This window comes from Thermotoga sp. 2812B (assembly GCF_000789335.1).
Classification (GTDB): domain Bacteria; phylum Thermotogota; class Thermotogae; order Thermotogales; family Thermotogaceae; genus Thermotoga; species Thermotoga maritima.
The window spans coordinates 1,602,636-1,660,306 of record NZ_CP003408.1 but is presented as its reverse complement, the minus strand read 5'-3'; the positions used below and the strand labels follow the sequence as shown (position 1 = coordinate 1,660,306).

Annotated in this window: 54 protein-coding genes and 1 pseudogene (2 of these 55 cut by a window edge); 29 read left to right on the top strand and 26 right to left on the bottom strand. The window is 46.2% G+C overall.

The features are described from left to right. Together T2812B_RS08525 and T2812B_RS08520 are read right to left on the bottom strand one after the other, a co-directional pair. Nucleotides 1-567: the 5' portion of a phosphate acetyltransferase gene (locus T2812B_RS08525; protein ID WP_008195633.1), read on the bottom strand. 318 nt of this gene lie to the left of the window's left edge; 567 of the gene's 885 nt are visible here — the first part of the coding sequence; the start codon lies at nt 565-567; its stop codon lies off the left edge, out of view. Between the two features lie 11 nt (nt 568-578). Continuing rightward, nucleotides 579-1,814 carry a PLP-dependent aminotransferase family protein gene (locus T2812B_RS08520; RefSeq protein WP_008195631.1) on the bottom strand — a complete coding sequence of 412 codons (1,236 nt, stop codon included), beginning with the start codon at nt 1,812-1,814 and terminating at the stop codon, nt 579-581. 161 nt (nt 1,815-1,975) lie between these two features. On the opposite strand from T2812B_RS08520, the gene T2812B_RS08515 reads away from it, so the two are divergent. From T2812B_RS08515 to T2812B_RS08460, 12 genes are all read left to right on the top strand, one after another. Beyond that, nucleotides 1,976-2,893, top strand: a complete 918-nt coding sequence (locus tag T2812B_RS08515; protein ID WP_008195629.1) for a MoxR family ATPase — start codon at nt 1,976-1,978, stop codon at nt 2,891-2,893. Then, nucleotides 2,890-4,128 (top strand): DUF58 domain-containing protein, encoded by a 1,239-nt coding sequence (locus tag T2812B_RS08510; protein WP_008195627.1) that lies wholly within the window; start codon nt 2,890-2,892, stop codon nt 4,126-4,128. Before T2812B_RS08515 ends, T2812B_RS08510 begins: the two co-directional genes overlap by 4 nt. Next, nucleotides 4,118-5,353, top strand: coding sequence for a hypothetical protein (locus T2812B_RS08505; protein WP_008195625.1), 1,236 nt, complete (start codon nt 4,118-4,120; stop codon nt 5,351-5,353). The genes T2812B_RS08510 and T2812B_RS08505 overlap by 11 nt, the downstream gene beginning before the upstream one ends. Nucleotides 5,354-5,537: 184 nt before the next feature. Then, nucleotides 5,538-6,647 (top strand): ABC transporter substrate-binding protein, encoded by a 1,110-nt coding sequence (locus tag T2812B_RS08500; RefSeq protein WP_008195623.1) that lies wholly within the window; start codon nt 5,538-5,540, stop codon nt 6,645-6,647. A 225-nt stretch (nt 6,648-6,872) separates the two neighbouring features. Continuing rightward, the gene (locus T2812B_RS08495) at nt 6,873-7,985 is read left to right on the top strand and encodes an ABC transporter substrate-binding protein (RefSeq protein ID WP_008195621.1); all 1,113 of its coding nucleotides are present in this window, start codon (nt 6,873-6,875) and stop codon (nt 7,983-7,985) included. A 78-nt stretch (nt 7,986-8,063) separates the two neighbouring features. Beyond that, nucleotides 8,064-8,963, top strand: a complete 900-nt coding sequence (locus T2812B_RS08490) for a branched-chain amino acid ABC transporter permease (RefSeq protein WP_004080271.1) — start codon at nt 8,064-8,066, stop codon at nt 8,961-8,963. Continuing rightward, the gene (locus T2812B_RS08485; RefSeq protein ID WP_008195619.1) at nt 8,963-10,039 is read left to right on the top strand and encodes a branched-chain amino acid ABC transporter permease; all 1,077 of its coding nucleotides are present in this window, start codon (nt 8,963-8,965) and stop codon (nt 10,037-10,039) included. The genes T2812B_RS08490 and T2812B_RS08485 overlap by 1 nt, the downstream gene beginning before the upstream one ends. Continuing rightward, a complete protein-coding gene (locus T2812B_RS08480) occupies nt 10,036-10,890 on the top strand; it encodes an ABC transporter ATP-binding protein (RefSeq protein WP_008195616.1) in 855 nt (284 codons plus the stop codon). Before T2812B_RS08485 ends, T2812B_RS08480 begins: the two co-directional genes overlap by 4 nt. After that, nucleotides 10,883-11,602, top strand: coding sequence for an ABC transporter ATP-binding protein (locus T2812B_RS08475; protein WP_004080267.1), 720 nt, complete (start codon nt 10,883-10,885; stop codon nt 11,600-11,602). The genes T2812B_RS08480 and T2812B_RS08475 overlap by 8 nt, the downstream gene beginning before the upstream one ends. A 12-nt stretch (nt 11,603-11,614) precedes the next feature. Then, a complete protein-coding gene (locus T2812B_RS08470; protein ID WP_008195614.1) occupies nt 11,615-12,262 on the top strand; it encodes a CBS and ACT domain-containing protein in 648 nt (215 codons plus the stop codon). Nucleotides 12,263-12,345: 83 nt separating this feature from the next. Further along, a complete protein-coding gene (locus T2812B_RS08465; protein ID WP_008195612.1) occupies nt 12,346-12,996 on the top strand; it encodes a cytochrome c biogenesis CcdA family protein in 651 nt (216 codons plus the stop codon). 15 nt (nt 12,997-13,011) lie between these two features. Further along, nucleotides 13,012-13,671 (top strand): thioredoxin fold domain-containing protein, encoded by a 660-nt coding sequence (locus T2812B_RS08460; RefSeq protein ID WP_008195610.1) that lies wholly within the window; start codon nt 13,012-13,014, stop codon nt 13,669-13,671. A gap of 56 nt (nt 13,672-13,727) precedes the next feature. Here the strand turns inward: T2812B_RS08460 and T2812B_RS09905 are convergent, their stop codons facing one another. From T2812B_RS09905 to T2812B_RS08445, 3 genes and pseudogenes are all read right to left on the bottom strand, one after another. Beyond that, nucleotides 13,728-13,922, bottom strand: coding sequence for a hypothetical protein (locus tag T2812B_RS09905; protein WP_231556576.1), 195 nt, complete (start codon nt 13,920-13,922; stop codon nt 13,728-13,730). Between the two features lie 163 nt (nt 13,923-14,085). After that, nucleotides 14,086-15,282, bottom strand: a pseudogene (locus T2812B_RS08455) (methyl-accepting chemotaxis protein); the annotation flags it as partial. A gap of 1 nt (nt 15,283) precedes the next feature. Then, nucleotides 15,284-16,804: an HD-GYP domain-containing protein gene (locus tag T2812B_RS08445; protein ID WP_081981551.1), complete on the bottom strand. Its 1,521-nt coding sequence runs from the start codon at nt 16,802-16,804 to the stop codon at nt 15,284-15,286. Nucleotides 16,805-17,285: 481 nt separating this feature from the next. On the opposite strand from T2812B_RS08445, the gene T2812B_RS08440 reads away from it, so the two are divergent. Next, nucleotides 17,286-18,485 carry an NADP-dependent isocitrate dehydrogenase gene (locus T2812B_RS08440; protein ID WP_008195606.1) on the top strand — a complete coding sequence of 400 codons (1,200 nt, stop codon included), beginning with the start codon at nt 17,286-17,288 and terminating at the stop codon, nt 18,483-18,485. A 20-nt stretch (nt 18,486-18,505) separates the two neighbouring features. Here the strand turns inward: T2812B_RS08440 and T2812B_RS08435 are convergent, their stop codons facing one another. From T2812B_RS08435 to zwf, 7 genes are read right to left on the bottom strand one after another with little or no spacing between them, the layout of a single operon-like run. After that, nucleotides 18,506-19,513 (bottom strand): ABC transporter permease, encoded by a 1,008-nt coding sequence (locus tag T2812B_RS08435; protein ID WP_004080232.1) that lies wholly within the window; start codon nt 19,511-19,513, stop codon nt 18,506-18,508. A gap of 42 nt (nt 19,514-19,555) precedes the next feature. Next, entirely contained in the window at nt 19,556-21,061 is a 1,506-nt protein-coding gene (locus T2812B_RS08430; protein WP_004080231.1) for an ABC transporter substrate-binding protein, read from the bottom strand. Between the two features lie 15 nt (nt 21,062-21,076). Further along, nucleotides 21,077-22,054: an ABC transporter ATP-binding protein gene (locus T2812B_RS08425; RefSeq protein WP_008195603.1), complete on the bottom strand. Its 978-nt coding sequence runs from the start codon at nt 22,052-22,054 to the stop codon at nt 21,077-21,079. After that, nucleotides 22,041-23,012: an ABC transporter ATP-binding protein gene (locus T2812B_RS08420; protein WP_004080229.1), complete on the bottom strand. Its 972-nt coding sequence runs from the start codon at nt 23,010-23,012 to the stop codon at nt 22,041-22,043. The genes T2812B_RS08425 and T2812B_RS08420 overlap by 14 nt, the downstream gene beginning before the upstream one ends. After that, a complete protein-coding gene (locus tag T2812B_RS08415; protein ID WP_010865273.1) occupies nt 23,009-23,914 on the bottom strand; it encodes an ABC transporter permease in 906 nt (301 codons plus the stop codon). The genes T2812B_RS08420 and T2812B_RS08415 overlap by 4 nt, the downstream gene beginning before the upstream one ends. Nucleotides 23,915-23,939: 25 nt before the next feature. After that, entirely contained in the window at nt 23,940-24,602 is a 663-nt protein-coding gene (pgl, locus tag T2812B_RS08410; RefSeq protein ID WP_008195599.1) for a 6-phosphogluconolactonase, read from the bottom strand. Beyond that, the gene (zwf, locus tag T2812B_RS08405; RefSeq protein ID WP_008195598.1) at nt 24,587-26,077 is read right to left on the bottom strand and encodes a glucose-6-phosphate dehydrogenase; all 1,491 of its coding nucleotides are present in this window, start codon (nt 26,075-26,077) and stop codon (nt 24,587-24,589) included. Before zwf ends, pgl begins: the two co-directional genes overlap by 16 nt. An 89-nt stretch (nt 26,078-26,166) precedes the next feature. Here zwf and T2812B_RS08400 point away from each other — a divergent pair, with 89 nt between their 5' ends. From T2812B_RS08400 to T2812B_RS08385, 4 genes are read left to right on the top strand one after another with little or no spacing between them, the layout of a single operon-like run. Next, nucleotides 26,167-26,550, top strand: coding sequence for a PspC domain-containing protein (locus T2812B_RS08400; RefSeq protein WP_008195596.1), 384 nt, complete (start codon nt 26,167-26,169; stop codon nt 26,548-26,550). Continuing rightward, a complete protein-coding gene (locus tag T2812B_RS08395) occupies nt 26,547-27,344 on the top strand; it encodes a hypothetical protein (protein ID WP_008195593.1) in 798 nt (265 codons plus the stop codon). The genes T2812B_RS08400 and T2812B_RS08395 overlap by 4 nt, the downstream gene beginning before the upstream one ends. A gap of 12 nt (nt 27,345-27,356) precedes the next feature. Continuing rightward, nucleotides 27,357-28,040, top strand: coding sequence for a GMP synthase (locus T2812B_RS08390; RefSeq protein ID WP_008195591.1), 684 nt, complete (start codon nt 27,357-27,359; stop codon nt 28,038-28,040). A gap of 12 nt (nt 28,041-28,052) precedes the next feature. After that, nucleotides 28,053-28,775 (top strand): arginase family protein, encoded by a 723-nt coding sequence (locus tag T2812B_RS08385; protein WP_008195589.1) that lies wholly within the window; start codon nt 28,053-28,055, stop codon nt 28,773-28,775. On the opposite strand, the gene T2812B_RS08380 is transcribed toward T2812B_RS08385, so the two are convergent. Genes T2812B_RS08380 through mgtE form a run of 3 tightly spaced genes read right to left on the bottom strand, consistent with a single transcriptional unit; the run spans nt 28,689 to nt 31,917 of the window. Next, a complete protein-coding gene (locus tag T2812B_RS08380) occupies nt 28,689-29,639 on the bottom strand; it encodes an alpha/beta hydrolase (RefSeq protein WP_008195587.1) in 951 nt (316 codons plus the stop codon). The genes T2812B_RS08385 and T2812B_RS08380 overlap by 87 nt on opposite strands. Nucleotides 29,640-29,643: 4 nt before the next feature. Continuing rightward, nucleotides 29,644-30,564: an alpha/beta hydrolase gene (locus tag T2812B_RS08375; protein WP_008195585.1), complete on the bottom strand. Its 921-nt coding sequence runs from the start codon at nt 30,562-30,564 to the stop codon at nt 29,644-29,646. A gap of 12 nt (nt 30,565-30,576) precedes the next feature. Further along, nucleotides 30,577-31,917, bottom strand: a complete 1,341-nt coding sequence (gene mgtE / locus T2812B_RS08370; protein WP_008195583.1) for a magnesium transporter — start codon at nt 31,915-31,917, stop codon at nt 30,577-30,579. Nucleotides 31,918-32,124: 207 nt separating this feature from the next. Here mgtE and T2812B_RS08365 point away from each other — a divergent pair, with 207 nt between their 5' ends. The 7 genes from T2812B_RS08365 (at nt 32,125) to malP (ending at nt 41,128) form a co-directional block, all read left to right on the top strand. Further along, nucleotides 32,125-32,805: a metal-dependent hydrolase gene (locus tag T2812B_RS08365; RefSeq protein ID WP_008195581.1), complete on the top strand. Its 681-nt coding sequence runs from the start codon at nt 32,125-32,127 to the stop codon at nt 32,803-32,805. A 12-nt stretch (nt 32,806-32,817) separates the two neighbouring features. Further along, a complete protein-coding gene (locus T2812B_RS08360) occupies nt 32,818-34,287 on the top strand; it encodes a sensor domain-containing diguanylate cyclase (protein ID WP_008195579.1) in 1,470 nt (489 codons plus the stop codon). After that, the gene (locus tag T2812B_RS08355; protein WP_008195577.1) at nt 34,284-35,960 is read left to right on the top strand and encodes a 2-oxoacid:acceptor oxidoreductase subunit alpha; all 1,677 of its coding nucleotides are present in this window, start codon (nt 34,284-34,286) and stop codon (nt 35,958-35,960) included. Before T2812B_RS08360 ends, T2812B_RS08355 begins: the two co-directional genes overlap by 4 nt. Further along, nucleotides 35,961-36,809 carry a thiamine pyrophosphate-dependent enzyme gene (locus T2812B_RS08350; RefSeq protein WP_008195574.1) on the top strand — a complete coding sequence of 283 codons (849 nt, stop codon included), beginning with the start codon at nt 35,961-35,963 and terminating at the stop codon, nt 36,807-36,809. After that, nucleotides 36,806-37,930, top strand: coding sequence for a radical SAM family heme chaperone HemW (hemW, locus tag T2812B_RS08345; RefSeq protein WP_008195572.1), 1,125 nt, complete (start codon nt 36,806-36,808; stop codon nt 37,928-37,930). Before T2812B_RS08350 ends, hemW begins: the two co-directional genes overlap by 4 nt. Next, nucleotides 37,927-38,499, top strand: a complete 573-nt coding sequence (locus tag T2812B_RS08340; RefSeq protein WP_004080202.1) for a hypothetical protein — start codon at nt 37,927-37,929, stop codon at nt 38,497-38,499. The genes hemW and T2812B_RS08340 overlap by 4 nt, the downstream gene beginning before the upstream one ends. Before the next feature lie 160 nt (nt 38,500-38,659). Next, a complete protein-coding gene (malP, locus tag T2812B_RS08335; protein ID WP_008195569.1) occupies nt 38,660-41,128 on the top strand; it encodes a maltodextrin phosphorylase in 2,469 nt (822 codons plus the stop codon). Nucleotides 41,129-41,154: 26 nt separating this feature from the next. Here malP and T2812B_RS08330 read toward each other — a convergent pair whose 3' ends face one another. From T2812B_RS08330 to T2812B_RS08320, 3 genes are read right to left on the bottom strand one after another with little or no spacing between them, the layout of a single operon-like run. Next, nucleotides 41,155-41,868, bottom strand: coding sequence for an SDR family oxidoreductase (locus T2812B_RS08330; RefSeq protein ID WP_008195567.1), 714 nt, complete (start codon nt 41,866-41,868; stop codon nt 41,155-41,157). Then, on the bottom strand, nt 41,846-43,702 hold the full coding sequence (locus T2812B_RS08325) for an HD domain-containing phosphohydrolase (RefSeq protein WP_008195565.1): 1,857 nt from the start codon (nt 43,700-43,702) through the stop codon (nt 41,846-41,848). Before T2812B_RS08325 ends, T2812B_RS08330 begins: the two co-directional genes overlap by 23 nt. Before the next feature lie 11 nt (nt 43,703-43,713). After that, nucleotides 43,714-44,319 carry a Crp/Fnr family transcriptional regulator gene (locus T2812B_RS08320; RefSeq protein ID WP_008195563.1) on the bottom strand — a complete coding sequence of 202 codons (606 nt, stop codon included), beginning with the start codon at nt 44,317-44,319 and terminating at the stop codon, nt 43,714-43,716. An 89-nt stretch (nt 44,320-44,408) separates the two neighbouring features. Here T2812B_RS08320 and hcp point away from each other — a divergent pair, with 89 nt between their 5' ends. After that, entirely contained in the window at nt 44,409-45,704 is a 1,296-nt protein-coding gene (hcp, locus tag T2812B_RS08315; protein ID WP_008195562.1) for a hydroxylamine reductase, read from the top strand. A gap of 40 nt (nt 45,705-45,744) precedes the next feature. On the opposite strand, the gene T2812B_RS08310 is transcribed toward hcp, so the two are convergent. Genes T2812B_RS08310 through smc form a run of 6 tightly spaced genes read right to left on the bottom strand, consistent with a single transcriptional unit; the run spans nt 45,745 to nt 52,324 of the window. After that, on the bottom strand, nt 45,745-46,422 hold the full coding sequence (locus tag T2812B_RS08310) for a YjjG family noncanonical pyrimidine nucleotidase (protein WP_008195560.1): 678 nt from the start codon (nt 46,420-46,422) through the stop codon (nt 45,745-45,747). Beyond that, complete coding sequence (locus T2812B_RS08305; protein WP_008195558.1) at nt 46,419-47,258, bottom strand: N-acetyltransferase; 840 nt, start codon at nt 47,256-47,258, stop codon at nt 46,419-46,421. Before T2812B_RS08305 ends, T2812B_RS08310 begins: the two co-directional genes overlap by 4 nt. Continuing rightward, nucleotides 47,255-47,668, bottom strand: coding sequence for a flagellar export chaperone FliS (gene fliS / locus T2812B_RS08300; protein WP_004080180.1), 414 nt, complete (start codon nt 47,666-47,668; stop codon nt 47,255-47,257). Before fliS ends, T2812B_RS08305 begins: the two co-directional genes overlap by 4 nt. Nucleotides 47,669-47,679: 11 nt before the next feature. Further along, nucleotides 47,680-48,273, bottom strand: a complete 594-nt coding sequence (locus T2812B_RS08295; RefSeq protein WP_004080178.1) for a hypothetical protein — start codon at nt 48,271-48,273, stop codon at nt 47,680-47,682. Further along, the gene (locus tag T2812B_RS08290; protein WP_008195554.1) at nt 48,270-48,809 is read right to left on the bottom strand and encodes an NUDIX hydrolase; all 540 of its coding nucleotides are present in this window, start codon (nt 48,807-48,809) and stop codon (nt 48,270-48,272) included. The genes T2812B_RS08295 and T2812B_RS08290 overlap by 4 nt, the downstream gene beginning before the upstream one ends. A gap of 2 nt (nt 48,810-48,811) precedes the next feature. Then, nucleotides 48,812-52,324, bottom strand: coding sequence for a chromosome segregation protein SMC (gene smc / locus T2812B_RS08285; protein ID WP_004080167.1), 3,513 nt, complete (start codon nt 52,322-52,324; stop codon nt 48,812-48,814). Between the two features lie 73 nt (nt 52,325-52,397). Here smc and T2812B_RS08280 point away from each other — a divergent pair, with 73 nt between their 5' ends. Genes T2812B_RS08280 through T2812B_RS08270 form a run of 3 tightly spaced genes read left to right on the top strand, consistent with a single transcriptional unit; the run spans nt 52,398 to nt 55,958 of the window. Beyond that, nucleotides 52,398-53,537 (top strand): aldo/keto reductase, encoded by a 1,140-nt coding sequence (locus T2812B_RS08280; RefSeq protein ID WP_008195551.1) that lies wholly within the window; start codon nt 52,398-52,400, stop codon nt 53,535-53,537. Further along, on the top strand, nt 53,534-55,465 hold the full coding sequence (locus T2812B_RS08275; protein ID WP_008195548.1) for a sensor domain-containing diguanylate cyclase: 1,932 nt from the start codon (nt 53,534-53,536) through the stop codon (nt 55,463-55,465). The genes T2812B_RS08280 and T2812B_RS08275 overlap by 4 nt, the downstream gene beginning before the upstream one ends. Next, complete coding sequence (locus tag T2812B_RS08270) at nt 55,458-55,958, top strand: methylglyoxal synthase (protein WP_004080162.1); 501 nt, start codon at nt 55,458-55,460, stop codon at nt 55,956-55,958. The genes T2812B_RS08275 and T2812B_RS08270 overlap by 8 nt, the downstream gene beginning before the upstream one ends. Here the strand turns inward: T2812B_RS08270 and T2812B_RS08265 are convergent. Together T2812B_RS08265 and T2812B_RS08260 are read right to left on the bottom strand one after the other, a co-directional pair. After that, entirely contained in the window at nt 55,955-56,161 is a 207-nt protein-coding gene (locus T2812B_RS08265) for a zinc ribbon domain-containing protein (protein ID WP_008195544.1), read from the bottom strand. The two genes, T2812B_RS08270 and T2812B_RS08265, sit on opposite strands and share 4 nt — an antisense overlap. Before the next feature lie 4 nt (nt 56,162-56,165). Next, complete coding sequence (locus tag T2812B_RS08260) at nt 56,166-57,131, bottom strand: AI-2E family transporter (protein ID WP_038051090.1); 966 nt, start codon at nt 57,129-57,131, stop codon at nt 56,166-56,168. A gap of 43 nt (nt 57,132-57,174) precedes the next feature. Here T2812B_RS08260 and T2812B_RS08255 point away from each other — a divergent pair, with 43 nt between their 5' ends. Next, a protein-coding gene (locus tag T2812B_RS08255) for an acyltransferase family protein (RefSeq protein WP_038051082.1) crosses the window boundary here: on the top strand, nt 57,175-57,671 show its 5' end (the start). 514 nt of this gene lie beyond the right edge of the window; 497 of the gene's 1,011 nt are visible here — the first part of the coding sequence; its start codon is at nt 57,175-57,177; its stop codon lies off the right edge, out of view.

Here is a 57,671-nt window from a genome sequence, read left to right as displayed (position 1 = left end):
CGCTTCCATCGTGATGGGCATCTTTGGATTCACAACTTCTATGGCACCGACAACGGCAACTTTCGGTGTTTCTAAACCCATGACGTTTGCCACTCGAACACAGTGTTCTATCATGTCCACCTTCTGTTCCAGAGTGGGGCTTATCAGCATACCGGGATCGGAGATGATGAGAGGCCTCGAGAAATCGGGTATCTCCATCACGCTCACCATCGCCATCGTCTTTCCCGTTCGAAGACCGTACCTTTCGTCCAGATAGATCTTCATCAAATCTCCTGTCTTTATCTTTCCCTTCATGAGAAAATCGCATTCTCCCTTTGAAACGGCCTCCACAGCGAGTTTTCCCGCTTCTTCTGGGGGACAATCTATGATTTGAGGGTTCTTCCATTCAGGGACGAGTTCCTCGATGATCCTGGTGATCTCTTCCTCTGGACCGAACAGAACGGGCTCGCACACTCTCTCCTTCCAAGCCCTGTATACGGCTTCTATCACGTGATCATCGTTCGCAGCCGCAACCGCGAGCTTTTTTCCTTTTCCCCGAGCCATCTCAACCAGTTTTTCCAGAAACATTCTCTCACTCCTCACAGAAGGTGTTTTTCCTTGCCGTACTCGAGGACAACTTCCCTGAGCCTTTTGATCCCTTCAACGATCTTTTCATCCGGCGGCAGACAGAAGGAAAGCCTCATAGAGGGACTCGGCTCGTCGTACACTTTGAAAACCCTTCCAGGAACGTAAAACACCTTCTTTCTCTTCGCGTACTCGAACATCTCCCAGGTGTCGAAACCCTCAGGAAGGGTGAGCCAGATGAAGAGACCGCCTTCCGATTTCACCCATTTCACGCCTGGTATGTCGGAGAAGTACTCTTCGAGAGCGTTGAGCATCACCGTTCTCTTTCTTCTGTAGAGTTCGATGGTGGGTTTCAACTGCTCGAGAAGATCGTACCTCTCCAAATAACGGGCAGCGAGACGATGAGTGATAGCGGGACTGCACAGATCCGCTGACTGCTTCGCCTGAACGATCTTTCTGATGAACTCCTTGCTTCCCGCCACCATTCCTATTCTGAGACCCGGAGCGAGGACTTTGCTGAACGTGTTGAGAAGAACCACCCTTTCTGGTCCACCTATCTTGAAGATGGGATCCACAGTTTCTCCTTCGTACCTCAAAGCACCGTAGGGATCGTCTTCCACTATGAAGAGGTCGTACTTCTCTGCGATCTCGACGAGCGCTTTTCTCTTTTCCAGAGAAGTCGTGACTCCCGCTGGGTTGTGGAAATTTGAAACAACGTAGATGAACTTCACCTGTTTTATCTTTCCGTTTTTGTCGAATTCAGAAAGCTTTCTTTCCAGAACGTTGAGATCCATTCCATCGTCTTCGAGCGGGACCACAACGAAGTTCGCAAGATACTGCCTGAACGCGTTTATGGCTCCGAGGTACGCGGGATCATCGAGAACGCAGTAACTCTCATCGTCGAGGAAGAGCTTTCCGATGAGATCCAGTGCCTGCTGGGATCCAACGGTGAATATCAGATTGTCTTCGTCGAGTCCTGTGATGCCGTACATCCTCTCCAGAAGCTTCAAAATTTGCTGTTTAAGAACGGGATCTCCTTCTGTTGTGGAGTACTGAAGGGTGTAATGGTACTCTTTTTCTATGATCTCCTTTGCGATTTCTGCGAGTTCTTTCCTCGGGAAAGTCTCAGGATCGGGTACTCCCCCTCCGAAAGAAATGGCATCTTTGTCCGCGGCAAATTTGAGAATTTCCCTGATGATGGAGGATTTCATGTTTCGGCCTATCTTTGAGATCTTGCCTTCTAGATTCACGACCACACCTCCTGGAATATCTTTTCTTCTGAAGAATTATACACCAGTACTGGTGAAATTTCTGCATTAAAATTCAACGTGTATTCGAAAAATTGAGAATTTGATAGAAAAACTGGTATACTTTGAAGTATGCAAATACTTCTATCTGGAGGGATCCTGGGTTGATAGAGCGGGTGATAAACAACATCGAAAAGGTGATAAAAGGAAAGAGAGAAGCTATCGAAGTTGTTGTCGCAGCGCTTCTCGCAAAAGGACACGTTCTCATGGAAGATGTGCCGGGAGTAGGAAAGACGATGCTTGCAAGAGCCCTTGCGCTATCCCTTGGAGTGGACTTCAGACGAGTTCAGTTCACACCGGACCTCCTTCCAACGGATCTCACAGGTCTGTACATATACGATAGAAAGAAGGAAGACTTTGTCTTTAAAAAGGGGCCCGTGTTCACCGATGTTCTCCTCGCGGACGAGATAAACAGGGCAACACCGAGAACACAATCTGCGCTCCTTGAGGCGATGGCAGAAGGTCAAGTGACCGTGGATGGAGTCACACACAGGCTTTCTGAGAGATTCTTCGTGATCGCCACGCAAAACCCAATCGAGTACGAAGGGACCTTCCCTCTCCCGGAAGCTCAGCTCGACCGTTTCATGATCTGTGTGAAGATGGGGTATCCCGATGAGGAAGCAGAGATTCAGATGCTCACATCCCAGGAAAAAGAGCATCCCATAAGCCAGCTGGAACCGGTCATGAACCCTGATGAGCTTTCAGAACTTCAAAAAAAGGTGAGGAATGTTTTTGTGAGCGACGAAGTGAAGAAATACATCGTCGATATAGCCAGTGCCACAAGAAATCACCCATCGCTTCTTTTGGGCATGAGCCCCCGTGGAAGTATAGCCCTCATGCACTTCTCCATGGCTCTCGCTTTTATGGGTGGGAGAGATTTTGTCCTTCCAGACGACGTGAAAAGAGCCGCTGTGTACGTGATACCCCACAGAGTGATCCAATCCGCAGAGTCCAAACTCAAAAGGGAGAAAAAGGAGGATATAGTGAGAGAAATTCTCGACCGTGTGAAGGTGGTCAAATGAGGGTAAGAAAGAAACCACTTGTGATTCTCACAATCTTTTCCGTCGCAGTATGGATCCTCACACAGAACAACATTTTTCTTCTGATGGTTTTCTTTACCGCAACGAGGTGGCTGGATCTTCTCTTGACTCTGAAGGCCATTCCAAAAATAAAGATAGAAAGGCATATCACAAAAACCAGACTCTTCGTGGATGAAAAGGCAGAGATGATCTACAAGATCAGATATTCTGGTCATTTGCGGATTTCGATGAAACTCAACCCGAGTTTTTCTCCCGTCAGATTTTTCAAAAAAGACACCGAAGAAGTTTCTCTGACACCATCTTCTTCAGAAAAGCTGGTGTTCATTTTCTCGTTTGGAACACGTGGAAGAAAGATCCTGAAGGGATTTTCTATAAAAATCGAGGACACGTTCGCAACTTTTTCTGTGGAAAAGGAGTTCAACGCAGAGGACGAGGTGATCGTTTTTCCCGAGTACGTGCCGATCGAATTCTACAAAGAGGCCCTGAAAGAGCTCCTGCCGGGTAGAAAAAGCCCCCAGAGACTTCTCGAGGACAACACGATGCTGAAGGGACTCAGAGATTACAACGGAGAACCGATGAACAGAATACACTGGAAAGCCTCCGCGAGATATGGAAGGTTGCTCGTGAAAGAGCACGACCACACTGCACTGGGAAGGGTGAAGATTTTTCTCGATCTGAACCTTCCAAAAGATATCCAGCTGGGAGAAGTCTGGAAAGAACTGAGGAGGTACTACGAAGAGGAAGCGGTGCGGTTCGTGGCGAGCGTGGTGAAAGACCTGAAAGAACGTCACACACCAGTGGAATTAACGGTCATAGGTGAAGAAATCTGGAAGAATCACGATCGAGACTGGGTGATGGATTTTGAACTGCTCGCCACCGTGAGAGGAACGGACAATCCTCGTTTCGATACGAAGAGTGTCCTGGAGACGGTCGTATTTGATCCTTCGGATACTGTTCTCCTTTTCTGCGTACACCTGACGGAGCAGGAGCTTCCCTTACTTCTCAGAGTGAGGTCTCAGGTTTCAAAATTGATCGTATTTGTCATACCATACGGTTTACGCGATCCAAACACGAAGCCTTTCAGGAGCTATCTCCTCATGAGGAAGGATCTCCTCGATCTTCTGGAAAAGGTGAAGCTGCTCGAAGAGAACCACGTGATCGTGAGGGGAGTGCGGGAGAACATGACCGTTCAGGAGGTTGTAGAAAGTGTTCCATGATGTGTTGTTTGGTAGCGCTTTACTTCTGGTTCTGATGAAAGATATCAACCTCTACTCTCTGTTGCTCCTTTCAGGCTCAGCGGTAACGGCGATACTAAAGAGAATCTCCAGAGCCTACCTGATCGTTCTTCCGGTCTCAGGGATCCTCCTCTGGATACTTTCGAAAGAAAAAGACCTGGTTTTCGCATCTCTCATAATTACTTTCTTCCTTGTGTTTTCAGATTTCGAAAATGAAAGGTCAAAAGTGTATTCGCTGGCCTTCTTTTTCGTGCTTTCGTTGATATTTGAGAAAAATCCATCTTCATTCCTTTTTGTCTCCGGAGCTATGGCCCTCTTTTTCCTTCATGAGAAGAAGTTCCTCTACGCTTCTTTGGTTCCACTTCTGGCTTTTGTTCCAGAATTCAGACTTCCATTCCTTCTTCCAGAAACGCATCAGCCAGAAAGTGGTGAATCGGTCCAACAGATGGTGAAAAACGTTGTGGTCGTGATAGAAAAATTCACCCAGAGTGGTAGTCTTGCTATGAAGCTTCTCTGGGAAGTCATTTTCTGGGTCGCTGTGGCAGGTGTGGTGCTACTCGTTGTTGTTTTCTTCAAAGAGTTTCGAATGAATTTAAAGGTGTCACATTATGTCCTTGCTGCTCTCGGTGTTTTTGTGGTCAGCTTTTATCTGTTCGTATTGTTCGTGAACACGGTGGTTCGGAACGTGAACCTCGACGTAGGAATTCCAGAACTCACACCAGTAGGTCAGATGCTTTCGTCCACACCTTCCGCTTCTGTGACCGTCGTTGAAATTGAAAGAAATCCTTCGTGGAATTCGGTAAGATGGATTTTAACCGCTGTTTCTCTTTTCGTGGTGGTATTGTTCTTCCACACCACTTTGAAGCTCTTCCTTAGAACGTTGAAAACGTCGAGCGAAGAAATTGAAACGGAAGAATCGAGAGAGGAAGAAAAAGAAGATGTTGAAGAAAAGGAACATCACACCGAACGAAGAGTAATACACACGTTAGAAGATGCGTACCTCTTCCTGAGGTGGAAATATTTTCCAGGAAAGGAACATCTTACTCCGTACGAATTGGTAGAAGGAAGAGAATATCGTTACTTCAAAGAACTGACAGAGAAGTTCACAAAAATAAGGTACTCACGCACAGAGGAAGAGATGTCTTTTTCTGAATTGAAAAAACTTTTCTTGGAATCGGAAAAGGAATTGAAACGTTATCATAATTGAAGCCATTTAAACCGTGGTATGATACTGACATAAAGATCTGGATCATAGATCCCCTCCGTTGATATACCAATTCCCGCATAACTTCTCCTGATGGACAAAACAAAAAAAATTCCAAGGTTTCTCGCTGTTGTTAAGTGAGAGATATTTGTTTAATTCTTTAATCCTTTAAAAAGGAGGAGTTTCTATGAGAAAAACACTGGTTCTTTTCATTATGGGAATCCTTCTGGTGAGTGTCTTCCCGGTGAAAATCGGTGTGATCCTCTCAATGACGGGGAATCTGTCCGGGTACGGGAAGTTGATATGGGAAGGGATCCAGATAGCCCATGAAGAGAAGCCTACCGTTCTTGGAGAAGACGTGGAACTCGTTCTTCTTGACACAAGAAGTGAAAAAACAGAAGCAGCTAATGCGGCTACAAGGGCTGTTGAGAAAGAAAAAGTTGTAGCACTCATCACCGGTTTCACGAGTTCCCAGGCACTCGCAATGGTACCAATAGCGGAAAGTAGGAAAATTCCCATGGTGAGCACTGGCGCAACTAATCCGCTTGTGACACAGGGTAAAAAATTCGTTTCCAGAGTGTGTTTCATCGATCCGTTCCAAGGAGCAGCGATGGCAGTCTTCGCCTACAAGAATCTTGGTGCTAAAAGAGTTGTTGTTTTTACGGATATTGAACAGGACTACAGCGTTGGACTCTCGAAATTTTTCACGAATAAGTTCACTTCTCTCGGTGGCGAAGTGAAATCGGTTTATTTCAAAAGCGGTGATCAAGACTTTTCAGCACAACTGTCTGTGGCCCTATCTTATAACCCGGATGCCATCTACGTTACAGGGTATTATCAGGAAATCGCCCTTATCGCAAGACAAGCAAGACAACTTGGATTCACCGGCTATATACTCGCCGGCGACGGTGCGGATGCTGAAGAGTTGATAGAAATCGGTGGAGATTCTGTGGAGAATCTCTACTTCACAACCCATTATCACGTGAAATCAGCCTCAAATCCGGTGGCTGAAAGATTCGTTGAAACTTACAGAAAAAAGTACGGAAAAGATCCGGCCGCGCTCAGCGCGCTTGGATACGATGCCTACATGGTTCTTCTCAATGCGATCGAGAGAACGGGAAGCTTTGATACGGAAAAGATCGCCGAAGAAATCAGAAAGACAAAAAACTTCTATGGAGCAACGGGTATCATCAATATAAACGAAAATGGTGATGCCGTCAAATCAGTAGTGGTCAATACGGTAAAGAACGGAATCTTCGACTTTGTCACCACCATTCTTCCTGAAGACATCGAGTAACCTCATTTTATACTCAAACAACGATGAGAAAAATATGCAAAAAGAGGCATAATTCTTCAAACAGGGAAGCGATCAAAATTTGTTGAAATTTGCCCGGGAAAATCGAAAACGAATAGATTAACTGATAGAAAAATCTGCATTAAGATTCAAAAGGATTCCTTGACCGCTTTGTGGTGAACCTGTAAAATACTTATAAAAATCATTCTCAGAGGGGAGGGAAGAGATATGAGGAAGGTGCTGGTAACTGTTCTTCTTGTTTTGACAGTTTTGAATCTTTTTTCTGCCGTTAAAATCGGTGTGATCCTTCCAATGACGGGTGGCATTTCCGCTTTTGGAAGGATGGTGTGGGAAGGTATTCAGATCGCTCACGAAGAGAAACCTACGGTTCTGGGAGAAGAGGTAGAACTCGTTCTCCTTGACACCAGAAGTGAGAAAACAGAAGCAGCGAACGCAGCGTCAAGAGCCATTGACAAAGAAAAGGTCCTCGCAATAATCGGTGAAGTGGCCAGTGCACATTCTCTCGCCATAGCACCTATTGCAGAAGAGAACAAAGTTCCTATGGTGACTCCTGCCTCCACGAATCCACTCGTAACACAGGGAAGAAAGTTCGTCTCCAGGGTTTGTTTCATCGACCCGTTCCAGGGAGCAGCCATGGCAGTATTCGCTTACAAAAATCTGGGTGCAAAAAGAGTGGTTGTGTTCACAGATGTCGAGCAGGACTACAGTGTCGGACTCTCTAATTTCTTCATAAACAAGTTCACTGAACTCGGAGGACAGGTGAAGAGGGTGTTCTTCAGAAGTGGTGATCAGGACTTTTCCGCACAGCTTTCCGTTGCGATGTCGTTCAATCCGGATGCAATCTACATAACAGGGTACTACCCGGAGATCGCCCTCATTTCCAGACAAGCAAGACAGCTTGGATTCACCGGTTACATTCTGGCAGGTGACGGTGCAGACGCACCGGAACTCATAGAGATCGGTGGAGAAGCAGTGGAAGGCCTTCTCTTCACCACACACTACCATCCGAAGGCAGCCAGCAACCCTGTTGCAAAGAAATTCGTTGAAGTGTACAAGGAGAAATACGGAAAAGAACCAGCTGCGCTCAACGCTCTCGGATACGACGCTTACATGGTGCTTCTTGACGCGATCGAAAGGGCAGGAAGCTTTGACAGGGAAAAGATCGCTGAAGAGATCAGAAAAACGAGAAACTTCAACGGTGCCAGCGGTATCATAAACATCGACGAGAACGGAGACGCTATCAAATCCGTCGTTGTAAACGTTGTGAAGAACGGTTCCGTTGACTTTGAGGCTGTCATCAATCCTGATGACCTCAAGTAAAAACTTCCATTGAAACAAGCAAAAGCGAGGCCCCTCAGGGGCTTCGCTTTCTTTGATTGAAGAAAGGAAGGTGAAAGAGTGGTATTCTTTCTCCAGAATCTCTTCAACGGAATCATGCTCGGAGGTTTGTACGCGCTCATAGCGATTGGTTACACCATGGTTTATGGTATTCTGAGGCTCATCAATTTCGCCCATGGCGATGTTATGATGATGGGTGTCTACTTCGCCTTCTACGCTGCTACTCTTCTTTCTCTGAATCCACTTTTTTCTGCCATCGTAGCGATCCTCGGAGCAGCGCTATTGGGTTTTCTCATAGACAGAGTTGCTTACAAACCTCTGAGAAACGCTCCCAGGATTTCCGCTCTTATCACCGCTATCGGAGTTTCTTTCTTCCTTGAGAGTCTCGCTGTGGTCGTTTTTGGAGCCATTCCCAAGTCTTTTCTGAAGGTCTTCAAGGACAGGACCATACTGAACAAAGTGCTGACTGTAGCGGGAGCCAGAATACCACTCCTCACGTTCCTCGTGATCTTCATCACCGCTGTCATTCTGATAGTCCTGTTCTTCATCGTTTATAGAACGAAGATCGGTATGGCTATGAGAGCGATTTCCATGGATATTCCAACGACTGCCCTCATGGGTGTCAACGTGGACGCCGTCATCGGTTTCACGTTTGCCCTCGGTTCGGCACTCGCTGCTGCGAGTGGGATCATGTGGGCAATGAGATTTCCGAACGTACATCCTTACATGGGTTTCATGCCAGGTCTCAAGGCTTTCATTGCGGCGGTGTTTGGAGGAATAGGTTCGATCCCCGGAGCTGTTCTCGGTGGCGTTCTTCTCGGTCTCATTGAGATATTCCTCGCAGCTTATTTCCCAGCTGTTATGGGTTACCGGGATGCGTTCGCTTTCATCATCCTGATCATCATACTGCTCGTGAAACCTTCTGGACTTCTCGGTAAAAAAATCGTGGAAAAGGTGTGATGAAGATGGAGAAGAAACTATCTGCACGAACGAACTTCATTCTCACGGTTGTTTTCCTGATCTTCATGGCCCTTCTTCTCTATCTGGCCGATAGATACATGGACAGCTACAAGCTGAGAGTAGTGAGGCTCATCGCCATATACGGTATCATGGCGGTGAGTTTGAACCTGATAAACGGTATCACGGGTATCTTTTCTCTTGGACACGCCGGTTTCATCTTGATAGGTGCTTATACGGCGTCTCTTCTCACACTTTCACCAGAGCAGAAAGCGATGTCGTTCATAATAGAACCTATTGTTCCGTGGCTTGCAAACGTTCACACGGATTTTCTCACCGCCACTCTAGCAGGAGGAGCACTGGCAGCACTCTTTGCCTTTCTCATAGGGTGGCCGGTTTTGAGGCTTTCCGGTGATTACCTCGCGATAGCGTCCCTTGGGTTCGCAGAGGTGATAAGGATCATCGCTCTCAACGCCATCAGCATCACAAACGGCCCTCTCGGTCTCAAGGGAATTCCGGAATACTCAAACATCTGGTGGTGTTACGGCTGGCTATTCGTAACGGTTCTGTTCATGGCAAGCCTTGTGAACAGTAGCTACGGAAGAGCTTTGAAGGCCATCAGAGAAGACCGCATAGCAGCCGAAGCCATGGGAATAAATGTTTTTAAACATCAGCTTCTTTCTTTCGTCATAGGAGCCTTCTTTGCGGGTGTTTCTGGTTCGCTCTACGCGCACTGGCTCACCACGATAGATCCCAGAACGACCACACTCGGTCCCATGCTCACCTTCTACGTTCTCATCATGATAGTTCTGGGTGGGCTCGGCAGTATTTCCGGTTCGCTCATAGGAGCCGCTCTCTTCGCTATACTCTTCGAGTGGCTCAGGGATCTGGAAGAGCCTTTCACGTTCTTCGGCATACACGTTCCCGGTATAAAGGGAATGAGGATCCTCGTGATATCCGCTATTTTCATCCTTGTGATGATCTTCTGGCAGAGGGGTATCATGGGAAGGGAAGAACTCACCTGGAACAATCTTTACAGATGGCTCTTTGCTCGTCGCAGGGGTGGTGAAGAGAAATGACGGTCACGGATCTTTCCAAGAAACCTCTCCTCCTTCTGGATCATGTGACGATGCAGTTCGGTGGACTCGTAGCTGTGGACGATTTCACGAACGAAATCAGAGAGGGAGAACTCGTCGGTCTCATAGGACCAAACGGTGCGGGAAAGACAACCGTATTCAACGTGATAACGGGTATATACACCCCTACGAAGGGAAGAATCGTGTTCGACGATATAGATATCACAGGGTTGAGACCGTACCAGATCACACACCTTGGAATCGCAAGGACTTTCCAGAACATCAGGCTCTTTTCTGACATGACCGTCCTCGAAAATGTTCTTGTGGCTCAGCACCACGTTCTCTCCAATCCCGATGCAGACAGAATTCTTGTGAAGCATGGAAAACCGAGAAAGGGCCACGGACGTTTCTGGTTCTGGAGGGCTGTCACGAAAATCGGATACTTGAAGAAAGAAAAAGAAATGGTGGAAAAGGCCAAAGACCTCATCAAAAGGGTGGGACTCGAAAAGGTGATGTACGAGAAGGCTTCCTCGCTTCCGTATGGAGAGCAGAGAAAGCTGGAGATAGCCAGAGCCCTCGCAACGGAACCGAAACTGATCTTGCTGGACGAACCCGCCGCAGGTATGAACCCGAAGGAAACAGAGGACCTCATGGAGTTCATAAAACAGATCAGAAAGGACTTCAACCTGACGGTGCTTCTCATAGAGCACGATATGAGAGTGGTCATGGGAATTTGTGAGAGAATCATAGTGATGGACTACGGCAGAATCATAGCGGAGGGAACGCCGAAGGAGATTCAGAACGATCCACGTGTGATAGAGGCGTACCTCGGAAGGGAGTGGGAGAGTGTCTGACATCGTCCTTGAAGTCCAGTCTCTCCACGTTTACTACGGTGCGATCCACGCCATCAAGGGAATAGACCTGAAAGTCCCGAGAGGTCAGATCGTAACGCTGATCGGAGCAAACGGTGCGGGAAAAACCACAACACTCTCCGCGATAGCAGGACTCGTGAGAGCGCAGAAGGGAAAGATCATCTTCAACGGCCAGGACATAACAAACAAGCCAGCTCACGTGATAAACAGAATGGGAATAGCTCTGGTTCCCGAAGGAAGGAGAATCTTTCCGGAACTCACCGTCTATGAGAATCTCATGATGGGAGCGTACAACCGGAAGGACAAAGAAGGAATAAAACGTGACCTGGAATGGATCTTCTCGCTTTTCCCGAGGTTGAAAGAGAGACTAAAACAGCTGGGAGGTACTCTTTCCGGTGGAGAACAGCAGATGCTTGCAATCGGAAGAGCTCTGATGAGCAGACCAAAGCTTCTGATGATGGACGAACCTTCTCTGGGGCTTGCTCCCATCCTGGTCTCCGAAGTTTTCGAGGTCATCCAGAAGATCAACCAGGAGGGAACCACCATTCTCCTGGTAGAACAGAACGCCCTCGGTGCTTTGAAGGTTGCCCATTACGGTTACGTCCTCGAGACTGGACAGATCGTTCTCGAAGGAAAGGCCAGTGAGCTTCTGGACAACGAAATGGTCAGAAAGGCCTATCTCGGTGTTGCATAAAGGGGGGAAAACATGCTTGTCAAGGACTTCATGACGAGAAATCCCATCACTATCGCTCCAGAGACCTCTTTTTCTGAGGCCCTCAAACTCATGAAACAGAACAAAATCAAACGCCTCATAGTGATGAAGAATGAAAAGATCGTCGGTATCGTAACAGAAAAAGACCTTCTCTACGCATCTCCCTCCAAAGCCACGACACTCAACATCTGGGAACTCCACTACCTTCTTTCCAAGCTCAAAATCGAGGAGATCATGACAAAAGATGTCGTCACAGTGAACGAAAACACACCGATAGAAGATGCGGCAAGGATAATGGAGGAGAAAGATATAAGTGGGCTCCCCGTAGTTGACGATGCGGGACATCTTGTTGGAATCATTACACAGACTGATATCTTCAAAGTCTTCGTGGAGATATTCGGAACCAAGAGGGAAGGAACCATAAGGTACACGATGGAAATGCCAGACAAACCGGGTGAACTTCTCGAAGTGGCAAAGAGAATCTACGAAGCAGGCGGGAACATCATCTCCATCGCAACACTTTTCGAAGAAGGGAAGGATTCTTACCTTGCCACACTCAGGGTGGAAAACATCGACCATGAAAAGTTCGTGAAATCCCTCGATGAAATCGATGTGAAGCTTCTGTATTACCATTCAAACTGAATCGTTAGCCCCCTCGCTGTGAGGGGGTGTTTATGTGTTATAATTATTGTAGACTCTTTCGGTAGAAAAAGAGGGGAGGGAATATGGGTTTCGCCGTCGTAGAAGTGAGTTACTGGATGGCTCTTGGATACGGCCTCCTCGCATTTTTCAGCCCATGTGTTCTGCCCCTGATCCCCGCTTTTCTTGGCGTGCTCTTTGCCTCGAAAGGAGATTTCCTGAAGGTCATAGGTTTTTTCGTGGGAATATCTTCTCTCTTTTCAGTCATAGGAGTCCTTTTTGGACTGTTTGGAAATTTCATTCCTACTTACATACTCACATGGATTTCCGGGCTTGCTCTCGTAGTCTTTGGATTGTTTTACCTGTTCGATGTTGAACTTGTGAAGATGAAAAAGAATCCCAACGTGTGGCGCTACAAAGGGGAAGGATTCCTGAACGGTTTCTTACTCGGTGGTAGTGTGGGACTCGTGTGGATTCCCTGCTCGAGTCCTATACTGGGAAGTATCCTCGCGATAGTGGCGAGTGGAAGAGAACCGGTGAAAGGAGGGGTACTTCTTTTCCTCTACTCACTTGGTATTTCGATTCCTTTTATCCTGATGGGAGGGTTTGTTAATAAACTTTTGAACCGTGTGAGTTTCAAAAAGCCTGTGTGGATGAACGTTCTCAAAGTAGTGGGTTCTCTCTCACTCGTTCTCGTTGGAGTGCTCATTCTCACAGGAAGGTTCATCACATACTGATGGGAGGATGGTACTGTGAAAAGGTTCTTAATCATCACAATTTTGGCTTTGAGTGTGTTCTCATTGGCTCTCACTTTAGATGACGCCTACAGACTCGCGAACATCACCCGGAGAAAGCTGATCATGATGTTCTCGAGTCCAACCTGTTACTACTGTAATCTGTTCAAGAAAGAAGTACTCCCGAAAGAAGATTTCCAGGAAATTCTGATTCCAAACTTCGTCTTCGTTGAGCTTTACGCCACAGATGAAAAAACCACACTCTTTGCGAAGGAAGTTCTGGGAGAGGAATCGGTTAGCTACAGAGATCTCTTCGCTGGATTTGGTGTGAGAGGAACGCCTACGTTTTTCTTTTTTAAGGGAAAAGAAGGTCTGGGATACCTTCCTGGCTACGTGGACAAAGACAACTTCATAAAGATTCTGAAATACATCGCTCAGGAGTTGAAAGAAGACTTCCAGACCTACATGAAAAAAGACGATCCGTTCGTGGGTGAGTCGTTGATCATCGAAGTTTCCAAAGAAGACGCAGATTTCGTTCTGGAAAAGGATGAAAACGCTGTAAAAATGGATACCGTACCAAACGAAGTGAGAAGAGACAGGATATACGTGACGGATTCGCCAGATGTTGCAAAGACCCTTCAGGAAAAAGGCGCTCTCCGGGTTCTGCTCATTAAATGAAAGAGGGTGCTTCCGCACCCTCATATTTTGTATCTTGCAACGATTTCCTTGAACATTCACACATTTCCCCTGATGGCCTGTACTTTGTTCGTAACTTTTTCTGTCGAGGCACTGATTTCCTGAAGCCTTGCGTTCACTTCCCTGACATTGTTTGTGATTTCCTCTGCGTTTTTCGCGTTTTCTGTCATAGCAGTTGTGATCTTGTCCACAGCTGCTGTTTGATCTTCTGTCGCTGCTGTATTTTGAAGCATCTCATCTATTTTCTCAGCAGCTCCCGTGATGGAGTTCAGTTTTTCATCAGCTTCGTCAGCCAGTTTTGTGCTCTCTTCAACACGCGCCGTGATCTCGGAGGATACTTTCCCACGTCTTCGGCTATGCTTCTGATTTCGTTGACAACCCTTCTGACGTTCTCTGAAACCTGCTGACTTTCTTCAGCGAGTTTTCTTATTTCGTCTGCGACGACCGCAAAGCCTCTTCCCGCTTCTCCCGCTCTTGCTGCTTCTATCGCTACGTTCAGCGCGAGCAGATTCGTCTGCTCTGCTATCGCGTTGATAGTTTCAACGAAGCTTGTGATTTTTTTTCAGCTCCCTTTTGGAAACTCTCCACAACCCTTTCCACGTCTTTGGCACTGTTCGATATCATTCGATTGACTTTTATGACTTTCTTCAAAACATTTCCGGCTTCCTTTGCTAACTTTGTACTTTGGTCGGCGAAACTCGCCGCCTGCTGGGTGCTGTCTGCTATGTTTTTAGTGGCACTGCTGATCTCCTCAGATCCCGCCGTGGTTTCCTGAACCGAGGCAGAAATGGACTCCACCCTCATGGAAATGCTGTCCATTTCCTTTGAAATTCCAAGAAGCTGGTTTGTAATCTCTTCGTTTGCCTTGGAAATCTCCTCGATACTCTCGACAACTGAGAATGTCTCTGTCTGTACATCTTTGAGATTGTTTCTCAGATATTCTATGGAAGCTTTGAATTCATTTAAGAGAGTGCTTATCTCGTCTTTTCCTTTCGCTTCCTGTATGTTAATTGTGAGATCGTTGTTCCTCAAAGATCTTGACGCTTCCATAACAGGTTTCAAAAGTCTCAGACTACGAGATATCATGACGAACAGAAATACTCCACTTGCCACCGCTACGATTGGAAGAACAATGAAAAGAACGTTTCTGATGAGCTCAGAACTGTACGAAATCTCTTTGTCCAGGTTTTCCCTGGTCCTATCCAAGTTCGCTATGATATCTTCCTTCACATGTCCCACAGAACTTTGAATATGAGAGACCGCTTCTGTTTTTCCGGAAATTACCTCTGAAATGTTTTGCTTCAGAGCGTCCATGTGCTCTTTTAAAGATGGTATCTTATCGACAACTTCCTTCAATTCATTGAAAAGCAACGATACCTCCTCTATTTTCGCCGTGTTGTTCACAAACAGAGCAACTTTGGTTTCAAGTTCACCCAGTTTGTCCAGGGCTTCCACTGCGAGTTTGTACTCTTCAAACGCTTTTCTCACGTTCTGACCAGCTTTCAAGAAGACACTACCCCCCAGGAGGGCTACAAGAACTACTGCAGCTAATGTTATAGTCGATACTAGAAGTGTTTTTCCTTTTAAATTCATACTATCTATCCCTCCTTTCTTCGATTTTGAAGACAAAATGTGGGACGCCTGCTACCCTGATTTTACCAGTGATGAATCCTCCGTACGAACCTTCGGGAGTCTCTATTTTGGCTATTTCTCTTCTATCTACTTCCATGTCCCTAACTCCCGAGAGAATAAAGACAATTTCTTCGTTCGATGTATTCGATATGATGATATTTCTTTTCCTTCCCTTTAATTCGAGAATTCCTATGGTAGGATTCCACCACTTCTGCTGTGTTGTGATTGGTACTTCTACGATTTCCAACCTTGCTTTGTCATGATCCAGTGGAAATAACTTCACATCGAGTTTGTGCAAAGAATTGTATCTGGACACAAAAAGTGTCCCTCTTTCCTCGTTAAATTCAAACGTATCAGAAATAAAAACATGATATCCATCGTTTTTTCGCAGAATACCTTCATGTATCCCTTCACCTGCGATCAGTGTAGCAGGAAGTATCCTTCCTTCGAAAAGACCTAAACTCTCTTTTTTCTCCCTCAATAGATCAACGGTTAAATCTGAAAGCAAGGGATCGAAATCCTTTTCTCTAAGCCTCTCAATTTCTTTGATCACATCATCCAGAGGGATCGGATTTCTATACGATCTTGGAGAGAGCATTGCATCCAGAGTATCCGCTATCTTGAGTATCCTTCCTTCGAGTGTTATCTCTTCTCCCTTCAACCCAAGCGGATATCCACTCCCGTCGAATTTCTCGTGATGCTGAAACACCCAGAGCGCCACATCGTCCTCAATATCCCAGATCATCAGGTCTTTTACCATGTTATAGCTGTAATCCACGTGTTTTTTCATCTCCTGGTACTCCTGGAACGTTAATCTTCCTTCTTTGTTCAAGATGCGCTCATCTATATACACTTTACCTATGTCATGAAGAAGACCCGCCAGATACAGCTTCGCAAGTCTTTTTTCATCCAGACCCACTATCTTTCCGATTTCTTCCGCCCAGAAAGCCACGTTGTATATGTGGTTCAACGTGTATCTGCTGACTCTGGAAAACAGTCTGTCTATCAGTATCGCCACGGTGGTTAAAAGCTGATCCAGGACGACAGAATACTCCAGGTAGTAGTATTCGAGTCCGCGTGTTTTCAAAAAATCTTGAAGATCATTAATTATTTTCCCTGTTTTCTCTGCATCCCACTTCTTCTTTGAGGCAACGTACACAAACCCTGTGAGAAACTCTTTGAAAACAACTGGGATGTAGAGTTCCCATTGCACATCTTCCACAAGAGTAAAACGAGTTTTCTGTGGATGATTTTCGAAAGGTTTCGCACTGAACAGAAATTCTTCAATCAAGGGAGTTAAAGCAATGTTGAAAACCGTTCCAACGTTGAAAAAAACGGGATTGTCAGCCGAAGTTATCACATGAATCGCCATGTCCTGCCTGACCGCAAACAGGGCAATAATATATATTCCGTGTTTTTTTTTGATCTTCTTCAGTGTTTCTACGAAGTCACTTTTGACATTGGCTACCTGGATTGCTTCCACGTTTTCACCTCCATGCCGGCAAGATAAAACCTTTTTGGTGATGGGGATTCAAAATTTATTTTTTAATGATTAAAAGCCTATTGGATACATGTCTGTTCCAATTTAAAGTTCAGACGGTTATATGGAAGAAATGTCCAATACTTTGACAAATGTCATCATGTGTTTCAGGAAGGAATTTTTCGAAAAAACCACAGATTTACAGTTGTTGTTGTTAGAAGTATCAAGACACAGTAGTAATTATATCATTAAGTACAGTAAAATTCTCTTTGAATATTGCCATCATGTAAATGAGATAGTATTGCATGGTAGGAACCTTGATGATTGACGGAGGGAACGAACCTTCCACATAGATTGACATGCTTTACAGAACACAATCCAGAAAACACATCCCCTTCAGGGTATCGGGATAAGGTCAAAAAGCAATAATTCACAGATGGTATCATTAATAATAGCAACGATCACAAAAAAGGAGGTACGAAGAGTGGAGAAGATCAAGGTTAAAAACCCCATTGTTGAGCTTGACGGCGATGAGATGGCACGCGTGATGTGGAAGATGATCAAAGAAAAACTCATCCTTCCCTATCTCGATATCCAGCTGGTTTACTTCGATCTCGGAATAAAGAAGAGAGACGAAACAGACGATCAGATCACGATCGAAGCGGCAAAGGCCATCAAAAAGTACGGTGTCGGTGTCAAGTGCGCAACGATCACCCCGGATGCGGAAAGAGTGAAGGAATACAACCTGAAGAAAGCCTGGAAGAGTCCAAATGCCACCATCAGAGCGTATCTCGATGGAACGGTTTTCAGAAAGCCCATCATGGTGAAGAACGTGCCACCGCTAGTGAAGCGCTGGAAGAAACCAATCATCATAGGAAGGCACGCCTACGGTGACATATACAACGCTGTGGAAGCGAGAGTCGAAGGCCCAGCGGAAGTGGAACTCGTGGTGAAGAACAAAGAAAAAAAGACACTTCTTGTACACAAATTCGAAGGAAACGGTGTTATCATGGCGATGCACAACTTGGAGAAATCGATCAGAAGTTTTGCTCAGTCGTGTATAAACTACGCCATCTCTGAAAAGGTCGACATCTGGTTTGCGACGAAAGACACGATCTCTAAGGTGTACCACGCGTACTTCAAAGAGATATTCCAGGAGGAAGTCGACAAAAGAAAAGAAGAACTCGAAAAAGCCGGAGTGAACTATAGATACATGCTCATAGATGATGCGGCTGCGCAGATTTTGAGAAGTGAGGGTGGTATGCTTTGGGCCTGTATGAACTACGAAGGGGATATCATGTCCGATATGATCGCCTCAGGTTTTGGCAGTCTCGGTCTCATGACGTCGGTTCTCGTCTCCCCCGATGGGGTCTATGAGTTCGAAGCAGCCCACGGCACGGTGAGAAGACACTACTATAGGTATCTGAAAGGTGAAAAAACCTCAACGAATCCAACCGCATCGATCTTCGCGTGGACAGGTGCTATAAGGAAAAGGGGAGAACTCGACGGAACACCGGAGGTGTGTGAATTCGCAGACAAACTGGAGAAGGCTGTGATAAACACCATAGAATCCGGTGTGATCACAAAGGACCTTCAGCCTTTCACAGAACCACCGATCGACAAGTATGTCACTCTCGAAGAGTTCATAGACGAAGTGAAGAAGAATCTCGAAAAATTACTGTGAGCGGGCGTGTCCCGCTCTTTTCAATATCTCACCCTGGGATCTATCAGAGCGTTGATCACGTCGACGAGAATGCTTATCACCACCACGATCAAAGCGAAGAAAACGACCGTGCCCTGTATGGCAGGAAAGTCCCTGTACCTGATCTTCATCACAAGATAACTTCCAAGACCGGGCCATGAGAAAGTGGTTTCTGTGAGGACCGCACCTCCCAGAAGGAGTGCGAACTGCAATCCCATCATCGTGAAGATGGGTACCAGAGCGTTTTTCAGGGCGTACCTGAACAGAACCACCCTCTCCTTCAAACCGCGAGCACGAGCCGCCTTCACGAAATCCTGGGCCAGTGTTAAAACGGTGTTGTTTCTCACCATACGGACAAAGACGCTGGAGATCACAAGGCCGAGCGTGAGTCCCGGAAGTAAGAGATGTTCGAAAACGTCTTTCAGCGCTTCCCAGTTTCCTGTGAAAAGCGCATCTATCGAATAGATACCCGTTATCACTTTCAAATTCATAGTGGGTGACAATCGTCCGCCAACGGGAAGCCATCTCAAGATAACTCCGAAGATGTACTGCATCATCAAACCGAACCAGAAAACCGGAACCGCGTACATCACCATTGAAAACATCCTGGCACCTATATCAACTCCACTGTCCCTTTTGTACGCAGCGAAGCTTCCCCAGAAGATGCCTATGAGAACGGCTACGATGAAAGCGAAGAGTGTCAGCTCCAAAGTCGCGGGAAATCTCTCCTTTATTTCTTCCCAAACGGGTCTTCCCGTCAGTGTAGATTTTCCCAGGTCACCTTTGAGAAGATCTCCGATGTAATCGAAAAACTGGACGATGATAGGTTTATCGAGACCGAGTTCGTGTCTCTTTTGTTCGATGACCTCCTTCGGTGCTTTCCCTCCGAGAATAGCGAGCACCGGATCCCCGGGTATGATCCTGAGCACCAGGAATATGAGTGCCAGAAGGATGAATATCATGGGGGCAGCGAGGAGAATTCTTGTTATCACGTAGTTTTTAAGAGACATCACGGCACCTCCGAAAGCCGCCCCGGGAAGGGGCGGCGGAGTTCACTCTTCCCAGTAGAGTATGTAGTATCTGAATATCTGTGTGGGTTCAAGCAGAATTCCTTTCACCTGTTTTTTCGCTGCACAGGTTGCAACTCCCTGCCAGAGCGGTATGTAAGGAACATCCCTTGCAAGAATCTCCTGGACTTTGTAGTAGATCTCTGTTCTCTTTTCCAGATCGGTGAGTTTTCTCGCTTCTATCATCAGGTTTTCTACCTCAGGATTCGAGTAGAAGCTACCGAGGGATTTCGCACCACTCTCACTGAGGAACGGCCAGACGTAGTCATCCGGATCAAGGTAATCGGGGTACCATCCAAGGAGGAAGAGACCCATCGTTCCGTTCAGGAAGTACTCCACGTAGGTGGACCACTCCGCATACTTCAGGTTCACTTTTATGACACCGGTTTCTTCGAACGACTCTTTCAGCACCTGAGCGACATCCGCTTCTGTCGTTCCGTAGTGTGAAGGTGTGTACCACAGGTCTATCACGAGGGGATTGTTCTCATCGTAGCCAGCTTCCTTGAGGAGCGCTCTTGCCTTTTCTAGGTCTCTTTCAGGGAAAACATCCTTGTGTCCCCACATGCCTTCCGGGATCATCGAGTACAGTGGTTTTGCAAGTCCCACGAACACATCTTCAACTATGACATCTCTGTTCACCGAATAGGCGAGTGCCTGTCTCACCTTCACGTTGTCGAACGGGGGTTGTGTGACGTTGATCACCAGATATCTGATCTGTGGACTGTTACCTTTGTAAACGACGATGTCTTCTCTTCCCTCGAGATCGATAACATCTCTGGGGTCGAGATGTCTGTAAGCGACATCGATTTCTCCCGTCTCGAGTGCCAATCTGAGTGTGGAAGCGTTCTCATAGAAATTGATCACGATGGTCTTTGTCTTTGGTTTTTCACCGAAGTAGTTCGGATTCGCTTCGAGAACGATTCTCACATCTCTGATCCATTCCTTGACCCTGTATGGACCAGAAGCTGACGGGATACCTTCGTAGAAGGAATCAGCTGGATAAACCTTCGGATTCACCGGATACGCAACGGTGTAACCGAGGACGGAAACGAACGCAGAGAATGGATACTTCAGAGTTACACGGAAGGTGTAGTCGTCCACCACTTCTGTTTTTTCGACGACATCAGAGAGTAAGAATGCCGGATCTCCATTCAGTTTCATCACCCTGTCGAAAGAGTACTTGAAGACGTGTGCATCGATGGGTGTTCCATCCTCGAACTTTGCATCCTTTCTCAGATAGAACGTGTAAACCGTTCCTGTTTCATCGACTTCCCATCTCTCTGCCAGAACGGGCTTGAGAACGCTGGTTCCTATTTCGTAATCAACCAGTCCAACCATGACGTTTTGAAGGATGTTTGAAGAAAAGTAATCGTAACAGTTGGCAGGATCGAGAGTTCTGATTTTGTCCGTTGTACCCACCACGATGATGTCTTTTGCCGCGAAGGAGAGCGTTACTGTTAAGATCAGAAACAACCAGACTAACTTTTTCATACCCACTACCTCCCTTCAGTTGTAAAGATGACATGCCACCTTATGATTTTCCTCCACAGCCTTGAGTTGAGGTTCTTCTTTCATACAGATATCCATTCTGTAAGGGCAGCGCGGGTGGAATCTACAACCAGATGGCACGTCTATCGGGTTTGGTGTTTCTCCCTCAGGGATGAACTTCTTTTTCTTCTTGAGAGAAGGTTCCGGTACGGCGGATATAAGAGCCTGTGTGTAAGGATGCTTTGGATTGAGGTATATGTCCTCAAAATCACCGATCTCCACAATCTTTCCGAGGTACATCACCGCGATTTCGTCGCAGACGTATTTGGTCGTAGCGAGGTCGTGTGTGATGAAGAGCATGGTGAGGTTGAATTCCTTTCTGAGTTCCTGAAGGAGCCTCAACAACTGCGATCTCACGGAAACATCGAGCATAGCCACCGCTTCATCTGCCACCACCAGACGGGGTTTCAAAATCAAAGCACGGGCAATGACAACTCTTTGCCTCTGGCCACCGGAAAGCTCCCTCGGATACCTTCTGTAGATATCCTTCGCGGGCTCCAGATTCACTCTCCTCAACATCTCAAGCACCATCTCTTTTCTCGACGATCTGTCTCCGATTCCGTGAATTTCAAGGGCGTGTTCTATGGCTTTTCCCACCCTCATATATGGATTCAGAGAGGCCATTGGATCTTGAAAGATGATCTGCATTTCTTTTCTCAGCTTCCTCATTTCTTCTTTTGAGAGTTTTGTGATATCTCTACCATCAAAAATGATTTTGCCATCGGTGGGTTCTTCAAGTCTCAGAATGACTCTTCCCGTTGTGGTTTTTCCGGATCCCGACTCCCCCACCAGCCCCAGACTCTTTCCTTCATCAATCTGAAAATTCACACCATCCACCGCTTTCACAAACTTCCTGGGTTTTCTCAAAAGCACATCTATCGGTCCCTGTTTCACAGGGAAATACTTTTTAAGGTTCTGCACTTCAATCAGTGCCATTTTGATCTCCTCCGTAAAGCCAACATTTCACGCGCGTTCCATCTATTTCGAACTCCGGTGGTTCTTTCTCCCAGCAAATTTTCATTGCCTTCTCACATCTTGGAGCGAACCTGCAACCTTCAGGGGGATTCGAAAGATCAGGAGGAGAGCCTGGAATGTATCTCAGTTCTTTATCGTTCACGTCCGTGTTCGGAATAGACCTCAGAAGACCAACGGTGTATGGATGAAGAGGATTGGTGAATATCCTCTCTTTCGATGCGAGTTCCACGAGGTGCCCTGCGTACATCACCCCTATTCTGTCTGCGGCTTCCGCGACCAGTCCCATATCGTGGGTGATCAGAATCATGGCGGTTCTGTGCTCTTTCGTCAACTTCTCAAGCAGTTCCATTATCTGAGCCTGAACTATCACATCCAGAGATGTAGTGGGTTCATCGGCGATCAAAACAGCGGGATTGAGAACTATGGAGAGGGCGATCATCACCCTCTGTCTCATTCCACCGCTGAACTGAAACGGGTAATCCTTCAGTCTGTTCCTGTTTATCCCGACATCTTCTAAGGCCTTCGCTGCAAGTTCTCTGGCGTCCTCCTTACTCAGTTCGGGTCTGTGGGTGAGGATCATCTCTACAAAATGATCCTCTATCCTGAGAATCGGATTGAGCGACGTCATCGGATCCTGGAAAATCATCGCAACTTTTGAACCTCTTATCTGTCTCATTTCCTCGTCCGAAAGAGATGAAATATCTATTCCTTCAATTTTTATACTCCCATCAATCTTTGTTCCTTTTGGAAGAAGCCGCATTATGGAAAAACCGAGGGTAGACTTTCCACAGCCGGATTCACCGACGAGACCCAGGGTTTCTCCTTTCTCCAGGTGAAAGGAGACGTTTTCGACGGCGTTCACAGTTTTTTCTCCAGTTTTGTATCTCACGCTCACGTTTTTCAGTTCGAGCACCTTCATTTGCTTCTCTCCCCGATATTCGGATTGAGAATTTCGCTCAATCCTTCACTGAACATGGAAAAACCAAGAACGGAAGTGATGATTGCAAGGCCGGGGAACAACACTCCCCACCAGGCTCTACTCAGGATGAACCTCTGGCCGTTGCTGAGGTCGAATCCCCAGTCCGGAGTGGGAGGAGCTATTCCAAGTCCAAGAAAACTGAGTCCCGCTTCCGTCATGATCGCATCAGCGAGGTTCATTGAGAGAACCACCACTATCGATGGGAAAACGTTGGGAAGCACGTATTTGACCAAGATTTCCCAATCTTTCGCACCGAGCGCCCTTGCCGCTTCCACGTAGAGTTCGTTTTTCACACTCGTGACCTGGTTTCTCACCACTCTGAAATATGTGGGCGCATAAACGACGGCGATTGAAACGGCTATGTTCATCATTCCGGGTCCCAAAACTGCCGCAACTGCTATGGCAAGAATCAAACCCGGGAAAGAGTAAACGGCGTCCATCACAAGAGTTAAAACGCGATCGAAGATACCTCCAACGTAACCAGAGATCAAACCGAGGGGAATACCTATCGCAGACGCTATAACAACAGCGAGAAACGCCACCATCAGGGCAATTCTCGAACCATAGATCACCCTGCTGAAGATATCCCTTCCAAGGTTGTCGGTGCCGAATAAATGCTTTTCCGAAGGAGGTTGCAAAGATCTTCCCACCCGTACGGTGGGATCGTAGGGAGCAAGAACTGGGGCGAAAATGGCCAAAAAGATGTAAAACAAAAGAATGATCATTCCGACGAAAGCCAAAACACCTGTTCTTCGTCTGAATAGTTTGAAGACCGGTCTGAAGATTCTCTCAGAGACCACAACCTTCGACCTCGCTTCTCTTTTTTCATAATAATACCACATACAGGAATAAGTTTCAATTTCCGAATTATTTTCCCACAAACCAGACGGTTTTCTCTTTGCCTCTCACGAAGTAAGCGGGAAGTGGTGTATCTTTTAAGATCTCCGTTAGTCTGTTTATCTTTTCTTTTCCCCTGATGAGAAAGAGCACGTACAGTGATGTGTTCAGTGCACGAAACGTCAGGGTGACTCTGGGAACCTTAGGGTCACCGGAAGGATCTGTGAAAGTCACAAGGTTGTCTTTATTTCCCGTTTCCAAGTCGAATATGGACGCGACATGGCCATCGGGACCCATTCCAAGAATAGCGAGGTCGAACTGGTCAGTAGCTGATCTTATTTCCCTCTCATATTTCTCGCAGGCTTTTTCAATAGGAAGAGAAGTGTCAACGTAGTGAACATTACCGGAAGGGATCTTTGCTCTGCTGAAAAGAACCTCGTTTATGTTCCTGAAATTGCTTTGATCTGAGTCGAGGGGCACGTACCGCTCGTCGCTCAAAAAGAAGTGGATGCGATTCCATGGGAACTTCTGTTCTGCCAGTTTCTCATAAACGGGAAGTGGGGTTCTCCCGCCGGCGAGAACGACGAAGATCTTATCCTTTTCCTCGAGAAGTTTTTCCATCTTTGTGCGAATTTTCTCGACTACAAAATCAACGTACCCATCTTCGAGCAGGTATATCACAGTTTTCTCCATTTTCTACCGTCCCTTTCTATGAGTAGATCGGCTTCTCTCGGTCCCCACGTTCCCGCCGGATACACATAAGGTGAAAAGCGAACGGGATCGTTTTCCCAGGCTTTGAGAACGGGATCGAGAAGTTCCCAGGAAACTTCGAGGTCGTCTCTTCTCATGAAAAGTGTAGGATCTCCAAGTATCACGTCCAGAAGGAGTCTTTCGTAAGCGTCGGGCAGTTTCACTCCAAAGTAATCCTCGTATCTGAAGTCCATACTGAGAAGCTGTGGAAACATGCCGGGACAGGGCCTTTTCACCTGAAACTCAAGAGAGATTCCCTCGTTTGGCTGCAAGGTGAAAACTATCGTGTTCGGCTCCAGTTCATCAGAAGGTACACCGGCAAAGATCGAATGAGGAATCTTCTTGAAAACAACAGCAACCTCGGTTATTTTCTTGGGGAGTCTCTTCCCGGACCTCAGATAGAAGGGTACACCGCTCCATCTCCAGTTGTCTATGAAGAGTTTCATGGCAACGAAGGTTTCCACGTTGGAGTCTTTGGCCACACCCGGTTCCTCTCTGTAAGCCGGCACTTCTTTTCCGTTCACAACCCCTCTTCCATACTGGCCTCTGACGATCCAGCTTTCCAGTTCCTCCACAGGGAACGGTCTGATCGATCTGAGAAGCTTCACCCGCTCGTTTCTGAAATTCTCTCCATTGAAAGAAGAAGGAGGTTCCATGGCGATCAGTGCGAGGATCTGAAGCATGTGGTTCTGGAAGATATCCCTGAGGAGTCCCACGTTTTCGAAGTATCCTGCCCTGTGTTCAACACCTATGTCTTCGGCCATCGTGATCTGAACGTGATCCACGAACTTGTTGTTCCAGATTTCCTCGAATATGAAGTTGGCAAACCTGAACACCAGTATGTTCTGAACGGTTTCTTTTCCAAGGTAATGATCGATTCTGAAAATCTGATCTTCCTGGAAGTATTTCTGAAGAGTGTCTTCCAGTCTTCTGGCCGATTCCAGGTCTTTCCCGAACGGTTTTTCGATCACAACGCGCGCAGGTTTTTCGTTCAATCCAGTTTTCGAGAGGTTTTCCAGAATAGGGATGTAAAGATCCGGAGGAACAGCGAGATAGAAGACCAGATTGCTGGAATCGATCCTTTTTATGAGAGTCTCGATGGTGTTTTTCAACTGTTTGAAGCTCTCAGGATCCTGATAATCCACGCTGATGTAACTGCTATGTTCCAAAAAATCAGGGTTGGCATCGAATCTGGATCTGAATTTCTCATGGTCCATTTTCGTTCGTGCCGCACCGAGAACGAAAAAGCGTTCGGGCAGAATACCTGCCTCGAACAACCTGTTCAAAGCGGGAATGAGCTTTCTTTTTGTGAGGTCACCAGAAGCACCGAAGATCACAATTCCGAAAGGTTGTTCGATCTTTGGAAAACACCGGAGGGTATCATCTGGACATTTCTCCAACCCCAGCCTGCACTTCATGATCTCACCTGCCTTTCTGGATTTTTACCACGAAATGAGGAATAACTAATTTCCTTTATGTTAAAATCTTCTAAAAAGGGGGGATGTTCATGAAACAGCTCAGACGATCCAAAAAGAACAGGATCATAGCGGGTGTTTGTGGTGGCTTAGCAGAGTACTTCGGGGTCGATCCGACCCTTGTAAGATTGATCTGGGTTCTCATCACACTCGCGTGGGGAGCGGGTCTTCTGCTCTACATCATCGCCTGGTTGATCATGCCTGAAGAAGAGGGAGAAACAGAGAGCGAAGAAAAACCATCTCAGAACGCAGAAGGATTGAAAGTACTAGTCGGTGGTCTTCTCATCTTCCTGGGAATCGTCTTTCTCGTGTCCGCTTTCTTTCCGATCTTCTTTGGTGTGGCATGGAAGGTGATTCTTGCCGTTTTGTTAGTGATTTTTGGTGTGCTCCTTCTTTTGAGGAGAGATGAAAAATGAAGATAATATTCGGTATTTTTCTCATTTTCATTGGAGTTCTGTTTCTTGTGACGATTTTTCTGGATGTTTTCTCTATTTCATTCTTCACAAGGATATTCCACAATCTTGGCCTCTTCTGGCCGCTGATACTGATAACTTTCGGTATTTATTTTATCTATCTATCTGTGAGGAAAAGATGGTTGTACTTTCTGAGTGTGGGTGTGTTTTCTGCTTTTCTGATAATACTTCTTGTGTGGCCATACGAATCTGTTTCAGCACCTGGGAAATATCAAGTTTTCACCGGTGTAAATAGGATTTCATTCAAGAGTGGGGGATTCACCGTCAGGTTCATCGAAGGTGAAGAACTCAGCGTGTCCGCGTCCAGCGGAATAGAGGTATCAAAAGTTGGTTCAAATCTGATCGTGAAGGGTTCTCTCTGGAGAAAACTCGGCCCAAAGATAGTGGAGATCGAGTTTCCGAGGGACATTTTCGAACTTTCTTTCGAAGACGGCGCTTTTACGGTGAAGGGTGAATTCGAAGAAAACAGGTTCGCACGAATTGAAACAAAAGATAGCGTTTTGAATATAAGATTCAATTTCCAAAAGATGAACGTTCCGCTTTATTTCGAGGCAGAAGACTGCGTTCTGGAGGTCCTGTTCAGACTACCCGGTGGAGTCTCTTACTTCATCGATAAGAAAGACGGTCTTCTTTTGAAGACCATCGAAGGGAATATAGTCGAATCGGATCTCAATCCTGATCTCTTCTTCAACCTGAAAGACGGTGTCTTTCGTATTCATCTTGAAGGAGGAATGTAGTATGAATGTAGTATGAAAGTGCTCGCCATTAGACACGTCGAGATAGAAGACCTTGGGATGATGGAAGATATCTTCAGGGAGAAGAACTGGAGCTTCGAATATCTGGACACTCCAAAAGGGGAAAAACTTGAAAGGCCTTTTGAAGAGTATTCCCTCGTGGTGCTTCTTGGAGGTTACATGGGGGCCTACGAGGAAGAGAAATTCCCTTTCCTGAAATACGAATTCCAGTTGATAGAAGAGATTCTGAAAAAGGAAATTCCTTTCCTTGGAATCTGTTTGGGTTCTCAGATGCTGGCCAAAGTCCTAGGAGCAGATGTTTACAGGGGAAAAAACGGAGAGGAAATAGGCTGGTTCTTCGTTGAAAAGGTCTACGACGATAGATTCTTCGGGAAATTTCCAGACAAACTGCTGGTGTTCCAGTGGCACGGAGACACTTTCGATCTTCCACACGGAGCAACCAGGGTCTTTACTTCTGAAAAGTATGAAAACCAGGGATTCGTCTATGGAAAGGCTGTGGGGCTTCAGTTCCATATAGAAGTGGGAGCCAGAACCATGAAACGCTGGATAGAGGCATACAAAGATGAACTTGAAAAAAAGAAGATAGATCCCAGGCTTCTCCTTGAAACGGCGGAGAGGGAGGAAAAAGTCCTGAAAGGCCTCTTGAGGTCTCTTTTGGAAAGGATGGTGGAAAGCTGAGGAGGTGTTATTGTGATACCTCCTCACATTCACATCCTCGATTTCAACGGAATTTACGAAGAACAGCGGATCCTAAAATCTCTCGCTGAGTTTGTGTTTTCCAAAAAAATCGAAGGCATCAGGTACATGGTCCTTCCCGAAAAGATCCCTGAAATTGAAAACATCCTTCCTTCACATCCGGGAGTGACGTTTCTGGGCGATGGAGAGTTCCACCACCTCACCTACCTCATCATCAAGAAAATAAAGAGACCTTTCGTGCTGGTTGTTTTCGACAATCACCTCGATGCCAGAGAGGAAGAATTCATCACCTGCGACAGCTGGATCAGAAAAGCCCTGAAGCTGAAACATCTGGTGAAAGTGGTGGTTGTTGGCACTCAGGAACAGGAAAAGATCCACAGAGTGTTTTACTCCGAAACGGATCCACAGAAGATACTTAAACTCCTTGGAAGACATCCGGTGTATCTGAGTATTGACAAAGATGTTCTGGATATCGGAATAACGGGCTGGGAGAGTGGAAGAGTTTCATTGGAAGAGCTTCTCAATGTGCTTCGCCACATTCCCTTGAGAAAGATCCTGGGAGTGGACATCTGTGGTGAACCAGATCCTTCGGAATTCTGGAAGATAAAAGAAAGCGAGAAAGTGAATCTTTCAATCCTCAACGCCCTGTTCTTTGAGAAGCTTCATTATGTACCTGGCAGCGAGCATCTGGAACGGAAGCCAGCTCACGTGACTTGATGGAATCCTTATCCTTTTGGGCTTTCCAAGGTGCTCCCATAGAATGTCTCTTGTGCTCTTCGGAAGTGCCTTATCGAACATCGCTTCCATCATCACGATCCGCGAGGTATCCACGAACTTCGCGTAAGCGAGCGGATCGAGCTTCAAAAGAGGATGTATGTCTGAATTCAGCATCTCCTGAACCCAGGAAAATTCCTTCAGTCTCTCCAAATCGTTTCTGTAGACATCGTAAAAATTTTCTTCATTTGTCATTCCGTGTTCTCCTCCCCTTCCATTTCTCAACTCACGCCTCACAAAGGACAGAGTAGGTGACTTCCAGAACAAGGTGGCAAAGTCACCACCCGCCATCATGACGATCGTCTTTTTGAAATCACGGCTCAGCGCGTTGAGTAAAACAGCGATCATGCCTCCAAGACAGTACCCGAAGAGACAGTTTCTCTCGTGCCACATCTTCTTAACTTTCAAAAATTCCAAAAGACTGAGTAGATCTGTGAGAGCGTGTTCCCAGAACTTGGTCATTTTCTCCAGATCGGAGGAAAAATAATCCTTTCCGCTCACAGAACCGTGTGCTACGCGGGTGAAGTTTCCCGGCAAAACGGGAACTATCGCCTCTATCTTTCTTTTGGAAAGATAGTAAGCCATCCGAAGAAGATACAGAACGTTTCGACTACCGAGTCCCTGGAGTATCATCACCGATCCTACTTTTCTCTTCTTCGGGGAGAAGATGTACACCTCCACAGGATCTGTCCCTTTTTCTGCGTCTGGATAGCTCGATTTGAACTTCAGAATGGAAATTCGGACGTTCTTTGTCCTGTGGATATATCCGAGGGAATAATCGGAAGGCACCCTTACATGTTCGAACACACTTTCACCTCTTCAAAAACGAGACCGTTTCGTAGAGGATCTTCACCGTCAAAGGATCTTTCAGAACGAACTCGAAGCCATGTTTCCCCTTTGGATGAAGCCTCAGCTTTGCCTGCACACCGTTTTCTCTGAGCTTTTTATACATTTTAACAGATGAGATGTAGGGTACAACGTCGTCTTTCATGCCGTGAACCAGCATGGTGGGAGGTGCCTTCGGGTTCACCCAGGTCACAGGGGAGTAGAACACATAATCTTCTTTCTTTCGTACGGGAAGCCCTTTCAACGTCGTTGCAACAGAGAACCTTGCAAAGAGAGAGGGCGTTTCCATGCTCCACAGGTCGAGAAGATCGCAAGGAGCATACCAGGCTACCACGTGGCCATCGAAATCTTTTTTTTCTTCCTTCGAAGATCTCATCGCGTGATACAGAACGAGATGCCCTCCAGCTGAAAGTCCCATGAGATTCAGGTTTTTAAACAAAAGATGCTCCCTGTTTTCGTTCAGAAACGAGATAGCACTCTTCAGATCTTCCAGAATATCTTCGATGTAATGAAAGTAGCCGTATCTGTAGTCAAACGTCGCCACAGCAAAACCGTTCGCGTTGAGGAATCTGTACCAGGAAACGTTGTTGGGTTGTCTCCTGTATCCGGAGATCCATCCCCCACCGTGTGCAAAAAGTACAAGCGGATAACTTTTCCTTTTCACAGATGGGTAATATATGTCCATCTTCAAGCCATTTTTGTATTCGTAAGTGTAAACATTTCCCGTTACCGATTTCTTCAGTTTTAGCGGAAGCCTTCCCAAAACAGCGTTTCTCACCACAGGAAGGGAAAGCAAGAGAAAGAAAAGAAGCCCCAGAAGGGCATTTGAAAATAGTACAACGAAAGAGATTATTATAAAGCTAAACTTGATTATCACCTTAATCATAGTCTCCCCTCTTCAACTCAAGAAGCTGTGCACCACGTAGAAATATATCATGATGCCCGTCACATCGACGATTGTGGTGAGAAGAGGTCCTGCCATGAAGGCCGGGTCAATTCTGAAGATACGAGCTATGAAGGGAAGAAGCGCCCCCATGACGTTCGCGTAAAGGATCAACACGAGCAAGGCCGTTGCTACGGCGAAATTCAGTGTGGGATCAGAAGAGATCAGAAAAGCCCTCAGATAAAGAATTCCTGCGAGGATCAGGCCTAGAGTAGACCCAATCAACGATTCCCTCAGTAAAACCTTCCACCAGTCTTTCAGACTTATCTCGTTCAGTGTGAATCCTCTTATAACGAGTGCTGATATTTGAGCTCCTGTGTTACCAGCCGAACCTATCATAGTGGGAATGAAAGCTGCTATGACCGGTATTGAAGCGAGAAATTTCTCGTAGCTTGATATGATGTTGCCGTTCACACTCTCAAGGAGAAGGAGTACCACAAGCCACGGAGATCTTTTAAGGATGAGCTTCCACGCGGGAGTGTGAAAATATGATGTGTACGTAGCGCTCATTGAAGCCATCTTCTGTATATCCTCCGTTGCTTCTTCTTCGATGACGTCAACGAGATCGTCGAAGGTAATCACACCTATCAGTCTCTCTTCACTGTCAACCACCGGTAGTATGATCAGGTCGTACTTTTTCATGAGTTCCGCTGCAAGTTCCTGGTCATCGATGGCGTGAACAAAAACAGGATCTTTGTTCATGATTTCCGATACCTTCTGATCGGGATCGGCAACGATCAGGTCTCTGAGTTCAACGGTTCCCTTGAGTTTCCTCGTTCTGTCTATCACCATGAGAGAGTAGATATTCTCTTTCTTCTTTCCTTCTCTTCTCACTTTCTCCAAGGCCTCTCTGACGGTCATGTCCTCGAAGAGTTCCACATATTCTGTGGTGGCAAGTCTTGCGGCAGAATCTTCGGGATAATTCAGGATGTAAAGCAGTTCTTCCCTTTCCTGTGGAGGAAGGTACGAAAGGAGTTTTTTCACCACGTTTGCGGGCATCTCTTCGAGCAGTTCTACCCTGTCGTCTGGATCCATCGATTCAAAGATTTCTTTCAGGCGTTCCTCTCTGAAAAGCTTTATGAGTTCCAGCTGGTCATCGGGTTCAAGTTCACTGAACACTTCAGCAGCTTTATCTTTGGGAAGGAGCCTGAAAACAACCACTTTCAGGTCGGGCGGGAGCTTTTCGATCATCTCTTTCACATCGGCGGGATCCTGCTGTTCGAGAACTCTCTTGAGTGTCTTGAAATCTCCTTTTTCGATCAATTCCTGAAGGTCGATCTCTACTTTGATCTTCATTCTCACACCTCCTTAGGCTGCTTTTTTACGGAGGAAGACTGGTGCTTTCCACTTAGTACTCACCTCCCGAAATGTAATCTGCGTAGAACTATTCTAACATTACAACAGAAGAAACACCAGTACAGAAAGAAAAATTTTTCAACAAACACATTACTTCTTCAACGTTAATTTCCGAAAAGAGTATAATCTAAAGTGGGAGGTGGTAACATGAAAGTCACATTCCTGGGACACGCCGTGGTGCTGATAGAGGGAAAGAAAAACATCATCATCGATCCTTTCATTTCAGGAAATCCTGTTTGTCCTGTAAAGCTGGAGGATCTTCCAAAGATCGATTACATACTTGTGACACATGGACATGGTGATCATCTCGGTGATGCTTTGGAAATAGCGAAGAAAAACGATTCCACGGTGATATCCAACTACGAAATCTGTCATTACCTCGGAAAAAAGGGTGTGAAGACCCATGCCATGCACATTGGTGGAAGCTATCTCTTCGACTTTGGAAGGGTGAAGATGACACCTGCCGTTCACGGCTCCGGAATTCTCGATGGTGACAGTATGATCTACGGAGGAAATCCCGGTGGTTTTCTCATCACAACCGAGGGAAAGAAGATATACCATGCAGGAGACACTGGTTTGACCAAGGAAATGGAACTTCTCGCTGAAGAGAACGTGGATGTTGCGTTTCTTCCGATCGGTGGAAATTTCGTCATGGATGTGGAGGACGCCGTGAGGGCGACAGTGATGATAAAACCGAAGAAGGTTGTTCCCATGCACTACGGAACCTGGGAACTCATCTTTGCGGATGTAGAGCTGTTCAAGAAAAAGGTCGAGGAAAAGGGTGTTGAATGTGTGATTCTTGAGCCGGGAGAATCATTAGAATTGTGAGGGGGAAATAGTTTGCAAGTTTTCTTCTACGTTTTCTCGTTCGGATTTCTTGTGTTTGCGCTTTATCTTTTCTGTCATGTGAGAAAGAAGATCGAGTACTACAGACGGCTGGAAAAGAGTTTCGATACCATAGTTGATGGACTTTCAAAACTCGATCCGAATTCACCCGAAGAAGAGTTCTTTCAGAAAATTCTGAATATCGCGATGGAAGTCGTTCCGGAAGCAACAAAAGGAAGTGTCTCCAGGATCACTCCATCTGGGGACTGGATCTTTGTCACCTCGAGGGGACACACTGTAGATTTGTTTGGAAAGAGATTTCCATCCAGATATTTGTTCAGAGCCGGAAAAGATCCAGTAGAAGTGAACTTTCTTGATTATGACAAAGGTCTTCTTCCAGAAGACATGTGGAAATTCTTTGAAAAGACTCTTCGAGGTATAAGAAAGAGCCTTGTTGTGGGTATGTTTTCTGGAGACGAATTTGTGGGAAACATTGCTCTCGACAGCCCGTACCCTGGTTTTTCAGAACTTTCAAAAAAGGTCTTGAAATCACTGGGAAACCTTGCGAACACTTATCTTTTCATGAGGAAAGCACTGGCAAACGAACAGCAACTTCAAAAGATCATGAGCACCATATTCATCCTCTTGCTTCTTTTCAGAAAATCCATCTCCGTTAAAGAATTTCTCAAAGAAGCCCTGCAGAAGATCATAGAGGCGAGTAATGTTTTCACAGGTGGAATCGTATTCGAAAGGAACATCCCCGTGTTTCATACGAATCTGGAGGAGATACCGGAATTCAATTTTGAAGAATCACGAGAAGAAAAAATAGAAAAATTAGAGAAAGAAGGCATCTATTACATTATCTTACATCTGGACGATGGAGATATGCCCTCTTACCATATGGTCTTTCTTTCGAACGAAGACATAACCCCCTCTTTCTTCAGTGTTCTCAATACGTTTGCAGAAGTGGTTTCTCTCTATCTGAGAGAGTACCATCTTCATCAGAAGTATCGTGAACTTGCATTGAAAGATTCTCTAACCGAAGCTTATTCAAGGCACTACTTCAATGAGTGGATATTCTCTCACATGGCGTGGCTCAGGCGAAATCATAAGAAATCCGTTCTGGTGCTCATGGATGTGGACGGTTTGAAAATGATAAACGACACCTACGGACATTTGATGGGCGACAAAGCACTTATTGAATTCGTCAAAGCCCTTAAGAGAACTGTTCGAGAGTCGGATCTTGTTTTCAGATACGGCGGTGATGAGTTTCTCTTGGTACTCGTCGATAGCACCAAAGAGAACGCTGCAAGTGTTTTGAAGAGGGTTGAAGAAAACCTCAAAGATGTAGATTTGCCCTTCAAAATTGAATTTTCCTTTGGTTATGAGGAAATAGACGGTTTTGTGCCGATAGAAAGAGCACTTGCAAGAGCAGACGATCTCCTCTACAAAAACAAGTACGAAAAGAGAGGTGGTTCAAAATGAAAGATGTGAGCGTCGTCTTGAGTGGAGAAGCGGGACAGGGAATCCAGACAGTTGAGAACGTTCTAACACGGGTTTTAAAAGACTCCGGGTTCCACGTGTTTGCTACCAAGGAGTACATGTCAAGGGTGAGAGGAGGAAACAACACCACAGAGATCCGAGTTTCATCGAGAAGGGTTCGTTCCTTCGTGGACAGAATAGACGTGCTCATACCCCTGGGAAAGGGTGCAACGGAAAGGCTGAAAGATCGTATCACAGAAAAAACACTGGTCATCGGTGAAGAAGAGTTCATCAAAGAATCACCCGGAGAAAAACTTGTTGTTCCATTCCTGAACATAGCAAAACAAATTGGAAAGAGTATATACGCGAATTCAGTTGCCATAGGTTTTCTCTCTGGACTGCTCGGTGCCGATGAATCCGCTCTGAAAGACCAGATCACCAGACAGTTCAGCAGTAAAGGTGAAGACATCGTGAACGACAACATCCGCGCTGCGCTGGAAGGATACAAGAAAGGTCTGGAACTCTCCCAGAAAATCGGGTTCGACGTTGAAAAAGACCCATCGATAAAGAATGAGGTTCTTCTGAATGGAGCGGAGGCTGTGGGGCTTGGAGCGATCGCCGGAGGCTGTAATTTTGTCTCCTCCTACCCCATGTCTCCCTCCACTTCCGTACTTGTTTTTCTTTCCCAGCACAAGAACGACTTCGGAATAGTGGTGGAACAGGCAGAAGACGAGATTGCCGCCATGAACATGATCATCGGTGCGTGGTACGCCGGTGCGAGAGGGCTTGTCACCACATCAGGTGGAGGCTTTGCTCTCATGGAAGAAGCACTCAGTCTTGCCGGAATGATAGAATCGCCTACTGTGATCCATCTGGCACAGAGGCCTGGACCCGCGACCGGCCTTCCCACAAGAACAGAGCAGGGAGATCTGAACCTGGCTCTATATGCTGGGCACGGAGATTTCCCAAGGGTCATTTATGCTCCCGGAAACGTGGAAGAAGCTTTTTATCTGACGCAGAAAGCTTTCAACGTTGCCGACAAATACCAGGTGCCTGTTTTCATCTTGACGGATCAGTACCTCGTTGACTCGTACTACAACCTTCCCGGTTTTGATTTGAACGAATTGAAAGTAGAAAAATACTTCATAAAAACAACCAAGGACTATATCAGATACACCATCACCGAAGACGGTATATCTCCAAGAGGACTTCCCGGATACGGCGAGGGCCTTGTGAGAGTCGACAGCGACGAACACGACGAGTTTGGTCACATCACAGAAGATTTCGATACACGTGTGAGGATGGTCAACAAGAGGCTCAGAAAAGGAGAAACTCTGAAAAAAGAAATTGTGAAGCCAAAACTGATCGGTGATGAGGACTACCGCATTCTCCTGGTGGGTTGGGGTTCCACTCTGGAGCCGATAAAGGAAGCGATAGAAGGTCTCGACGGTGTGGCGCTCCTTCATTTTTCTCAAACCTGGCCGCTTGATGAGTCTGTCGCGAAATACTTCGAAAAGGCCGAGAAAGTTGTGGCAGTGGAAGGAAACGCGACAGGGCAGTTCGCGAATCTGATCCGCCAGGTGACAGGTTTCCATATAAAGGACAGAATCCTAAAGTACAATGGTCTTCAGTTTTCCGTCGAAGAGTTGAAAGAGAAAATAGCGGAGGTGTTGTGAATGAGGCTGGATGAATACATAAGCAGGGACATCGCCTGGTGTCCGGGATGTGGAAACTTCGGTATAAGAACCGCTCTTATGAAAGCGCTGGAGGAACTGAACGTCGATCCACAACAGGTGGTCATAGTATCAGGTATAGGACAGGCGGCGAAGATGCCCCAGTACGTTGGAGTTAACATGTTCAACGGGCTTCACGGAAGGGCACTTCCCGCAGCAACGGCGATAAAGGTGGCGAATCCGAACCTTCTTGTGATCGCAGAGAGTGGAGATGGATGTATGTACGGTGAGGGTGGAAACCACTTCATACACACGATCAGAAGAAATCCGGATATCGTGAACATAGTCCACGACAACCAGGTTTACGGTCTCACAAAAGGACAGGCTTCCCCCACGAGTCTGAAAGGCTTCAAAACCCCCGTACAGGTGGACGGTGTGATCCTAGAACCGTTCAATCCTCTGGCTGTTGCCATAGCGCTCGATGCTTCCTTCGTTGCAAGAACTTTCATAGGAGACATAGAGTTCACAAAGGACATACTGAAAGAAGCGATGAAACACAAGGGATACGCTCTTGTAGACATTCTTCAGCCCTGTGTTACCTTCAACAGGCTGAATACGTACGAATGGTACAGAGAAAACACATACTACCTGAAAGACCACGATCCCACAGACAGAGAACTCGCCTTCAAAAGGGCCATTGAAACTGAAAAACTCCCGCTTGGAATATTCTACGTGAACAAGAACAAAGAGACCTTTGAGGAACTCGCAAGAAAAGGGGACAGAACACCTCTTTACGAGTACGAAGTGAATTTTGAAAAACTGAAGGAGTTGATCGAAAGCAAAAAGTCATGAAACTCGCTGTTTACGTCCATGTTCCTTTTTGCAAGAGCAAGTGTGTGTACTGCGATTTTTACTCCATTGTCTCTGAAAAATTCGACGGGTATTTCTCTCATCTTCTGAGAGAGATTGATCTCTACGAAGAAGTACTCAGCGAAAGCGAGATAAAAACCGTCTACTTCGGTGGAGGGACTCCTTCCGTTGTCCCTCCTTCTTTTTTGAAAATGGTTCTGGAGAAACTGGGAAGAGTCTCCAGAGGTTTCACACCAGCTGAAATAACTGTCGAGGTCAACCCGGAGTCTGTTGAAACAGAGAAACTGAAAATCTACAAACAAATCGGAATCAACAGAATCAGTCTTGGTGTTCAGGCCTGCGACGACACTGTGCTGAAGAACGCTGGAAGGCTCTACAACGAGGAAACTCTCAAGAAAAAAGCAAAGATCGTTCTGGAACAGTTCGAAAATGTGAGCTTCGATTTTATCCTTGGACTTCCCGGTGAGACCGACCTCACACTGGAGAAGAACTTTTGCTTCCTTGAAGAATTTTCACCGCAACACGTTTCGATCTATCTTCTCGAGATAGATGAAAGAGCAAAACTCTTCGATCTCATTCAAAAGGGTCTTGTGGAACTCCCCGAAGGAGACGATGTGGAAAGGCGGCACGATCTTTTCGTTGAATTTCTGAAAGAACGGGGATTCGTCAGATATGAGATCTCGAATTTTGCCAGACCAGGGAAGGAATCCCTTCACAACCTCTTCTACTGGAGAAATAAAAACTACCTGGGGCTTGGTGTTTCCGCAGGTGGACACATCGGAAGGCTTCGATACGTGAACGTTTCTGATCTCAAAGAGTACGAGGAAAAAATTACCAGAGGAGAACTACCTTACGAGTACGTACACGAAAACACAGAAGAAGAGGAAGCGCTGGAGACAGTCTTCATGGGTTTGAGGATAAAGGAAGGAGTTGAGTTAAACCGGGTGAAAACTCTCCTTCCTCTGCTAGAAAAGTTACAGAAAAAGTACCCTTGTTATGTGAAGGTGAAAAATGGTAAAATTTTCTTAAGCGAGGATGGCATGAATCTCTCAAAGAAGATACTCTCTGATCTCATCGAATGGTACAGGGAGGGCGGGAGATGACACACATAGTTCACAAAGGACTCGATTTCTTTGTAAAACCACAGAAGGTTTCACTCAATCTGAACATGAAAATTGGAAGTTTGAAAGTTCATCCCGAGGATTTAAAACTCCTGATGAAAAAGGTGCCGGTTTTTATGATGAGTTACTACGACAACAAGGCTTTCATGGAAAGGGAACTCGAGATCTCATCGGCAGATTTTCCAAACGGTGTGGTCTTTTTTTCTTATTATGAACCGGTACCCGCAGAGCTCAACTGGGACGTGGACAAAAAACTCATCTCTCAGCTCACGAAGTACTTTCACCTCTACGACTTGGTTCACTCTATAAATTCTCTCATAGACGAAACAGAAGGTTCTTCACTGCACATCGGTGTTTATGAGGAGTGGCTTGACAGAATAATGGTGAAAGTTCCCAGCGAAAACACGGAAGAGCTCAGAAACATGCTTTCCAGATTCTCTCTTCTCTACACGACAAAGATCCTGTGGAAAATCTTCCGCGGAAACTTCGAGGAACTGAAGAAAAGAACACACGAGATAGCCTACAAACTCTACGAAGTGGCTGGGTTCTGAATTTTCTTCATCACCCTCCCTTGAGGAGTTTGTCCTTTTCAGATTTCCTTTCATTAATCATGTCTGTATTCTGGTTTACAGAAATATTTTTTAATTGACACCATCTTATAATCAACGTAGAATACTTCTGAAAGAAACCTCTCTGAGAGGAGGAGAAATTGTGCTGGAGAAACTTCCCGAGAACCTGAAAGAGCTCGAGAGCCTTGCCTACAACCTCTGGTGGAGCTGGTCCAGACCTGCTCAGAGGCTCTGGAGAATGATCGATTCAGAAAAGTGGGAGGAACACAGAAATCCCGTCAAAATACTGAGAGAAGTCTCAGAGGAAAGACTGGAAGAACTATCGAAAGACGAGGACTTCATCGCTCTCTACGAACTGACGCTCGAGAGATTCACAGACTACATGGAAAGAGAAGACACCTGGTTCAACGTGAACTATCCCGAATGGGACGAAAAGATAGTTTACATGTGTATGGAATACGGACTGACGAAAGCACTTCCGATCTACTCCGGAGGACTCGGTATTCTTGCTGGGGACCACCTCAAATCAGCCAGTGATCTTGGCCTTCCTCTCATAGCCGTAGGTCTTCTTTACAAACACGGGTATTTCACTCAGCAGATAGACAGGGACGGAAGACAGATCGAGATCTTTCCAGAATACGACATCGAAGAACTCCCGATGAAACCTCTCAGGGATGAAGATGGAAACCAGGTGATCGTGGAAGTACCCATAGACAGCGATACTGTGAAAGCGCGTGTGTTCGAGGTACAGGTCGGAAGGGTGAAACTGTATCTTCTCGACACGGACTTCGAGGAAAACGAGGATAGATTCAGAAAGATCTGCGACTATCTCTACAATCCCGAGCCTGATGTGAGAATTTCCCAGGAAATTCTGCTCGGCATTGGTGGAATGAAACTCCTGAAAACACTCAAGATAAAACCTGGAGTCATCCACCTGAACGAAGGTCATCCCGCTTTTTCATCCCTCGAAAGGATAAAGAGCTACATGGAAGAAGGATACTCCTTCACCGAGGCCATCGAGATCGTCAGACAGACCACCGTTTTCACGACACACACTCCCGTCCCCGCGGGTCACGACAGGTTCCCATACGATTTTGTGGAAAAGAAACTGACAAAGTTCTTCGAAGGATTCGAATCCAGAGAACTGCTTATGAACCTTGGAAGAGACGAAAACGGAAGCTTCAACATGACGTATCTGGCTTTGAGAACCTCCTCCTTTATAAACGGAGTGAGCAAACTTCACGCTGACGTATCGAGAAGGATGTTCAAAAATGTCTGGAAGGGAGTTCCGGTGGAGGAGATCCCCATTGAAGGCATCACGAACGGTGTCCACATGGGAACCTGGATCAACCGCGAGATGAGAAAACTGTTCGACAGGTACCTTGGTAGAGTCTGGAGGGAACACACTGACCTCGAAGGAATATGGTACGGAGTTGACAGAATACCCGATGAAGAACTCTGGGAAGCGCATCTGAACGCAAAGAAGCGATTCATAAATTACATAAGAGAATCCATCAAAAGGAGAAATGAAAGACTCGGAATCGACGAGCCACTGCCGGAGATCAGTGAAAACGCGCTCATCATAGGTTTTGCCAGAAGGTTCGCAACTTACAAGAGAGCTGTTCTGCTCTTCAGTGATCTGGAGAGACTCAAGAGAATTGTCAATAATTCCGAGAGGCCGGTTTACATTGTGTACGCTGGAAAGGCCCACCCGAGAGACGAAGGTGGAAAGGAATTTCTCAGAAGGATCTACGAAGTTTCACAGATGCCTGATTTCAAGAACAAAATCATCGTACTCGAAAACTACGACATCGGAATGGCTCGACTCATGGTGTCTGGTGTTGACGTGTGGTTGAACAATCCAAGAAGGCCCATGGAGGCAAGCGGAACAAGCGGAATGAAAGCCGCAGCGAACGGTGTTCTGAACGCGAGCGTGTACGATGGCTGGTGGGTTGAGGGATACAACGGCAGAAACGGATGGGTGATAGGCGATGAAAGCGTGCTTCCAGAAACAGAAGCAGATGATCCAAGGGACGCTGAAGCCCTGTATGAGCTTCTCGAAAATGAAATAATCCCCACCTACTACGAAAACAGAGAAAAGTGGATCTTTATGATGAGAGAAAGCATAAAGAGCGTGGCTCCAAAATTCAGTACCACCCGCATGCTCAAAGACTACACGGAGAAATTCTACATAAAGGGACTTGTGAACAGGGAATGGCTGGAGAGAAGAGAAAACGTCGAAAAACTCGGAGCCTGGAAAGAAAGAATCCTCAAGAACTGGGAGAATGTTTCCATAGAGCGCATCGTTCTCGAAGATTCGAAGAGCGTGGAAGTAACTGTAAAACTGGGCGATCTCACACCGAACGACGTGATAGTCGAACTTGTGGCTGGAAGAGGAGAGGGAATGGAAGATCTCGAAGTGTGGAAAGTGATACACATCAGAAGGTACAGGAAAGAGAACGATCGATTCGTTTACACTTACACCAATGGTGTTCTTGGACATCTTGGATCTCCCGGATGGTTCTACGCGGTGAGAGTCATACCGTACCACCCCAGGCTTCCTATCAAATTCCTGCCCGAAATACCGGTTGTCTGGAAGAAGGTTCTCTGACGAGGGGCTCTGCCCCTCATTTTTCTTTAGAGCGGAAATTTGGAAAGCCCACCATCCACAACAATGGTCTGTCCTGTTAAATAAGAGGCCTTTTCGGAACAGAGAAATGCCACAACACTGGCTATCTCTTCGGGTTTTGCCATCCTTCTCATGGGGATCTGAGATTCCACCTGTTTTTTCTTTTCTTCACTGAGAAGCTCTTTCACCCTCTCTGTCTCCGTCCAGCCCGGTGCCACACAGTTCACTGTGATACCGTACGGTGCCACTTCAAAAGAGAGTGTCTTTAGAAATCCGGTGAGGGCCATCCTCGCAGAATTGGATGTGTAGAGATTCTCTATCGGTGAGATCACAGAAAAAGAAGTGATGGCTACGATCCTTCCCCAGCCTTTTTCTTTCATCGCTGGAAGATAGTTTCTCACAACTTTGATCATGTTCAAAAAGAGACTGTCGATCGCTTCTTTGAAATCTTCATCCGTGAGTTCATCGAAGAAGCCTGCTTTCGGCCCTCCCGTGTTCAAAACGAGGATGTCCACCTCTTTCACCTTTTCGAACAGTAGATCCAGATCCTTCCTGAGATCGCAGACGACGTATCTGTGGCCGCTCCTCTTCAAAAGTTCTTCATTTCTCGCACAGATGGTAACTTCCGCTCCTTCCTGTCTCAAAACATCCGCCACAGCTCTTCCAATACCCCTGCTCGCTGCAAGAACAAGAGCGCTTTTACCCCTGATGCCCAGTTCCAAGGTCTCCTCCCCCTTCCAAAAACTCTATGAACTTCTCCACGATAGCAGGGTCGAACTGCCGTCCCGCATTTCTTTTCAGCTCTTGAATCGATTCTTCGACGCTCTTTCCTCTCTTGTAGGGCCTGTCGCTTCTCATCGCCTGGTAGGAATCTGCCACACACAGAACACGGGCTTCGAAGGGTATTTCTTCACCTTTGAGACCGTCCGGGTAACCTTTTCCGTCCCATCTTTCGTGGTGATGCCTTATCCAGATCGCAACATCCTCGAAGCCGTCGATCTCCTTGACCAGCTCGTATCCCTTAACGGGGTGTATCTTTATCAGTTCAAATTCCCGTTCATCGAGTTTACTCGTTTTGTTCAAAACAACCTGGGGTACGTAAATCTTCCCAATGTCGTGCAGAAGGCCTGCCCAGTAGAGTTTTTCCAGCTTTTCATCGTCCAGGTCAAACATCCTTCCGATCTCAACAGCGTAATAAGCCACCTCCTCCGAGTGTCCTTTCGTGTAATAATCGTAATACTCGAGAGCTTTCACCCAGGTTTTCACGATGTCTCTGTAGAGTTTTCTTTCTCTGCTTATCAACTTTCTGTACGTGTATATGGCAGAAACGATGGTTAGAAGCGCCTCGAGAACTCCTTTTTCATCTTCGCTGAGATCGTCTTCCAGCACAATGTAACCGTATTTTTCACTCGAATGGGATATTTCAAATACCGTTCCTTCGACTTTTTCAGGTGCACGATCATCGAGAATCACTTTCAAGTCTTTCACGTTCAGAAGGTATTTCACGATTTGTCCCACTTCGAAAGAGAATCTGGACTTATCTTCGATGAAAACCAGTTTGGCTATTCTCCTCACCGATTCTCTGAACCTCTCGTTGAGATCTCTGATCTCACCGTAGAGCTTCTCGAGTTCTTCCTGGCTCGCGGAGACCTCCTGATAGAGGGCCTCTATCTCTTCGTTCTGGACTTTCAGTTCTTCGTTTGCTTCTTTCAGCTGAAGGGTTCTTTCCTCAACTTTTCTTCTCAACGAGTAGATGAACGTCAGGGCAATGCCAAAGGATATCACGAAAGCTGCGGTTCCATAAAAGACCACCCTCAAAAACCAAGGAGGTGTCACTAGGACAAGTGGTACGTAGTTTCTGATGATATCATTCTTTTCTCCCTCAGAAATACGGCTCAGTCCAGAATTTATGAGCGATAGAACACTTTCATTACCCTTCAAAACGGCAACGTGGAGATAATTCGTCTCAAGATGAAGAGTTCTGAACTCTGGAAGGAGGTCCTCCTTCGAGAGGTAGTACCTTGCCACTATATCATCACCAAGGAAAACCGATATCTTTTTCTCTTTCAACGCCTTCGCGATGTAGGAATAATCATCGAAGAACTCGAATTCCACATCCGGATTTTTCTCCCGAAGAGTTTCTACAGATCCTTCCCCTCTGAGAGCGCCGACAACGTAAGAAGACAGGTCCGAAAAATCTTTTATGGGAAGGTCTTTTCTGAAAAACACGCAGGATCTCATTTCGAAGATGGGTCTGGAAAAAGAGAGGACTTTTTCTCTCTCGGGGGTTTTAAAGATCTGATCGATCGCGTCTATCTTTCTTTCAGTCAACAATTCCTGCGCCCTGTACCACTTCACGGGTACAAGCTCGACTTCCACACCAGTTTTCTCTGAAAAAAGCTTCCAGAAATCGACGGAGATTCCGACAAGATTTCCGCTTTCATCGTAAAAAGAAAATGGTGCGTAGTCTTCATCGAGGGCTATCCGAAGGGGCTGAGAAAAGATCGAAATCGATAAAATCAGAAAGAGAAGAACAATCCCCCTGATCCCTATCACCCTCTTTCTGTTCAGATTCTATCATGTTCGAAAGGATTTTTGAGAACCTTTATCCTCCTTCCATGCTTCTCTATGTAACCTTCCCTCTCCAGTTCCTGAAAGACCCTCGAAAGCGCCGGCCTGGCACAGCCAAAGAGTCTGGAGAGCTCCTCTAAGGTGACAGGGAGTGTCAATTCTCTCTTTTCGTTCATGTGACACACCAGAAAGTTCATCAACTTTTCTCTGAGCGTCTTTGTGGTGAGGAAAAAGAGCTTCTCAGAAACTACCCTGAAGTGTTCCGATACGTCCTTCAAAAAGAAAAGAAGAAGCTCTCTGTCTTTCATCAGAAGATCGAGAAAAACCTCTTTCGGTATCGAGAGGATCTTTGAGTTCTCTCCTGCCACCACGTTCACCGGAAATCTGGGTTCACTGGAGAAGATGAAACCGGATGCAATGATCTGAACGGGCTTTATCTCGTCGATCTCGAGTGTTTTTCCGTTTTCAGAGACGTGTTCTGTTTTCAGAGTTCCTTCCAGGAGAATGAGTACATCTTCTATCGGATCATCCTGGTGTTTCACGATTTCACCTTTTCTGAACACGATCACTTTTCCACATGGAAGCAGTTTTTTCAGATCCATTCTCTCACCCCGTAACAATTGTTACAGACAGGATTATTCCAACCTAATTATACTTCATAGTGGAAAGCCCAGAAAAAGGAGGGAAAAGTATGCAGATGTTCTGTTACCAGTGTTCACAGGCTGCGAATGGTACCGGTTGTACAGAGTACGGTGTTTGTGGGAAGAGCCCGACAGTTGCAAGACTGCAGGACAACCTCGTCTTCGCAATAAAAGGAATCTCTGCTTACTACTACCACGCGAGAGAACTCGGCTACGACGATCCAGAGATCGCTGGTTTCCTCGATGAAGCGCTCTACAGCACTCTCACCAACGTGAACTTCGATGCACAGTCCTTCGTGGAGTACGCACTCGAAGCAGGCCGAATGAATCTGAAAGCGATGCAGCTTCTGAAAAAGGCACACATCGAAACCTACGGAGAACCCACTCCCGTCGAGGTGGAAACCGGAACGAAGAAAGGAAAGGGAATCATCGTGACGGGGCACAACCTGAAAGCCCTCGAAGAACTCCTGAAACAGGTCGAAGGAACGAACGTCTACGTTTACACCCACTCCGAGATGCTCCCAGCGCACGGATACCCCGGTCTGAGAAAGTACAAGAATCTCGTCGGGAACCTTGGAAAAGCCTGGTACGATCAGAGAAAGCTGTTCGCAGAGTACCCCGTCGCCATCCTGGGAACTTCGAACTGTGTCTTGATTCCCTCTGAATCCTACAGAGACAGGATGTTCACAACGAGCATCGCAAGACTCCCCGGTGTAAAGCACATAGACGGATACGACTACACCGAGGTGATAGAGAAGGCAAAGAGCCTGCCAGATCTTGAAGAAAAACCGGGAAGTTACAAACTCAGAACAGGATTTTCCACGTCCGTTGTGGTTTCTCTTGCAGACAAAATAAAAGAACTCGTGGAGGCCGGGAAGATAAAGCACTTCCTCGTTGTAGGAGGATGTGATGTGCCGTTCAAGAGGAACGAGTACTACAGAGAATTCGTTCAGAAACTCCCGAAAGAAACCGTTGTGATCACGCTCGCGTGCGGAAAGTTCAGAATAAACGACCTCGATCTCGGAGACATCGATGGCATCCCAAGGCTCATCGATGTGGGACAGTGTAACGACACGATCGTCGCGATAGAAATCGCTCAGGCACTCGCGAAAGTTTTCGGTGTGGAAGTCACAGAACTTCCTCTCACACTCGTTCTCACCTGGATGGAGCAAAAGGCAGTTGCGATCCTGTGGACACTTCTCGCACTCGGTCTGAAGAACATATACGTTGGTCCTGTTCTTCCCGCGTGGGTGAACGAGGACATTCTGAAAGTGCTCACCGCGGAGTTCGGATTGAAAACGATCTCGGAACCGGAAAAGGACATAAAAGAAATACTGAAGGTGTGATTTTCCCCGCCGCCCGGCGGGTTTTTTTACTTCACGAATCTCATAGAAGCTCTTCTACTATCTTCTCCAGTTCTCCGAAATTCCTTGCAACTGGGAAATCTCCAGAGGAGTCACCGTCAGGTGAGAAGAGCACGAAATCTATCCCGGCGTTTCTGGCACCCTCGAGATCACTGCTTAGATCGTCTCCCACGTAGAGGACTTCTTCTTTTTCCAATTTCATTCTTTCGAGTGCCATCCAGAAGATGCGTGGATCTGGTTTTTCGACTCCCGCTTCTTCAGAGGTGAGGACGAACTCGAAGAATCTGTCGAGTTTCAGCTTCCTGCTTCTTTTTTCCTGAACGAACCTGACTCCGTTCGTCACAGCAGCCATTCGAAGATCTTTCTTTTTCAGTCTTTCGAGGAATTCTTCTGCACCTGGAAGGAAATGGGCTTCTTCAGAGAGAAACTCCAGATAATCTTTTGCAACCTTCCTTGGATCCAGCGGGATGTTCAGTGTTTTCAGAAATTCTTCGAATCTGGCAACAACAACGACATCCTTCGACACCTTGCCTTCCGCGAGCAGCTTCCACCATTTCCTGTTTATCTCTCTGTACAAAAACACCTGATCCTCGGTGAGAGGAATTTCGTATTTCAGGAAGGTTCTTTTCAGAGCCTGATCTTCGCTCTTTTCAAAATCCAGAATCGTTCCGTCTAAATCGAACAGAACTCCCTTTTTCAAGTCAATTTCAACTCCATTTCGTACTGTACGAGAACTCTCTGAAAGCCGTTCACCTCGAGTGAACGAGAAAGGGGATCGTCTTCGGGCACCGCGGTGCACGTCACAGCTGTTTTTCCGCTCTCTTTCTGGATGTGATCCACACACTCTCTTATGAACTCGTCCATGCTTCCACGCAGGGCAAAAGCGTCCACTATGAAGCCACTCTGGGGAGTCTCACCCCAGACCAGATAACCTTCTCCGTCTCTCCAGCTTGCCCTTTCCATTCGATACCGTCCATCTGCGAGAAGGAGAGTGGTACACTCCCTCTGCCAGTTCGGGTTTCTTTTAAAATCCGTTCTCGCCTTGAGGGCATACATGTGGATCCTCTTTTCGTCCGTTTCGAAGAACTTCACCGAACCCGTTCCATCTATTCTTCTGTCGAAGAAATAACTGTAGAGCTCTCTTCTCTTTTTGAAACCGTTCTTCTCGTAAAATCGAACCGCCCTTTGATCATCCGCTACAACCTCAAGAACAACGCTTTTTACACCTTTCCACATGAGATGTTCCAGAGCATGTTTCAGAATCATATCCGCAAGTCCCGTTCCTCTCTTCGGTTTGATCACTCCCATGGAGTCTATTCTACCCCTGTCTTTCCTTATGCACAGTAGGATGAATCCCACCGGAACATCATTTTCAAAAAACACGAAAGAATCGTCAAGAGAGATCGAATTTTCTCTCACATCGAGGTTGAAGTTGTAAACATCCCAGTTCACAGGCACCGCATAATCCTTGAAAATCTCATTCACGAGGTTCACAAGATCTATCACAGAAACTTCGCTCGCTTTCTTTATTGTCACCCCATGAGATTCAACCCCCCTTGCTTCTTTTCGGGAGGAGTAACGTTCCCTGCTTTCTTCATAGCTTCTTTCCAGACTTCGAGCAGTTCTTCGAGCATCCCGCGAACTTCCCTGATTTTCTCCACATCCTTTTTCACGTTCCCCTCTACGAGCCTCTGGAACATGTAGTTGTAGAGAGCTCTCAGATTCTGCGCGATCGTTCCTCCCTTTTCCATGTCGAGAGAGAGGTTGAGCTCGGTGATGATGTCCTGCGCCCTCGTCACCTTCTCGTTGAATTCAACGAATTTTTTATCGGCCAGCAAATTCTCGGCCTCTTTCAGAACCTCTACCGCCTTCTCGTAGAGCATCTGAACGAGTTTGGCAGGACTTGCGGTCATCACCATCTTTTCAAGATAAGTGTTTTCTTTCATCTTTTCACCTCTCAGGATGGTTCTTTCTGAAGCAGCTCTTCAACCCTCTTGAAAAACTCTTCGTAATATTCAAAAACGTCTTTGAGCTCTCCATCTATGAGATCCGCTATTTTCACCAGATCTTTGCTTTGAAGAGCGTTCACAAAGTCCGTGAGGATACGAACCAGATTCTCCTCTTCGACTTTCAGCCCGAGTTCTTTCGAATTGATTCCAGTGATCCTCACAGTGTTCATACGGACGTTCTCCATTGCGTTCAGTCCTTCGGCAAGATCGTTTATACTCCTGTATCCCTCTGTGGTTCCAGCAACAACCGCGTCCGCCACTTTGCCGAGGAGAGGTTTCACCCGTTCTATATACCTGAGCACCTCTTCAATCGTTTCGAGGAGAAAATCCTTCAGCGGAGAGAGTTCCAGTTCGATCTCCATTTCCTCGTTTATTTCCATCTGTTTCAGGTCTTCCAGTCTGGACAGAGGTTGTTCTTCGTGGTCTATAACTATTCTCTTCACAACGAGATTCCCTTTGTTTTCTCTCACTCGATTCAGAAGCTCTCCCAGTGTCTGGACCCCTTCAACAACTATCTCCTCGCCGTTCACGATCACCTTCATCGAATCACTCCCTTCGCAAAGAAAAACCGTGTTAGCGCACAGATGGTTTTGGAATCTTCTATCTCCGCGTTCTTGAGCAGAGAAAGTGCTTCTTCAATGGGAACTTCTTTAACCTCGATGAATTCATCCGGGTCTGTGTTCTGAGAGGTTTTCTCCAGGTCTTCGGCAGCGAATATGTGTATCACTTCCGTGGTGAAACCCGGTGTGGTGAAGATCTTTCCAAGATAAGAGAGCTTCTTCGCCCTGTAGCCCGTTTCCTCCTCGAGCTCTCTTTTTGCACATTCTTCCGGTGACTCTCCGGGATCTATCTTTCCTGCGGGAAGCTCCAGAAGGACCTGCTCGATGGGATACCTGTACTGTTCAACGAACAGAATCTTCCCACCGAGCACGGGAACGATCACCACGGCACCGGGGTGATCCACCACTTCACGGGTGGACTCTCTGCCGTCTGGAAGCCTCACACGGTCCACCCTCACACTTATCATCTTTCCTTCGAAGACTCTTTTACTGTCTATCTTCTCTTCGTAGAACTTCATCGCTACACCTCCAGTATTTTCTCCACCTCTACCGGAACGATGGCCGACACACCGTTCACCATGGTCACCCCATGTAGAAGATCGGCCGCTTCCATCACGATTTTATTGTGTGTGATCACGATGAACTGGGTGTGCTTCGAGTTCTCTTTGAGGAGCCTCTTGAACCTCTCTGCGTTGTAATCATCGAGGGGAGAATCAACCTCGTCGAGCACGTAGAAGGGACTCGGTTTTATCTCCATGAGAGCGAAAAGCAGAGCCAGTCCCACGAGCGCCTTCTCGCCACCCGAAAGAAGACTCAACTTCTGATCTCTTCTTCCCGGCTTTCTTATGGATATTTCAAAACCCGCATCGAGAATGCTCTTGGCTTCAGAAACGATGTTGAGTCTTCCTTCACCACCGAAGAAGAGCAGAGAAATGAACCTGTTGAAACTCTCGTTCACCCTCTGGTAAACGTCGAAGAGCAAGCTCTCCGCTTCTCGATCCGTTTTTTCTATGATCTCTTCGAGTTTTCGTTTTGCTTCCTCGAGATCTTCTTTCTGTTTCAGTATTTCCTCGTACTCTTCACGGAGTTTCTCGTACTCGTCTATCGCCGTGAGATCGACAGGACCGAGGTACTTTATTTTGTTCTCCAGATCTTTTATCTGTCTGTAAATCTCCTCGAGCTTTTCTTCGTCGAGCTCTTCAACGTCCTCTTCGTTTCCAGAGAACTCCTCCAAAAGGTTTGCTATCTTCAATCTGGTCTCCTGAAGAGCCAGATCTATCTGGTGGAGGTGATTTCTCAATCTTTCCTTTTCTTCCTTCAGTTCGTCCATCCTGTTTTCTACTTCCTGAAGCTCTCGCATCTTTTCTTCTTTACCTGATCTGTGAAGTTTCATGGCTTCGAACACACTGTCCATTTCTTTCTTCAAATGCTCGATTTCTCTTTCGTGTTCTCTTATGAACTTTCTGTAGTTTTCCATCTCTTCCTCAAGGCTTGTCATCTGCAGTTTTATGTCTTCTGTTTCCCGGGCAATGCGTTCTATCATTTTTCCCGTGTCGCGCATTTCCTTTTCGTATCGATCTTTTGTTTCCAAAAGATTTCCAACCTCTGCCCTGAGCGTGAAGATCTTTTCGTTGAGTTCATCGAGAATCTTCTTTTCTTTCTCGAGTTCTTCGGAGTATTCGGTCAGCGATCTTTGGAGGTTTTCTCTGTTCTGCTTCAGCTCGTCGATCTCCTCGAAGATCTTTTCTCTTCTCGCGTTCAGTCCTTCCTCTTTTGCCCTGTACTCAACCAGGAGCTTCTCCAGATTTTCCACCTCTTCCTGAAGCTGATTGATAGATCTCAAGATCTCGGACAGAACGGTTTTGGTCGAAGACGATTTCCTGGAGAGTTCGAACAGTTCCCTCTGAACGAGCGCTTCCTGATTTTTCAGGTTTTCCTGTTCTGTCTTCAGACTGGCCAGTTCGTCCCTCTTTTCTGCGATTTGTCTCTCTGTTTCTTCCATCTCCTGCTCCAGGTGCTTCAATTTTATGCGTCTTTCAAACACGTTGCTCGATCTTTCTTCCCTTCCTCCTGTTATGGCTCCTCTTCCGCTTATGAGTTCACCGTCGAGGGTAGCGATTCTGGTGTTCAAGCGGTATTTTTTCTTCATTCTGATCGCGTCGTCTAGTGTTTCCACCACCACGGAATTCCCAAAGAGAAATCCTCCCAGAACTTCCAAGTCCGAAGGAAATTTCACCAGATCAACAGCGTACCCCACAAATCCTCTTTCGTTTTCCAGACCGGATATCCTGTTGAATGAACCGTCTATCAGATCGAGTGGAAGAATGGTCACCCTTCCCGCTTCGTTCTGTTTCAAAAATTCCACGATCGCTTTCGCTGTATCCACATTTCTCACCACGATGTTCTGAGCCGTCCCACCGAGAAGCACGCTCACAGCGAGGGAATACTTTTCATCCACCTCTATCAGATTCGAAACCACGTCCACAAGTCCGGGAAAGCGCTCCTTTTCTTCGAAGACTGCCCTCACCGCCCTCGAGAATCCACGGTACTCTCGCATATCACGCTCGATCATTTCTTTTTCGAACTGGATCTCTCTCAATCTCTTCTCTTTCGCGTCTATTTCCAGATTGACCCTTCTGATCTCTCCCTCGATCTCTTCCAGTCTTTCACGAACAGCGTTCAATTCTTCTGTCAATTTTTTCTCCTCTTCATCGAGTTCTTCCACACGCCTGGATATCTCTTTGAACTCGTTCTTTTTATCTTCGAGCTCTCTTCTCCTCGTTAGTATCTGATTTTCTGTTATTTTTCTCCTCTTTTCGAGGTCTTCGAGCGTTTCTCCTATCCTCAAAAGTTCGTTCTCCAGTTTGAGTATCTGCTTTTCTAACTTGGAGATTTCGTCTCTGACCCTCAGAAACTCTTTCTCCTTATCGTTGAATCTCGAAAGGAGATTTTCTTTCTCTTTTTCGAACTTTTCGAGCTCTTTCGCTTTCCTCTCGTAGTCTCCCATCACTCCTTTGAATATGTACTCCATCTCTTCAAGACGTTTTTTGTACTCTTCTCTTCGCTTCTCCAGTTCATCGAGCCTGGTGGACAATTCCACGTACTTGTTTTCACTGTCTGCGAGCTTTGAAGAGTAGAATCCTTTCATCTCCACGAGGTCGTTCTGTCTTTTCTTGTAGTCTTCGAGGAGTTTCGTGTAGCGTTCTATTTCCTGGTCCATCTCTCCGAACTCACTTCTCAGGGTGCTCCACTTCGTCTCCAGTTCCACCAGTTCTTTCTGGATGTTCTTTATCTTCTCGTTTGTCTTCTTTTCTTCTTCCTGGTAGAACTCCAGTTTTTTTCTTTCTCTCTTCAAAACGTTTCCGTAGTAGATCTTTTGAAGTTCCTCGAGCTGGGCCGTGTACTCTTTGAACCTCTCAGCGCGTTTGGCTTTGAGGTAGAGAGATTTCATCTGCCTTTCGCGCTCAAACAGAACGTCTTTCACCCTGTCGAGGTTCGCTTTCGTCCTTTCGAGGTTCAGCTCTGTTTCCTTTTTCTTCTCTCTGTATATGGAAACACCCGCCGCCTCTTCCAGCAGCAATCTCAGTTCTTCAGGTGAGGCATTAACGATTCTGTCTATCTGTCCCTGTCCCACAATGGAATAGAAATCCACTCCAAGACCGGTACCCGCGAAGCGATCCCTGATGTCTTTCAATCTAACCGGGCTTCCGTTGAGGTAGTAAGTGTTTTCTCCCGTTCTCTTCAACTCACGGGCCACGGTTATTTCCTCTCCGTTTTCTTCAAAGACAAGCTCCACATAGGCAGAGCCAGCCGGTGGAAGGTTCTCCGATCCAGCAAAGATCATATCGAACTTTTCACTCGCGCGGAGTTCTTTCTTCGATTGTTCACCGAACACCCACTTTATGGCATCTATGATGTTGGATTTCCCGCTACCGTTGGGACCAACGATAGCGGTCACGCGATCGGAGAAACCTATCAGGGAAGGTCTTCCAAAGGATTTAAAACCTTTTAAGTAGAGTTTTTTCAGTCTCAAACCGATCCCCTCCCACACGTTAGATTTTATCATTGTGGAGTGATAAAATTGATAACTGAAAGGAGGTGAAAATATGCAGTACAGAGAATTCGGAAGAACCGGAGTGAAGACGTCGCTCCTCGGTTTTGGAGCCATGCGACTCCCCGTCATTGGAGAGGATCATTCAAACATCGACGAAGAGAAAGCCATCGAAATGATCCGTTACGCCATCGATCACGGTGTGAACTACGTTGACACGGCCTATCCTTACCACGGAGGAAACAGTGAAAAAGTCGTGGGAAAAGCACTGAAAGACGGATACCGTGAGAAAGTTTTTCTCGCAACCAAATCTCCCGTCTGGCAGGTGGAAAAACACGAAGATTTTGAGAGAATTCTCGACGAACAGCTGGAGAAACTCCAGACGGATCACGTTGATATGTATCTCATGCACGCACTGAACAAAGAAAGATGGGAGAAGATCAAGAATCTGAGATTCTCCGATTTCTTCGAGAAAGCGAAAGCAAAAGGAAAGATAAGATTTGCGGGCTTTTCGTTCCATGACAGCTATCCAGTTTTTAAAGAGATCGTCGATGGGTACGACTGGGACTTCTGCCAGATACAGCTCAACTACATGGACGTGAACTACCAGGCAGGACTGAGAGGGTTGAAATACGCTGGATCAAAGGGACTTGCCGTTGTGATCATGGAACCTCTGAAAGGTGGAAAGCTCGCAAGACTTCCAGAGAAGGTCATGGAAATTCTGAGGAAATACAACAAGAACTGGTCTCCGGTAGAACTGAGCTTCAGATGGATTGGACATCATCCGGAGGTTTCCACCATATTGAGTGGAATGAGCACCCTCGAACAGGTGAAACAGAACATAGATATCATGAGCAAGATCACTCCCGGCAATCTCACAGACGAAGATATGAAGATGATAGAAGAGATAAGAAAAACCCTCGAGTCTTTTGCTGTGATAAACTGCACCCAGTGTGGATACTGCATGCCGTGTCCGAACGGTGTGGATATCCCCAGAAACTTCCGTCTGTACAACGAAACCGTCATGTTCGAAGATTGGGAAGGTGGAAGAAAAACGTACAAATGGCTAGAAAGTCAAAAATCCGCCGCTTCTTTCTGCGTTGAATGTGGTGAATGCCTCAGCAAGTGTCCGCAAAAGCTCGACATACCGAACCTTCTGAAAAAAGTTCACAGGGAGCTGGCAGAGGTCAAATGAAAAAACTCATCTGGCCGGTGCTCCTCGTGGGCACCGCCTTCCTGATCATTTATTCTCTTCTGATCGGCACTTCTCTTGATGTTGGCCTAAAGACTCACTGGGAAATTGCCCTTCCCAGAGTTCTTTTTCTCTTTGGATCTTTCTTGCTGAACACTTTGTTTTCCCTGACAAGATCGTACGTGGTTCTTTTCGGAAGCGTTTCTTTGTTTCTCGGCGCGCTGATGAATCTTCTGGAATTTTTCTTTGTTTATCCGCCTTTGTTCTATGCAGTCAAATTGATCTTTTACGTGGCCGGTTCTCTTCTGCTTCTAATTGGAATTTTCAGAGTATTTTTAAAACTGAAAAGATTCATCCTGATGTTCAGAGGACTCTTTGACGAAAACAACGACATGGTGATATACTACGACCCATCTGGAAAGATCGTTGATGTGAATCCAGCCGCCGAGAGATTCCTGGGATACGCCCGTGCCGAGCTTCTCGGAAAAACCATAGAGGAGATTTCTAAGCCAGGTGAAGAAAGGGTGTTGCTTCAAATTTTGGATTTTTCACAGAATGGGATAAAGACTCTGGAAAGGGAATTTCTCTCAAAGGATGGAAAGACCGTTCTGTGCGAGTGCAAATTGGTTCCGGTATACGAAGAAAAGAAGCTCGCCATGATTCAGGAAATCGCACGCCCCATCGATGATATAAGGAAAATAGAGGATCAGATCAGAAAAGAAAGAAAAAGATTCCTCACTTATTTCAACAACATTCCCGTTTTGAGTGTGATTCTGAGAGAAGATGGAACGGTTGAAGACGTGAACGAAGCAGGCTGCAAACTTTTGGGAGTGAACAGAGAACAGCTTCTGAACAAAAACTGGTTCGACATGTTCCACGAAAGTTTTCCACACGAAACTTTTGAAAGATCGTTCAAAGAAAAAATGGTGCATGAAGGTAGAATAGATGGAAGAGTCATAAGATGGGTGTTCATACCCCTTGAGGAGAACAGAGTGATGGTGACAGGCCTTGACATCACAGAATTGAAGGAAAATCTCACATCTCTGGAAAGTGACAAAAAATTCTATCAGCTTCTTCTGGATCTTTCAAAAAGCCTTCTATCGCTCGGATGGAACGATTTCGTGTTCAAACAGTATCTTTCTCCGCTCGGTGAAGTGTTCGGTTCAAAGAGTGTGGCCCTGTACGAAAAAAAGAACGGGAATTTTGTTCTGACAGCCTCTCTCAACGGTTCTTTCGAAGAGATTTTGTCCAGGATACCGGAAGACATAGATTGTGAGAATGAAATGTTGGGAATTCCTCTTGAGTACGAAACTGAAACTTTTGCAGTGCTTCTCATCGGCTGTGGAAAAACCGACGAGAGACTTTTTGAGATGGCCAGACTTTTGAAAAATTACCTAGAACTCATCTACTGGAAATTGAAGGGGGAGGAGAGGATCCTCTGGCTTGCCGAACGCGATTCCCTGACGGGTGTGTACAACAGAGAAGCGTTCGAAAACAGACTCGCTTACCTCATCAACCTTTCAAAGAGGTACAACAGAAAACTCTCCTTCGTCTTCATCGATCTTGATGATTTCAAGCGTATAAACGACTCAAAAGGCCACCTGGTTGGAGATCGAGTTCTGAAGGAGTTTGTAAACAGACTCACTTCGCTTCTGAGAAAATCGGATGTAGTTGGTAGACTAGGAGGGGACGAATTCGGTATCGTACTCCCTGAAACGGATCGAACGGGAGCGGAAATTCTCATGAAGAGAATAGAAGAGCACTTCAGAGAACCTGTTCTGGTGGATGGGAAGCAGTTTTTTGTGAATTTTAGCTACGGTATCAGCGTGTTCCCCGAAGACGGAGAGAGTGTGAAAGAACTCCTGAAGGTCGCAGATGAAAGGATGTACATGAATAAATTCAGCAAGAAGAGGGGGAGAGAGAATGTCTGACAGACCAAGAAGGTACAAGATATTCATGGACAAAAAGAAGAGGATCGCTCTCATAGCACATGACAGAAGAAAGAGAGATCTTCTTGAGTGGGTGAGCTTCAATCTTGGAACGCTCTCCAAACACGAGCTTTACGCTACAGGTACAACCGGCGCTCTCCTTCAGGAAAAACTCGGTCTCAAAGTACACCGACTGAAAAGCGGACCCCTCGGTGGAGATCAGCAGATCGGTGCAATGATCGCCGAAGGAAAGATAGACGTGCTCATATTCTTCTGGGATCCTCTGGAACCTCAGGCACACGATGTGGATGTGAAAGCGCTCATCAGGATAGCCACAGTGTACAACATCCCCGTCGCCATCACAAGATCCACAGCGGACTTCTTGATCTCCTCACCGCTCATGAACGATGTGTACGAGAAGATTCAGATAGACTACGAAGAAGAACTGGAAAGAAGAATCAGAAAAGTGGTGGAAGGCGAGGAGGAAGAGACTTAGCTACAGCCCGAACACCCTCCACAGCTTCCACCACACGAGGAGGAAGAAGAACCACCCTGAACGGAGAAGGAAATCTTCCTGTACACTCTTTCCTTCTCCTTCGAGTTACACTTAGAACATCTCAACTCGTCTATTTTGCCGTAAGAGGTGAACACTGTGTATTCTTCTCCACATTTCTTGCATCTGAATGTGTAAGTGGGCATTGTCTCAGCCTCCCATCACGTACTGCTTCCAGAAGTTTTTCAGGAATATCAGAAACGGAAGCGCAATTAGAACGCCACCAAAACTGAAAAGATCGCCGAGAATGAGAATCGTGATCAGAATAATGAACCAGTGAACATTCAAGGTGTTACTCTGTATCTTTGGAGCGAGCACCCACATTTCCAGTTGATTCGCTGCGACGAGGATGATCGTTCCTATGAGAAGACCGCTCAGGCCATGAACGGAGAAGGCGAGCATTAGAAGAGGAATAGCAGATATCACCACTCCAAGGTACGGGACAAAATCCGTCACGAAAGCAAGCATTCCCAGAAAGAACGCACTCGGTATTTTGAAAATGAAAGCACCGAAGCCAACGAACAGACCAACGAATATTGCAACGAGCACCTGACCACCCACGAACCTTTCGAACTCGGTGTAAGTAGTCTTCAGGAACTCTCTACCATCACTGGGATTCGTGGGAAACAGGTAGTGTACATTTTTTCTTATGAGTCTCTTCAATGAAGACACGATAAAAGCGGTGATCACTATGAGTATTGCAGCCGTTACGAAAGAAGGAACGTAGCCTATGATTTTGTTCACAAGCGAGAGCGCTCCTTCCGAGAAGGATGTGCTGATGTTGTTCAATACGGAAGACAACCATCCGGGTATGTCGATGTTCTCCAAACCCGATCTTATTCTGTCTATCTCAGAAAAAACCTTCTGCGCTTCTCTTGCGATCACCGGAAAGAAATTGACAGCTGAGTAAGCTATCGTGAGGAAGACCAGAACGTTCGATATCACGCGAGGAAGAACACGCGGTTTTTTTATGAATACCCCCAAAAAGCGTGCAATGTAATCGATAATTATCGAAAGATACAGCCCCATTATCAGGGCGGTTATAATGAAAGGGGAAAGTTTCGCGAGTACTAGAAACAGAACAAGATACAGCAGGGCAAAGTGTTGGTTCTTCAAGTTCTTCACTCCTTTCGATACTATTTTATCAGAGGTGAGAAACTTGGAATCGTTGAGAGGACTTTTGATTCTGTTCGTTTTAACAGGACACGCCATCGTTGGGGTGTACAGAGACCTCACCTTTCTCGTTCCGCTGCTCAGATTCGTGAGCCCTTCTGTCTTTGTTTTCGTATATCTGTTTGGTTATTCACAGGGAAGGGTGAAAAAGAATCCTTTGAAGATTCTCCAGAAGGCCTCTTCCTTCTTTCACTTCTATCTCTTCTGGGCTTCCCTTTCTTTCCTTGCTTATGTGTTGTTAGATGGAGAATATACAAACGTCTGGGTGACAAAGAGGGTTTTCAGCGTTGACGATTCAATACTCAAAAAATATCTGATCACTATCTTTTCTTTCACAGGATCGTGGCAGTACTATTTCGTACTGGTTGTAATGATTCTGCTGCTGATATCGATTTTCATAAAAGATCCGAGGAAGATTCTGCCGTTTTCCTTCGCCGGAGTTGTTGTTAACTCTTCCTTCGTGAGTTTCTGGTTTCTCACGAA

Bases quoted from the DNA above. Each gene is read 5' to 3' on its own strand.
- T2812B_RS08510 (WP_008195627.1), top strand. From the start codon at position 2,890: ATGAGGGTAAGAAAGAAACCACTTGTGATTCTCACAATCTTTTCCGTC.
- T2812B_RS08500 (WP_008195623.1), top strand. From the start codon at position 5,538: ATGAGAAAAACACTGGTTCTTTTCATTATGGGAATCCTTCTGGTGAGT.
- T2812B_RS08495 (WP_008195621.1), top strand. From the start codon at position 6,873: ATGAGGAAGGTGCTGGTAACTGTTCTTCTTGTTTTGACAGTTTTGAAT.
- T2812B_RS08485 (WP_008195619.1), top strand. From the start codon at position 8,963: ATGAAGATGGAGAAGAAACTATCTGCACGAACGAACTTCATTCTCACG.
- T2812B_RS08480 (WP_008195616.1), top strand. From the start codon at position 10,036: ATGACGGTCACGGATCTTTCCAAGAAACCTCTCCTCCTTCTGGATCAT.
- T2812B_RS08470 (WP_008195614.1), top strand. From the start codon at position 11,615: ATGCTTGTCAAGGACTTCATGACGAGAAATCCCATCACTATCGCTCCA.
- T2812B_RS08465 (WP_008195612.1), top strand. From the start codon at position 12,346: ATGGGTTTCGCCGTCGTAGAAGTGAGTTACTGGATGGCTCTTGGATAC.
- T2812B_RS09905 (WP_231556576.1), bottom strand. From the start codon at position 13,922: ATGCTTCAAAATACAGCAGCGACAGAAGATCAAACAGCAGCTGTGGAC.
- T2812B_RS08435 (WP_004080232.1), bottom strand. From the start codon at position 19,513: ATGTCTCTTAAAAACTACGTGATAACAAGAATTCTCCTCGCTGCCCCC.
- T2812B_RS08430 (WP_004080231.1), bottom strand. From the start codon at position 21,061: ATGAAAAAGTTAGTCTGGTTGTTTCTGATCTTAACAGTAACGCTCTCC.
- T2812B_RS08425 (WP_008195603.1), bottom strand. From the start codon at position 22,054: ATGGCACTGATTGAAGTGCAGAACCTTAAAAAGTATTTCCCTGTGAAA.
- T2812B_RS08420 (WP_004080229.1), bottom strand. From the start codon at position 23,012: ATGAAGGTGCTCGAACTGAAAAACGTGAGCGTGAGATACAAAACTGGA.
- T2812B_RS08415 (WP_010865273.1), bottom strand. From the start codon at position 23,914: ATGTGGTATTATTATGAAAAAAGAGAAGCGAGGTCGAAGGTTGTGGTC.
- pgl (WP_008195599.1), bottom strand. From the start codon at position 24,602: ATGGAGAAAACTGTGATATACCTGCTCGAAGATGGGTACGTTGATTTT.
- zwf (WP_008195598.1), bottom strand. From the start codon at position 26,077: ATGAAGTGCAGGCTGGGGTTGGAGAAATGTCCAGATGATACCCTCCGG.
- T2812B_RS08400 (WP_008195596.1), top strand. From the start codon at position 26,167: ATGAAACAGCTCAGACGATCCAAAAAGAACAGGATCATAGCGGGTGTT.
- T2812B_RS08395 (WP_008195593.1), top strand. From the start codon at position 26,547: ATGAAGATAATATTCGGTATTTTTCTCATTTTCATTGGAGTTCTGTTT.
- T2812B_RS08390 (WP_008195591.1), top strand. From the start codon at position 27,357: ATGAAAGTGCTCGCCATTAGACACGTCGAGATAGAAGACCTTGGGATG.
- T2812B_RS08375 (WP_008195585.1), bottom strand. From the start codon at position 30,564: ATGATTAAGGTGATAATCAAGTTTAGCTTTATAATAATCTCTTTCGTT.
- mgtE (WP_008195583.1), bottom strand. From the start codon at position 31,917: ATGAAGATCAAAGTAGAGATCGACCTTCAGGAATTGATCGAAAAAGGA.
- T2812B_RS08365 (WP_008195581.1), top strand. From the start codon at position 32,125: ATGAAAGTCACATTCCTGGGACACGCCGTGGTGCTGATAGAGGGAAAG.
- T2812B_RS08355 (WP_008195577.1), top strand. From the start codon at position 34,284: ATGAAAGATGTGAGCGTCGTCTTGAGTGGAGAAGCGGGACAGGGAATC.
- T2812B_RS08350 (WP_008195574.1), top strand. From the start codon at position 35,961: ATGAGGCTGGATGAATACATAAGCAGGGACATCGCCTGGTGTCCGGGA.
- hemW (WP_008195572.1), top strand. From the start codon at position 36,806: ATGAAACTCGCTGTTTACGTCCATGTTCCTTTTTGCAAGAGCAAGTGT.
- T2812B_RS08340 (WP_004080202.1), top strand. From the start codon at position 37,927: ATGACACACATAGTTCACAAAGGACTCGATTTCTTTGTAAAACCACAG.
- T2812B_RS08320 (WP_008195563.1), bottom strand. From the start codon at position 44,319: ATGGATCTGAAAAAACTGCTTCCATGTGGAAAAGTGATCGTGTTCAGA.
- hcp (WP_008195562.1), top strand. From the start codon at position 44,409: ATGCAGATGTTCTGTTACCAGTGTTCACAGGCTGCGAATGGTACCGGT.
- fliS (WP_004080180.1), bottom strand. From the start codon at position 47,668: ATGAAAGAAAACACTTATCTTGAAAAGATGGTGATGACCGCAAGTCCT.
- T2812B_RS08295 (WP_004080178.1), bottom strand. From the start codon at position 48,273: ATGAAGGTGATCGTGAACGGCGAGGAGATAGTTGTTGAAGGGGTCCAG.
- T2812B_RS08290 (WP_008195554.1), bottom strand. From the start codon at position 48,809: ATGAAGTTCTACGAAGAGAAGATAGACAGTAAAAGAGTCTTCGAAGGA.
- T2812B_RS08280 (WP_008195551.1), top strand. From the start codon at position 52,398: ATGCAGTACAGAGAATTCGGAAGAACCGGAGTGAAGACGTCGCTCCTC.
- T2812B_RS08275 (WP_008195548.1), top strand. From the start codon at position 53,534: ATGAAAAAACTCATCTGGCCGGTGCTCCTCGTGGGCACCGCCTTCCTG.
- T2812B_RS08270 (WP_004080162.1), top strand. From the start codon at position 55,458: ATGTCTGACAGACCAAGAAGGTACAAGATATTCATGGACAAAAAGAAG.
- T2812B_RS08265 (WP_008195544.1), bottom strand. From the start codon at position 56,161: ATGCCCACTTACACATTCAGATGCAAGAAATGTGGAGAAGAATACACA.